The sequence below is a fragment of the Streptomyces sp. GD-15H genome (assembly GCF_045291515.1).
GTDB lineage: Bacteria > Actinomycetota > Actinomycetes > Streptomycetales > Streptomycetaceae > Streptomyces.
In genome coordinates, this window is record NZ_CP149447.1 from 6,930,687 (window position 1) to 6,987,692 (window position 57,006).

General features: G+C 70.7%; 51 protein-coding genes, 7 tRNA genes and 6 pseudogenes (2 of these 64 running past the window's edge). 50 read left to right on the forward strand and 14 right to left on the reverse strand.

Annotated features, from left to right (window positions below):
• Positions 1–602 carry the 3' portion of an aminoglycoside phosphotransferase family protein gene (locus WJ438_RS32765; protein WP_406728422.1) on the forward strand. 331 nt of this gene lie to the left of the window's left edge, so only the last 602 of its 933 coding nucleotides appear in the window; the start codon falls outside the window, past its left edge; the stop codon is at positions 600–602.
• Between the two features lie 79 nt (positions 603–681).
• Positions 682–966 (forward strand): zf-TFIIB domain-containing protein, encoded by a 285-nt coding sequence (locus WJ438_RS32770; protein WP_406728423.1) that lies wholly within the window; start codon positions 682–684, stop codon positions 964–966.
• Positions 967–1,021: 55 nt separating this feature from the next.
• Here the strand turns inward: WJ438_RS32770 and WJ438_RS32775 are convergent.
• The 5 genes from WJ438_RS32775 to WJ438_RS32795 all read right to left on the reverse strand — a co-directional run bounded on the left by WJ438_RS32775 (position 1,022) and on the right by WJ438_RS32795 (position 1,486).
• Positions 1,022–1,096, reverse strand: a tRNA-Val gene (locus tag WJ438_RS32775).
• 43 nt (positions 1,097–1,139) lie between these two features.
• Positions 1,140–1,211: transfer RNA gene (locus tag WJ438_RS32780), tRNA-Val, on the reverse strand.
• A 19-nt stretch (positions 1,212–1,230) separates the two neighbouring features.
• Positions 1,231–1,302, reverse strand: a tRNA-Val gene (locus WJ438_RS32785).
• Between the two features lies 1 nt (position 1,303).
• Positions 1,304–1,377, reverse strand: a tRNA-Cys gene (locus tag WJ438_RS32790).
• A 36-nt stretch (positions 1,378–1,413) separates the two neighbouring features.
• Positions 1,414–1,486 (reverse strand) — tRNA-Gly (locus tag WJ438_RS32795).
• A 155-nt stretch (positions 1,487–1,641) separates the two neighbouring features.
• On the opposite strand from WJ438_RS32795, the pseudogene WJ438_RS32800 reads away from it, so the two are divergent.
• The 3 genes and pseudogenes from WJ438_RS32800 to WJ438_RS32810 all read left to right on the forward strand — a co-directional run bounded on the left by WJ438_RS32800 (position 1,642) and on the right by WJ438_RS32810 (position 4,405).
• Positions 1,642–2,692, forward strand: a pseudogene (locus tag WJ438_RS32800) (chorismate-binding protein).
• Positions 2,689–3,510: an aminotransferase class IV gene (locus WJ438_RS32805; protein WP_406728424.1), complete on the forward strand. Its 822-nt coding sequence runs from the start codon at positions 2,689–2,691 to the stop codon at positions 3,508–3,510. The pseudogene WJ438_RS32800 and the gene WJ438_RS32805 overlap by 4 nt, the downstream one beginning before the upstream one ends.
• A 52-nt stretch (positions 3,511–3,562) precedes the next feature.
• Entirely contained in the window at positions 3,563–4,405 is an 843-nt protein-coding gene (locus tag WJ438_RS32810; protein ID WP_406728425.1) for a GNAT family N-acetyltransferase, read from the forward strand.
• A 69-nt stretch (positions 4,406–4,474) separates the two neighbouring features.
• On the opposite strand, the pseudogene WJ438_RS32815 reads toward WJ438_RS32810, so the two are convergent.
• Positions 4,475–5,000 (reverse strand): annotated as a pseudogene (locus tag WJ438_RS32815) (DsbA family protein).
• 225 nt (positions 5,001–5,225) lie between these two features.
• Between WJ438_RS32815 and WJ438_RS32820 the strand changes: the two are divergent.
• Positions 5,226–5,675 (forward strand): hypothetical protein, encoded by a 450-nt coding sequence (locus WJ438_RS32820; RefSeq protein ID WP_406728426.1) that lies wholly within the window; start codon positions 5,226–5,228, stop codon positions 5,673–5,675.
• A 188-nt stretch (positions 5,676–5,863) separates the two neighbouring features.
• Positions 5,864–6,016, forward strand: coding sequence for a hypothetical protein (locus tag WJ438_RS32825; protein WP_167353808.1), 153 nt, complete (start codon positions 5,864–5,866; stop codon positions 6,014–6,016).
• A gap of 137 nt (positions 6,017–6,153) precedes the next feature.
• On the opposite strand, the gene WJ438_RS32830 is transcribed toward WJ438_RS32825, so the two are convergent.
• Both WJ438_RS32830 and WJ438_RS32835 read right to left on the reverse strand, forming a co-directional pair.
• Positions 6,154–6,714, reverse strand: a complete 561-nt coding sequence (locus WJ438_RS32830) for a CGNR zinc finger domain-containing protein (RefSeq protein ID WP_406728427.1) — start codon at positions 6,712–6,714, stop codon at positions 6,154–6,156.
• Between the two features lie 328 nt (positions 6,715–7,042).
• A complete protein-coding gene (locus WJ438_RS32835; protein ID WP_004002642.1) occupies positions 7,043–7,456 on the reverse strand; it encodes an SsgA family sporulation/cell division regulator in 414 nt (137 codons plus the stop codon).
• A 191-nt stretch (positions 7,457–7,647) separates the two neighbouring features.
• Between WJ438_RS32835 and WJ438_RS32840 the strand changes: the two genes are divergently transcribed.
• The 6 genes and pseudogenes from WJ438_RS32840 to WJ438_RS32865 all read left to right on the forward strand — a co-directional run bounded on the left by WJ438_RS32840 (position 7,648) and on the right by WJ438_RS32865 (position 10,707).
• Positions 7,648–8,109: a TIGR02611 family protein gene (locus tag WJ438_RS32840; protein ID WP_406728428.1), complete on the forward strand. Its 462-nt coding sequence runs from the start codon at positions 7,648–7,650 to the stop codon at positions 8,107–8,109.
• Positions 8,110–8,188: 79 nt separating this feature from the next.
• Positions 8,189–8,260, forward strand: a tRNA-Val gene (locus WJ438_RS32845).
• A 352-nt stretch (positions 8,261–8,612) separates the two neighbouring features.
• A complete protein-coding gene (locus WJ438_RS32850) occupies positions 8,613–8,777 on the forward strand; it encodes a hypothetical protein (RefSeq protein ID WP_406728429.1) in 165 nt (54 codons plus the stop codon).
• Between the two features lie 24 nt (positions 8,778–8,801).
• Positions 8,802–9,295: pseudogene (locus tag WJ438_RS32855) on the forward strand (ABC transporter substrate-binding protein); the annotation flags it as partial.
• 184 nt (positions 9,296–9,479) lie between these two features.
• Positions 9,480–10,457, forward strand: a complete 978-nt coding sequence (locus WJ438_RS32860; protein ID WP_406728430.1) for an MFS transporter — start codon at positions 9,480–9,482, stop codon at positions 10,455–10,457.
• 178 nt (positions 10,458–10,635) lie between these two features.
• Positions 10,636–10,707 (forward strand) — tRNA-Val (locus WJ438_RS32865).
• A gap of 78 nt (positions 10,708–10,785) precedes the next feature.
• On the opposite strand, the gene WJ438_RS32870 is transcribed toward WJ438_RS32865, so the two are convergent.
• Positions 10,786–11,511, reverse strand: a complete 726-nt coding sequence (locus tag WJ438_RS32870; protein WP_406729879.1) for a 3'-5' exonuclease — start codon at positions 11,509–11,511, stop codon at positions 10,786–10,788.
• 387 nt (positions 11,512–11,898) lie between these two features.
• Between WJ438_RS32870 and thrS the strand changes: the two genes are divergently transcribed.
• Entirely contained in the window at positions 11,899–13,875 is a 1,977-nt protein-coding gene (gene thrS, locus WJ438_RS32875; RefSeq protein ID WP_406728431.1) for a threonine--tRNA ligase, read from the forward strand.
• Between the two features lie 88 nt (positions 13,876–13,963).
• The gene (locus tag WJ438_RS32880; protein ID WP_406728432.1) at positions 13,964–14,512 is read left to right on the forward strand and encodes an HIT family protein; all 549 of its coding nucleotides are present in this window, start codon (positions 13,964–13,966) and stop codon (positions 14,510–14,512) included.
• A gap of 77 nt (positions 14,513–14,589) precedes the next feature.
• On the opposite strand, the gene WJ438_RS32885 is transcribed toward WJ438_RS32880, so the two are convergent.
• Both WJ438_RS32885 and WJ438_RS32890 read right to left on the reverse strand, forming a co-directional pair.
• Entirely contained in the window at positions 14,590–16,245 is a 1,656-nt protein-coding gene (locus WJ438_RS32885) for a hypothetical protein (protein ID WP_406728433.1), read from the reverse strand.
• 285 nt (positions 16,246–16,530) lie between these two features.
• On the reverse strand, positions 16,531–18,726 hold the full coding sequence (locus tag WJ438_RS32890) for an elongation factor G-like protein EF-G2 (RefSeq protein WP_406728434.1): 2,196 nt from the start codon (positions 18,724–18,726) through the stop codon (positions 16,531–16,533).
• 310 nt (positions 18,727–19,036) lie between these two features.
• Between WJ438_RS32890 and pgsA the strand changes: the two genes are divergently transcribed.
• The 14 genes and pseudogenes from pgsA to relA all read left to right on the forward strand — a co-directional run bounded on the left by pgsA (position 19,037) and on the right by relA (position 32,749).
• Positions 19,037–19,753 carry a phosphatidylinositol phosphate synthase gene (gene pgsA, locus WJ438_RS32895; protein ID WP_406728435.1) on the forward strand — a complete coding sequence of 239 codons (717 nt, stop codon included), beginning with the start codon at positions 19,037–19,039 and terminating at the stop codon, positions 19,751–19,753.
• The gene (locus WJ438_RS32900; RefSeq protein ID WP_406728436.1) at positions 19,750–20,661 is read left to right on the forward strand and encodes a phosphatidylinositol mannoside acyltransferase; all 912 of its coding nucleotides are present in this window, start codon (positions 19,750–19,752) and stop codon (positions 20,659–20,661) included. Before pgsA ends, WJ438_RS32900 begins: the two co-directional genes overlap by 4 nt.
• Positions 20,658–21,821: a glycosyltransferase family 4 protein gene (locus WJ438_RS32905; RefSeq protein ID WP_406728437.1), complete on the forward strand. Its 1,164-nt coding sequence runs from the start codon at positions 20,658–20,660 to the stop codon at positions 21,819–21,821. The genes WJ438_RS32900 and WJ438_RS32905 overlap by 4 nt, the downstream gene beginning before the upstream one ends.
• Before the next feature lie 83 nt (positions 21,822–21,904).
• A complete protein-coding gene (locus WJ438_RS32910; RefSeq protein WP_406728438.1) occupies positions 21,905–22,447 on the forward strand; it encodes a hypothetical protein in 543 nt (180 codons plus the stop codon).
• 176 nt (positions 22,448–22,623) lie between these two features.
• Complete coding sequence (pdxS, locus tag WJ438_RS32915) at positions 22,624–23,535, forward strand: pyridoxal 5'-phosphate synthase lyase subunit PdxS (RefSeq protein ID WP_109379485.1); 912 nt, start codon at positions 22,624–22,626, stop codon at positions 23,533–23,535.
• A 2-nt stretch (positions 23,536–23,537) separates the two neighbouring features.
• Positions 23,538–24,143: a pyridoxal 5'-phosphate synthase glutaminase subunit PdxT gene (pdxT, locus tag WJ438_RS32920; RefSeq protein WP_406728439.1), complete on the forward strand. Its 606-nt coding sequence runs from the start codon at positions 23,538–23,540 to the stop codon at positions 24,141–24,143.
• Between the two features lie 80 nt (positions 24,144–24,223).
• Positions 24,224–24,976, forward strand: a complete 753-nt coding sequence (locus WJ438_RS32925) for a YebC/PmpR family DNA-binding transcriptional regulator (protein WP_406728440.1) — start codon at positions 24,224–24,226, stop codon at positions 24,974–24,976.
• Positions 24,977–25,112: 136 nt separating this feature from the next.
• Positions 25,113–25,712 carry a crossover junction endodeoxyribonuclease RuvC gene (gene ruvC / locus WJ438_RS32930; protein WP_406728441.1) on the forward strand — a complete coding sequence of 200 codons (600 nt, stop codon included), beginning with the start codon at positions 25,113–25,115 and terminating at the stop codon, positions 25,710–25,712.
• The gene (gene ruvA / locus WJ438_RS32935; protein ID WP_406728442.1) at positions 25,709–26,314 is read left to right on the forward strand and encodes a Holliday junction branch migration protein RuvA; all 606 of its coding nucleotides are present in this window, start codon (positions 25,709–25,711) and stop codon (positions 26,312–26,314) included. The genes ruvC and ruvA overlap by 4 nt, the downstream gene beginning before the upstream one ends.
• 131 nt (positions 26,315–26,445) lie before the next feature.
• A pseudogene (gene ruvB / locus WJ438_RS32940) lies at positions 26,446–27,515 on the forward strand (Holliday junction branch migration DNA helicase RuvB).
• A gap of 164 nt (positions 27,516–27,679) precedes the next feature.
• Entirely contained in the window at positions 27,680–28,174 is a 495-nt protein-coding gene (gene yajC, locus WJ438_RS32945) for a preprotein translocase subunit YajC (protein WP_406728443.1), read from the forward strand.
• Positions 28,175–28,302: 128 nt separating this feature from the next.
• Positions 28,303–29,352: pseudogene (locus tag WJ438_RS32950) on the forward strand (SecDF P1 head subdomain-containing protein); the annotation flags it as partial.
• A 110-nt stretch (positions 29,353–29,462) separates the two neighbouring features.
• Complete coding sequence (locus WJ438_RS32955) at positions 29,463–30,011, forward strand: adenine phosphoribosyltransferase (RefSeq protein WP_406728444.1); 549 nt, start codon at positions 29,463–29,465, stop codon at positions 30,009–30,011.
• Between the two features lie 194 nt (positions 30,012–30,205).
• Positions 30,206–32,749, forward strand: coding sequence for a GTP pyrophosphokinase (relA, locus tag WJ438_RS32960; protein WP_406728445.1), 2,544 nt, complete (start codon positions 30,206–30,208; stop codon positions 32,747–32,749).
• A 110-nt stretch (positions 32,750–32,859) separates the two neighbouring features.
• On the opposite strand, the gene WJ438_RS32965 is transcribed toward relA, so the two are convergent.
• Both WJ438_RS32965 and WJ438_RS32970 read right to left on the reverse strand, forming a co-directional pair.
• Positions 32,860–34,089 carry a DUF349 domain-containing protein gene (locus tag WJ438_RS32965; RefSeq protein ID WP_406728446.1) on the reverse strand — a complete coding sequence of 410 codons (1,230 nt, stop codon included), beginning with the start codon at positions 34,087–34,089 and terminating at the stop codon, positions 32,860–32,862.
• A 137-nt stretch (positions 34,090–34,226) separates the two neighbouring features.
• Positions 34,227–35,048, reverse strand: coding sequence for a peptidylprolyl isomerase (locus tag WJ438_RS32970; protein ID WP_406728447.1), 822 nt, complete (start codon positions 35,046–35,048; stop codon positions 34,227–34,229).
• Between the two features lie 203 nt (positions 35,049–35,251).
• Here WJ438_RS32970 and WJ438_RS32975 point away from each other — a divergent pair, with 203 nt between their 5' ends.
• From WJ438_RS32975 to nusB, 18 genes and pseudogenes are all read left to right on the forward strand, one after another.
• Positions 35,252–35,968 carry an MBL fold metallo-hydrolase gene (locus WJ438_RS32975; RefSeq protein ID WP_406728448.1) on the forward strand — a complete coding sequence of 239 codons (717 nt, stop codon included), beginning with the start codon at positions 35,252–35,254 and terminating at the stop codon, positions 35,966–35,968.
• Positions 35,969–35,979: 11 nt separating this feature from the next.
• A complete protein-coding gene (gene hisS, locus WJ438_RS32980) occupies positions 35,980–37,242 on the forward strand; it encodes a histidine--tRNA ligase (protein WP_406728449.1) in 1,263 nt (420 codons plus the stop codon).
• A gap of 305 nt (positions 37,243–37,547) precedes the next feature.
• Complete coding sequence (locus WJ438_RS32985) at positions 37,548–38,207, forward strand: vitamin K epoxide reductase family protein (RefSeq protein WP_406728450.1); 660 nt, start codon at positions 37,548–37,550, stop codon at positions 38,205–38,207.
• A gap of 43 nt (positions 38,208–38,250) precedes the next feature.
• Entirely contained in the window at positions 38,251–39,606 is a 1,356-nt protein-coding gene (locus WJ438_RS32990; protein ID WP_406728451.1) for a replication-associated recombination protein A, read from the forward strand.
• A gap of 331 nt (positions 39,607–39,937) precedes the next feature.
• Entirely contained in the window at positions 39,938–40,552 is a 615-nt protein-coding gene (rpsD, locus tag WJ438_RS32995; RefSeq protein WP_279337049.1) for a 30S ribosomal protein S4, read from the forward strand.
• A 207-nt stretch (positions 40,553–40,759) separates the two neighbouring features.
• Positions 40,760–41,203 carry a DUF948 domain-containing protein gene (locus WJ438_RS33000; protein WP_406728452.1) on the forward strand — a complete coding sequence of 148 codons (444 nt, stop codon included), beginning with the start codon at positions 40,760–40,762 and terminating at the stop codon, positions 41,201–41,203.
• A 7-nt stretch (positions 41,204–41,210) separates the two neighbouring features.
• Positions 41,211–41,582: a hypothetical protein gene (locus tag WJ438_RS33005; RefSeq protein ID WP_406728453.1), complete on the forward strand. Its 372-nt coding sequence runs from the start codon at positions 41,211–41,213 to the stop codon at positions 41,580–41,582.
• Entirely contained in the window at positions 41,582–44,251 is a 2,670-nt protein-coding gene (alaS, locus tag WJ438_RS33010; RefSeq protein ID WP_406728454.1) for an alanine--tRNA ligase, read from the forward strand. The genes WJ438_RS33005 and alaS overlap by 1 nt, the downstream gene beginning before the upstream one ends.
• Before the next feature lie 44 nt (positions 44,252–44,295).
• Complete coding sequence (gene ruvX, locus WJ438_RS33015) at positions 44,296–44,760, forward strand: Holliday junction resolvase RuvX (protein WP_406729880.1); 465 nt, start codon at positions 44,296–44,298, stop codon at positions 44,758–44,760.
• A 124-nt stretch (positions 44,761–44,884) separates the two neighbouring features.
• A complete protein-coding gene (gene mltG, locus WJ438_RS33020; protein WP_406728455.1) occupies positions 44,885–46,633 on the forward strand; it encodes an endolytic transglycosylase MltG in 1,749 nt (582 codons plus the stop codon).
• On the forward strand, positions 46,623–47,462 hold the full coding sequence (locus tag WJ438_RS33025; protein ID WP_406728456.1) for a shikimate dehydrogenase: 840 nt from the start codon (positions 46,623–46,625) through the stop codon (positions 47,460–47,462). Before mltG ends, WJ438_RS33025 begins: the two co-directional genes overlap by 11 nt.
• A 277-nt stretch (positions 47,463–47,739) precedes the next feature.
• Entirely contained in the window at positions 47,740–48,924 is a 1,185-nt protein-coding gene (gene aroC, locus WJ438_RS33030; RefSeq protein WP_406728457.1) for a chorismate synthase, read from the forward strand.
• Between the two features lie 26 nt (positions 48,925–48,950).
• Entirely contained in the window at positions 48,951–49,433 is a 483-nt protein-coding gene (locus WJ438_RS33035; protein ID WP_406729881.1) for a shikimate kinase, read from the forward strand.
• Entirely contained in the window at positions 49,430–50,524 is a 1,095-nt protein-coding gene (gene aroB, locus WJ438_RS33040; protein ID WP_406728458.1) for a 3-dehydroquinate synthase, read from the forward strand. Before WJ438_RS33035 ends, aroB begins: the two co-directional genes overlap by 4 nt.
• Positions 50,525–50,750: 226 nt before the next feature.
• Complete coding sequence (locus WJ438_RS33045) at positions 50,751–51,623, forward strand: Pro-rich N-terminal domain-containing protein (protein WP_406728459.1); 873 nt, start codon at positions 50,751–50,753, stop codon at positions 51,621–51,623.
• A 170-nt stretch (positions 51,624–51,793) separates the two neighbouring features.
• Positions 51,794–52,899, forward strand: a pseudogene (locus tag WJ438_RS33050) (aminopeptidase P family protein).
• Positions 52,900–52,956: 57 nt separating this feature from the next.
• The gene (gene efp / locus WJ438_RS33055; RefSeq protein WP_406728460.1) at positions 52,957–53,523 is read left to right on the forward strand and encodes an elongation factor P; all 567 of its coding nucleotides are present in this window, start codon (positions 52,957–52,959) and stop codon (positions 53,521–53,523) included.
• 2 nt (positions 53,524–53,525) lie between these two features.
• Positions 53,526–53,960, forward strand: coding sequence for a transcription antitermination factor NusB (nusB, locus tag WJ438_RS33060; protein WP_406728461.1), 435 nt, complete (start codon positions 53,526–53,528; stop codon positions 53,958–53,960).
• Positions 53,961–54,208: 248 nt separating this feature from the next.
• Here the strand turns inward: nusB and bldD are convergent, their stop codons facing one another.
• Entirely contained in the window at positions 54,209–54,712 is a 504-nt protein-coding gene (bldD, locus tag WJ438_RS33065) for a transcriptional regulator BldD (protein ID WP_202276780.1), read from the reverse strand.
• A gap of 274 nt (positions 54,713–54,986) precedes the next feature.
• On the opposite strand from bldD, the gene pyrR reads away from it, so the two are divergent.
• The 3 genes from pyrR to WJ438_RS33080 form a co-directional block, all read left to right on the forward strand.
• On the forward strand, positions 54,987–55,544 hold the full coding sequence (gene pyrR, locus WJ438_RS33070) for a bifunctional pyr operon transcriptional regulator/uracil phosphoribosyltransferase PyrR (protein ID WP_406728462.1): 558 nt from the start codon (positions 54,987–54,989) through the stop codon (positions 55,542–55,544).
• Positions 55,545–55,652: 108 nt separating this feature from the next.
• Positions 55,653–56,624, forward strand: a complete 972-nt coding sequence (locus WJ438_RS33075) for an aspartate carbamoyltransferase catalytic subunit (protein ID WP_406728463.1) — start codon at positions 55,653–55,655, stop codon at positions 56,622–56,624.
• A gap of 4 nt (positions 56,625–56,628) precedes the next feature.
• A protein-coding gene (locus WJ438_RS33080) for a dihydroorotase (RefSeq protein WP_406728464.1) crosses the window boundary here: on the forward strand, positions 56,629–57,006 show its start. It continues 909 nt past the right edge of the window; only the first 378 of its 1,287 coding nucleotides appear in the window; it begins with the start codon at positions 56,629–56,631; its stop codon lies off the right edge, out of view.

Here is a 57,006-nt window from a genome sequence, read left to right on the forward strand (position 1 = left end):
AGGCCGTCGGCACCCTGCTCGCCCTGCTGCACCGCACACCCGTGCCCGAGTCGGCGCCGGACATGCGCGGTCCCCTCAAGGCGGCCCGCGCCGTCGCCGGGCTCCGCTCCGTCGGCGACCACCCGGCCGTGGCTCCCGTGCTGCGGGCCTGGGCGGCCCTGCCCGCCTGGGCCCGCGCCGAGGCACCCATGCCGCAGCCGGCCACCCTGTGCCACGGCGATCTCCACCTGGGCCAGCTGGTACGCCTGCCCGAGGGACCCTGGCGGCTGATAGACATCGACGATCTGGGCGCGGGCACCCCGGCCTGGGACCTCGGACGCCCCGCGGCCTGGTTCGCCTGCGGGCTGCTGCCGGGGGAGGAGTGGATGCGGTTCCTCGACTCCTACCGGGCCGCGGGCGGAACCGCGTTCGGCTCGGAGGAAGACCCCTGGGCGGTCCTGGACGTCCCGGCCCGCGCCCTTACGGTGCAGACCGCCGCGCGAACGGTCACCAAGGCGGTGGCGGACGGGCGGGACCTGGACGAGTTGGACCGTGCCGTGATCGACGCCTGCCGGCGAATGGTCGCGGTCCCGGGCCAGTTGACGCACAAGTCGACGAAGTAGGGTGCAACCGACCGCAGCCGGACGGAGTCTGTCCTGGCGAACCACGAAGCAGGGCCGACCGGCGAGGAGTTGACCGAACATGCAGTGTCCGAAGTGTCGTGCGCCGATGCACACCTACCACCGCAACGGTGTCCAGATCGAGCAGTGCAGCGGCTGCCGAGGCATCTTTCTCGACTACGGCGAACTCGAGTCGCTGACCCGGCTGGAGGCCCAGTGGTCCCAGTCCGCGCCGCCTCCCGCGCCGCCCGCCGCCCCGCAGGCGTACCCGGCGGCACCGCAGCCCGCTTGGGGCGCCCCGCACGGCGGTCACCACTACGGCCACCACCGGAACAAGGGCTTCGGCCGCATGCTGTTCTCGTCCTGACCCCGTCCCGAGGACGACGGAACCCCCGGCCGTTCGGCGGCCGGGGGTTCCGGGGTGGTGGACGATACTGGGATTGAACCAGTGACCTCTTCCGTGTCAGGGAAGCGCTCTCCCGCTGAGCTAATCGTCCTCGGGACCATGATCGCTCCGAGGAGCAGATCGTGGGCGGTGCGTGCGCGATACTGGGATTGAACCAGTGACCTCTTCCGTGTCAGGGAAGCGCTCTCCCGCTGAGCTAATCGCGCGGAGGATCCGAAGATCCAGTGGACGATACTGGGATTGAACCAGTGACCTCTTCCGTGTCAGGGAAGCGCTCTCCCGCTGAGCTAATCGTCCATGGAGGTGGAGACGGGATTTGAACCCGTGTAGACGGCTTTGCAGGCCGTTGCCTCGCCTCTCGGCCACTCCACCAGGAGCGCAGGGGCCCGGGAGGCCCCCGTTCCTTCGAGCGGACGACGAGGTTCGAACTCGCGACCTCAACCTTGGCAAGGTTGCGCTCTACCAACTGAGCTACGTCCGCCTGCCGATCCGGTCCGCTTCCGCGTCCCGGCGACGTGGTGAACTCTAGCGGATTCCGGGGCCAGTACAAAAACCCGTTTGTGCAGCGTGCTGCGCTGCACCCGCTCACGGACACGGCCAGGTCACCTCGGCGTCCCCCACCATAGACTCGGCGACGTGCTCGATCTCCCACCCCTCGCCCGTTTCGGCAGCCGCGTGGCCACCGGACTCCTCGACGTCACCGACGATGCCGCGGCGCTGGGATCCCGCGGCTTCTGGGCCGTCTGCGCGGACTTCGAGGGCCGTCTGACCTGCGCACGCTTCCGGGACGTCCGCGAGCAGCCGGTGCCCGCGCCGGTGCCCGGCGGCTGGCGGGGGCCCGCCGTCGGCGACTGGACGTCCTCCCTCGACCACGAGGCGTACGTGGCCGGTGTCCGGCGCATCCGCGAGCACATAGCCGCCGGCGAGGTGTACCAGGCCAACCTCTGCCGGGTACTCTCCGCCCCGTCCCGGCCGACGCCGACGTGGACGCCCTCACCGCCCTGCTGGCACGCGGCAACCCGGCCCCGTACGCGGGAACGATCCGCCTGCCCGGACACGGTGTGGAGATCGCCACCGCGTCGCCCGAGCTCTTCCTGAGCCGCGCGGGGCGGATCGTCGAGTCCGGACCGATCAAGGGCACCGGGCGCACCGAGGCCGACCTCCTGGACAAGGACCACGCCGAGAACGTGATGATCGTGGACCTCGTCCGCAACGACCTGGGACAGGTCTGCGCCACCGGCAGCGTCACGGTGCCCGACCTGTGCGCCGTCGAGAAGCATCCGGGGCTGGTGCACCTCGTGTCCACGGTGCGGGGCGAACTCCGGCCCGGGCCGGCTGGCCCGACCTGTTCGCCGCCGCGTTCCCGCCCGGCTCCGTCACCGGCGCGCCCAAGTCGAGCGCCCTGCGGATCATCGGCGACCTGGAGCGGATGCCCCGCGGCCCGTACTGCGGCGGTATCGGCTGGGTCGACGCCGACCGGGGCACCGCCGGGCTGGCGGTGGGCATCCGTACCTTCTGGATCGACCGGCAGACGGACGGCGCCGCCGTGCTCCGGTTCGGCACCGGCGCCGGCATCACCTGGGGCTCGGACCCGGAGCGGGAGTGGCGGGAGACCGAACTGAAGGCGTCCCGGCTGCTCGCGGTAGCGTCGGGCAGGCACGAGGTGAGTGAAGGGACCCTGAGGTGAAGATCTGGCTCGACGGCGGGCTGCAGGACATCGAGTCCGCCCGCGTCTCCGTCTTCGACCACGGACTGACCGTGGGCGACGGCATCTTCGAGACGGTGAAGGCCGTGAACGGCAGGCCGTTCGCGCTGACCCGGCATCTCGACCGGCTGGCCCGCTCGGCCCGCGGCCTCGGTCTGCCCGAACCCGACGTCGACGAGGTCCGCCACGCCTGCGCGGCCGTCCTCGAGGCCAACCCGATGCCGCTCGGCCGGCTGCGCGTCACCTACACCGGCGGCCACGGCCCTCTCGGCTCCGACCGCGGCGATCACGGCCCGACCCTCGTCGTCGCCCTCGGCGCGACCACTCGCCGCCCCGACTCCACCGCCGTGATCACCGTCCCCTGGACCCGCAACGAACGCGGCGCGCTCACCGGCCTGAAGACCACCTCCTACGCCGAGAACGTGGTCGCCCTCGCCCGCGCCCGTGAGCAGGGCGCCTCCGAGGCGCTGTTCGGCAACACGGTCGGCCGGCTCTGCGAGGGCACGGGCTCGAACGTCTTCGTCGTCCTGGACGGTGAGATCCACACCCCGCCGGTCGCCTCCGGCTGCCTCGCGGGCATCACCCGGGCGCTGGCCGTCGAGTGGACCGGCGCCGCCGAGACCGACCTGCCGATGGACGTTCTCCAGCGGGCCGACGAGATCTTCCTCACCTCCACACTGCGGGACGTGCAGGCGGCGCACCGCGTCGACGGCCGTGAACTGCCGGGCGCGCCGGGCCCGGTGACCGCCAAGGCCATGCAGATCTTCGACGAGCACGCCGCGGCCGACCTCGATCCGTGAGCGCGCGGAAATCCGGCTGATCCGACGGGCCGCAGTGGGTAGAACACCAGTGATGACCACGACCCTGCGGCCGGCCGAGCCGCTCCAGCAGAACCCCGACGGCACGCGTTCCCGCCGCTACCAGGTGTGCGTGAACAGCCGTCCCGTCGGACGCGTACGACTCGGCACGGATCCCGTCTTCGGTGACGCCGTGGCCCGGATCATGAGCCTGCGGATCGAGGAGCCGGACCGCAGACGCGGCCGGGGCACGGTGGCCGCGCTCGCCGCCGAGGAGGTCGCGCGGGGCTGGGGCTGCCGCCGCATCGAGGTGAGCGTCCCCGCCGACGCCGACGCCGACGTTGGTGCTGGTGCTGCCTTCCGCCTCGCCACGGCGCTCGGCTACGTCGTACGCAACTACGCCATGGAGAAGGCGCTGGGCGACGCCCCGCCCGCCCTGCCGGAGGGAAGCCGCGCACGGCCGATGACCGAAGCCGAGTACGGCCCGTGGTCCGCCAAGAGCGAGGCGGATTACGCGCGGAGCTGGAGCGAACGCGGCATGCCGGAGGCCGAGGCGCGGGCCAAGGCGGCCAGGGACCATGTCACCCTGCTGCCCGACGGACGCAGTACCGAGGGCATGCTCCTCAGCGTTCTCGAACACCGGGGCGTTCCCGTGGGCACACTGTGGCTCGCGGTGCGCGGGGAGCATGCGTTCGTGTTCGACGTGGAGGTCGGCGCCGCGCACCGCGGCCAAGGGCACGGGCGCTCCCTCATGCGGCTCGCCGAGGCCCAGGCGGTCGCCGCCGGGAAACGGGCCATCGGACTCAACGTCTTCACGGGCAACACCCCGGCGGAGCGGCTCTACACGTCACTCGGCTACCGGACGACGCGGTACGCGATGTACAAGCACCTGCTGTGACGGGTGGGCCCCATGTGTGGGGTGCGGCAGGCTCATGGAGGCTGGGCGACGGGGCTGGGCGGCCCCGGCTCATCCCTCCTGCTCGGCCAGCAGCCGGTCCGTGATCTCCTCGATGCGCTCGCGCAGGCCCTCCTGGCTCTTGCCGCCGTCGAGGCGCTCGCCACCGATGACGTAGGTCGGGGTGCCGGTCACCCCGATCGCCTTGCCCTCGGCCTGGTCCGCGTCCACGATCAGGATGTGCCAGGCCGTCGATCAGCGCGGTGTCGAACTCCTCGGCGTCCAGTCCGAGTTCCCGGGCGACCTCGATCAGGAAGGGCTCTCCCTTACGGGCCAGCTCCTCGACCCGCCCCAGCACGGCCTCGGCATACGCCCAGCCCTGCCCCTGCTCGACCGCCTCCTCGACGGCCTGCGCGGCGGCGAAGGCGTGCTTGTGCTTCTCCAGCGGGAAATGCCGCAGCCGCAGTTCCAGACGGTCGCCGTAACGGGCACGCAGGGCGCGGAGATCGTCGAGGGCGCCGCGGCAGTCCGGGCACTGCAACTCGCACCACACGTCGAGAATGGGGGCGGCGGCAGGGTCGGGGGAGGAGTCACTCATGGCCGACAGTCTTCCAGCCCTGCCCCACAGCACCCAATCGGACCTCGGCCGATCCGTCCGTACCGCGTCCGACGGGGGAGTACGGCGCACCGGCACCTGGGGAGGAGCCGACCCGGAGATGTCCCTGATCTGCGATCGGAGCATGGCCCGACGGGGCCCGGAAGGTGCAGGATGGAAGGGACGAAGTGCCCGTTGCCACCGAACCGACCCTGCCTGGAGGACCGGATGATTGCCGAGACCGTCTGTGCCGCCGTCTCCGCGGCAGGCCTGGGCATCGCGCTGGTCACGGCGTGGCGCAAGCGTTTCCTCACCGCGACCCGCATCGCCGCCTACTCTCTCGTTCCCATCGGCCTGGTGATGACCGGCGTCGTCGAATGGCTGGCCGGCACTGCCTTCAGCCCCACGGCCTGGGCCGGCTTCGGGGTGCTGGGCCTGGCCTGGGTGCTGTTCATGACCACGCGAGCGGTGGAGCGCCGTCGCGGCGGCACACGCAAGGAGCGGAAGGAACGCCAGGAGCGCCGCTCGGCCGGGGCGGCCGCTCAGCCCGGGGCAGTGGCCCCGAAGGCCTCGGCGCCCTCACTGGGCCAGGGCTCCCGCCCGGCGGCGCGGCCCGCGGCCGGGGGCGACGACGACTTCAGCGACATCGAGGCGATCCTCAAGAAGCACGGCATATGAAGGTGCCGCGCCGCAGGTGACGGGGCGACGCGGGGCTGGGCGGGGAATGGCCGAAACGTCACAGTCAGTCCCGGAGCGCCCGTAAACGATCGCGATCCGGGCTGTAGATCACGGAATCGGTGAACTCGCGTTCACTCCGTGAGTGGTGATCGCCTCGGGTGCTTCCGATGCGTCATGATCGCCGCGAGATGCTGGACACGACACAGAGCGAGGCCGCGCCGCCGCAGGACGAGCCGCGCGGATGCCTCTTCGCCCTTTCCCAGCCACCGCTGATGATCTTCCTTGCGGTGATCGGGTGTCTGCTGCTCACGGCTGCCCTGCACGACCTGCTGTGGCTGTGAGCCGTACCCGCGGTACCCGGCGTCACCCGTCGGGACCGCGTCGGCACGGCATCGAATTCCTCCTCGGCCCACGCCAGGCATGCCAGGCCCGCCGTATGCCAGGACCTGCCGTACATCCGGCTGGGGAAGCCCGGCGGTCAGCCAGCCGCCTCCTTGCGTCGCGCGCGGTATGCGGCGACGTGCAGGCGGTTGCCGCAGGTGCGGCTGTCGCAGTAGCGGCGCGAGCGGTTGCGGGAAAGGTCGACGAAGGCGTGCCGGCAGTCCGGGGCCTCGCAGCGCCGCAGCCGCTCCTGCTCACCGGCGACCACGAAGAAGGCCAGCGCCATCCCGCAGTCCGCGGCCAGGTGGTCGGTGATCGAGGCGCCGGGGGCGAAGTAGTGCACATGCCAGTCGTAGCCGTCGTGGTTCGTGAGCCGGGGCGTGGTGCCCGCGGCCGCGACCAGTTCGTTGATCAGTTTGGCGGCGGTGTGGGCGTCGGGCGAGGCGAAGACCGACGCGAACCTGCCGCGGATCCTGCGCACTGCCGACAGGTCGAACTCCGTGAGTACCCCGACCTCACTGACCTGGTGCGAGCGCACGAAGCTCTCGAGCGCCGCGACGTCCGGCAGTCCGTCCGGTGCCGAGTCGTCCTCCGGTGCGGTGTTCACCAGATCCACCACGGTCTCCAGCGCGCACCGGGTGTCGTGGGTGATCAGCACGATTCGCTCCCTGGCCTGAGGGTCGGGCGGGCGCCCGCCGATGCTGGCTGATGGTAGTGGCTCCCGCGACCTCCCGACCGCTGTTCGGCCCGCACACGGCTTCGAATGCAACGGGGGAGGGCCGGCCGGGTTCCTGATCACCCGCCCAGCCCCAGCCTCCGGCCCTCACTCCTGCCCTCCGCTCCCCGTCGGCCGGACGTGGGCGCAACACAACGGCGCCGCCCGCGGTACTCCGCGGCGTCGGCGCCGTTGTGTGCCGTTGCACGGCGGTCAGGGCCCGCGCCGTCTCCCCGAGTCGACGGCGCCGGGCGGTTCGGTGAACCCTCCCCTAGCTTTCCGCGAGGATGTGTGAGAGTTCCTGATCGAGATCGAAGTGCCGGTGTTCCGTGCCGGGAGGCACGGCGGCGTCCGTGCGCTTCAAGAAGGACTCCAGAGCCCGTGCCGGGGCCTCGAGCAGGGCCTCCCCCTCCGGGGAGCTCAGGGCGATGCAGACGACGCCCTGACCATGGCTGCGTGACGGCCAGACGCGGACGTCGCCGGTGCCCGTGGGGCGGTGAAGTCCCTCGGCGAGGAGGTCGCGGGCGAACACCCACTCGACGGTTTCCTCGGCTCCGGTGTGGAAAGTGGCGTGCACGGCGTAGGGATCGGCCGTGTCGTACCGCAGGCCTGCGGGGACAGGCAGTGAGGACTCGCTCGACACAACGAGGCGCAGGTGCAGCTCGCAGCTGACCGTGGTGTTCATAAGCGCCAGGGCCTTTCGCTCAGTGTGCGCTCGGGGATTCGCACGTCGGCGAAATCGACATGCCACCTACGGTGCCGTTGTAAACCCCTCTGGGGGTTTTGCATGGGTATACGTAACTCAAGCGGCCGAGAGGTCGTTCGCCCGGTGCGCCCGTTCCGGTGATCGGATCGGCTCCGGTAGTGTTTGGCGGTATGAACACGGGGAGTGACTCACCCGGCGAGGCGGCCATGACGGCGGATCGGGCGGGGACGAACAGGGCGGACAAGGTGTCGGAGGAGCGCGCGCTGGGCTCGCGGGCGCCGGCGTTCGTCCAGGCGCGGCGCGCCCTGCACGTGAGTTGGCAGGTCGGCGTCTTCATCGTGGGGCTCGCGGTGGTGGTGACCGGCGCCGCCATGCTGGTGCTGCCCGGGCCGGGCTGGGTGGTGATCTTCGCGGGCATGGCGATCTGGGCGACGGAGTTCGTCTGGGCCCAGCTGGTGCTCCGGTGGACCAAGCGCAAGGTCACCGAGGCGGCGCAGCGCGCCCTCGATCCGCGGGTGCGGCGCCGGAACATCATCCTGACCTCGATCGGCCTGGTGATCGCGGCCGCGTTGACCGGGGCCTATCTGTGGAAGTTCGGCCTCGTGATGCCCTGGGAGATCAAGGAACAGTGAACCGGGGCTGGGGCGCGGCAAACCGGCTCTCGCACGGCACGGGCACTGGCTGACATGGGGTAATGTTCTCCCTGCGTCCGGGCGATTAGCTCAGTGGGAGAGCGCTTCGTTCACACCGAAGAGGTCACTGGTTCGAACCCAGTATCGCCCACCGGATCGCGGTACGGCCCGGCTCACCGTCGGTGAGCCGGGCCGTACCGCGTCTGCGCGCGGGGACGGCGCGACCGTCCCGTCCGCGCCGTCCTTCACTCAACCGTGACCTCCCGGGGCCCGCTTTCCGGCGGGCCCTTCGGCGTTCGGTCCGTCGGTCACACCCGCGCAGAGCTGGGTTCTTCCGCCCCTGCCCACGTGGGGGCGGGGGCGTCGCCGGCCGCGCTCGACCGCCGCGCCCGGCACTTCCTGTCCGAATCATTGACGCGCCCGTGGGCTCTCCGCACCTTGTGCCAGCAAGCGCTTACTTGAAACGATTCATGAGACGGACGCGACGTCGCGGGGAGGCTCGTATGCAGCAGGGCGAGAACTCGGAGAGGCGGACTGCTGGAGGGCGGGCGGTCCTCAAGGCGGCGGGCGCCTCGCTGGCCGTCGCGGGGCTGGGCGCCACCGCCACCGCCTGCGGTGGCGGTGGCGGCTCGGGAGACGGGACGGTGACGCTCCGTTACTCGTGGTGAGGTGCCGAGGACCGGGCCGAGCGCATCAACAAGACCATCGCGCTTTTCGAGAAGAAGTACCCGAAGATCAAGATCAAGACCGACTTCCAGTCGTACACCGACTTCTGGAAGAAGTTCAACACGCAGGCCTCCGGGGGGAATCCACCGGACGTGTTCCAGAATGCCGTCGGATTCCTGCGTAAATACGACGCGAAGAACGTGCTGCTCGACCTCAGCGGGCAGGTCGAGGCCGGCAACCTCTCCATGGACGGATTCCGGGCGGGCCTGGAGAAGTTCGGTGAGATCGACGGCAAGCTCCTCGGCGTGCCCGTGGGTTCGAACTCGATGGCCCTGGTCATCGACAAGCCCGTCTTCACCCGGGCCGGTGCCAAGCCCGAACAGGGCTGGAGCTGGGACGACTTCGACGAGGCGATGGCGAAGGTCCGTGACAGAACCGGACGGACCGGGACGGCGGCATGTACGGGGTCATGTACCTCTACGACCTGTATCTGCGGCAGAACGGCAAGGCGTTCTTCACCGTGATCTGGCCAGGAAGCCCGGGGTTTCAGCCCCGGGAGGAACGGCTTCCCCGGAGCGGAGCCGCGCAGCGGCGGAGTTCCCTTCGTTGTGCCGTGACGGCGAGCTGATCTCCCCTCAGGGTTCGTACAGGCGTGTCCTGTGTGAAGATCGTTGCGCAGGTGGAGTTGTTGCCTGTGTCCGCTCATGACGCCGATGCGCTGGCGGCGACTCTGCGCGCCTGCAACCGGGCGGCGAACATCGCGTCCGAGGTGGCGTTCCGTACCGGCAAGCTCCGGTGTTCCAGGGGCCCGTGCGGCGAGCCTGCCGGACCTGCTGTCCGGCTCGGGGTACGCGCTCGGCCGCTCCCTGCTGCGGCTCGTCTCGCAGAGCACCCAGATCATCGGCTTCGCGGTCGGCGGGCTGCTGCTCCTCGTGATGACCTCCTCGCAGGCCCTGCTCGCGGCGGCGGCGGGATTCGGTCTGGCGGTCTTGCTCCTCCGGTTCGGGACCCGCCGTCGGGCGGCCCGCGAGCCGGAAGGCGGTACGCAGGGTTCGGTGGCCCGTGCGTCCCTGTCGGACGTACGGCAGGTGCTGGCTGTCCCCGGGCTCCGTCCGCTGCTGTTGCTGATCCGGCTGCCGCCGGTCTTCGCCGTCGCCCCCGAGGCTCTGGCCTCTCCGTACGCGGACGAGCTCGGTGGCGGCCCGGCTGCCGTGGGGCTGCTGTTGTGCGCCGCACCGGCGGGCTCGGTGGTCGGCGAGTTGCTGGCCGGTACCCTGCTCACCGCACGTGCCCGGGTCCGGATGGTGCTGCCGACCGCCGTGCTGATGTTCCTCCCGCTGCTCGGGTTCGCGTTCCGCCCCGGCCTGTGGACATCGGTGGCCCTGCTGACGGTGTGCGGTCTCGGTTTCACCTACGCCATGGGGCTGGACCAGCGGGTCCTCGACGCGACCCCCGAGGCACTGCGCGGGCGGGCGCTGACCATCACGCTGGCGGGTCTGATGATCACCCAGGGGCTGGGGTTCGCCGCTGCCGGTGCGGTCGCGGAGTTCTTGCCGCTCCACATCGTGATCGTGATCGTGGGCTCCCTCGGCCTGCTGACCCTGGCGTGGTGCGGGGCGTCGATGCGCCCCCGCACGGGCAGGCAGGCAACCCGGCTGCCTGTGGCGGACCAGGCAGCGTAGGCAGAACTGGGGCTCGGCGGGGAGGGCGTGTCCGGCCGAGCCCCCTGCCCGACCGGGACGGCCCGTCTTCCGCGTGAACCACGCCCTCATGATGCGGGCCGGGCGGGGCGGTCTGGTCGCCCACCTGCAAGCGGTTTGAACCAAGCGCGCCCGGACCTGTATGGTTCAGTCCGTTCCCGGGCGATTAGCTCAGTGGGAGAGCGCTTCGTTCACACCGAAGAGGTCACTGGTTCGAACCCAGTATCGCCCACCGGGAAAGCCGGTCCGCCACAGGCGGACCGGCTTTTTGTGCGCCCTGACCCGTGTTCACACATTCCTGGCCCGGTGCTCACGCAGCCGTCGGCAGGTCCGGGCGCAGCGGCCAGGCCGGGTCCACCGCCTCCTCCGTGCCGTTGTGGGCGAACCAGGACGCCAGGCCCCGGGCCTGGCCTGCGTGCCACACGGCCTGCAACGTGTGGAGCTCGCCGGGGGACAGGCGTTCCAGGCGGGACGCGAAGCGGCGGCCCACCGCACGAGTGACCTCCAGCGCCGCCACCGCGCTCGCCACCGCACCGTGCGTGCCCGCTGACGGGACGCCGTGGAGCGCGCACAGGTCGGTGAGCGTGCGGCCGCCCTTGCGGTAGCGGTCCAGATGCTTGTCGAGGACCTGCGGATCCAGCACCAGCAGCGGCGTCCGCTCGAACCAGCGGCCCAGCGACGCGGCCCGATGACGGCGCAACTCCCGGTCCAGCACGGTGAGAGCGAACGGAGCGTTCATCACCACCAGTGGTCGACCCACCCCTGCCTGCTCGGCCAGCGCCTCCGCCACCTCGTACATCACCGGTGCCGGCCAGCGGCCGTTGCGCTGCAGATACTCGTCCGTCAGCCCGTGCGCCTCCGTCGCCGCTGCCGGCACCGGCACCCCCGGGTTGACCAGCCAGCGGCTGACCCGGGGCCGGGTGCCCGGGGAGTCCTGGACGACGACGGCGGCCGACACGATCCGGCCGGTTTCTACGTCCACCCCCGTCGTCCCCGCGTCGAAGGCGGCCAGCGGCCCCTCGTACCAGCACGTCATACCCACCAACCCCTCGCTCACCGTCGGCAGTTGACGTCCCGTCCGCTGCCCCCTCCGGTGATACCCGGCCGGTGCGTGCCGTACGCGGGACGACCGCGCCCTCACGGACCGGCACCGTACGGACGCGGGTGCTCGCGGGAGCCGGGCCCGGGTACGCGCCGATCACACTCGGTGAGGACGCGTACCGCATCCGGTGCAGGCCGACGAGGCCGAGCGGGGCCGACCGATCAAGGCGCCGCAGAGGGCCGCGCAGGAGAGCGCGGGGACGTCCGCGGGAGGCGGCCGCGGGGAATGATTTCGCCCTGGACCGGTTCAGGTCGGTACGATCGCACCCATGCGTGCGCTCAGGTATGGCGCCGCGGCCCAGCCTTCAGTCAGGAGAGACCGGTGTCAGACGTCCGTGTGATCATCCAACGCGATTCCGAGCGGGACGAGCGCGTGGTGACGACGGGCACCACGGCCGCCGAGCTCTTCGCAGGCGAGCGCTCGATCATCGCGGCGCGGGTGGCCGGTGAGCTCAAGGACCTCGCCTACGAGGTCAAGGACGGCGAGACCGTCGAAGGCGTCGAGATCTCCTCCGAGGACGGCCTGAACATCCTGCGCCACTCCACCGCGCACGTCATGGCGCAGGCCGTGCAGGAACTGTTCCCCGAGGCCAAGCTGGGCATCGGCCCGCCGGTCCGGGACGGCTTCTACTACGACTTCGACGTCGACAAGCCCTTCCACCCCGATGACCTCAAGGCCATCGAGAAGCGCATGCAGGAGATCCAGAAGCGCGGGCAGCGCTTCTCCCGCCGCGTGGTCACCGACGACGAGGCCCGCGAGGAGCTGGCCGACGAGCCGTACAAGCTGGAGCTGATCGGCCTCAAGGGCTCCGCGTCGCACGACGACGGCGCGGACGTCGAGGTCGGCTCCGGCGAGTTGACGATCTACGACAACCTCGACGCCAAGTCCGGCGAGCTGTGCTGGAAGGACCTCTGCCGCGGTCCCCACCTGCCGACCACCCGGAACATCCCGGCGTTCAAGCTCATGCGCAACGCCTCGGCGTACTGGCGCGGCAGCGAGAAGAACAAGCAGCTCCAGCGCATCTACGGCACCGCCTGGCCGACCAAGGACGAGCTGAAGGCGCACCTGGAGTTCCTCGCCGAGGCCGAGAAGCGCGACCACCGCAAGCTCGGCAGCGAGCTGGACCTGTTCTCCATCTCGGAGCAGATCGGCTCCGGCCTCGCCATCTTCCACCCCAAGGGCGGGATCGTCCGCCGGGTCATGGAGGACTACTCGCGGCGCCGCCACGAGGAAGAGGGCTACGAGTTCGTCTACACCCCGCACGCGACCAAGGGGAAGCTCTTCGAGACCTCGGGCCACCTGGACTGGTACGCCGACGGCATGTACCCGCCCATGCAGCTCGACGAGGGCGTGGACTACTACCTCAAGCCCATGAACTGCCCTATGCACAACCTGATCTTCGACGCACGCGGCCGGTCGTACCGTGAACTGCCCCTGAGGCTCTTCGAGTTCGGCACTGTCTACCGTTACGAGAAGTCGGGCGTCGTGCACGGCCTGACCCGGTCCCGCGGCTTCACCCAGGACGACGCGCACATCTACTGCACCCGCGAGCAGATGTCGGAGGAGCTCGACAAGACGCTCACCTTCGTGCTCGGCCTGCTGCGAGACTACGGCCTGACCGACTTCTACCTGGAGCTGTCCACCAAGGACCCGGAGAAGTTCGTCGGCACCGACGAGGCGTGGGAAGAGGCCACCGAGACGCTGCGCGAGGTCGCCGAGAAGCAGGGCCTGGAGCTTGTCGCGGACCCGGGGGGCGCGGCCTTCTACGGTCCGAAGATCTCCGTCCAGACCCGCGACGCGATCGGCCGCACCTGGCAGATGTCGACCATCCAGCTCGACTTCAACCTGCCGGAGCGCTTCGACCTGGAGTACACGGCCGCGGACGGATCCAAGACCCGCCCGGTCATGATCCACCGCGCGCTGTTCGGCTCCATCGAGCGGTTCTTCGCGGTGCTCCTCGAGCACTACGCGGGCGCCTTCCCGGCGTGGCTGGCGCCGGTGCAGGCGGTGGGCATTCCCGTGGGCGACGCCCACGTGGAGTACCTGGAGAAGTTCGCCGCCGACGCGAAGAAGCAGGGCTTGCGGGTCGAGGTGGACTCCTCCTCGGACCGCATGCAGAAGAAGATCCGCACGCAGCAGAAGCTCAAGGTTCCGTTCATGATCATCGTCGGCGACGACGACATGAACGCGGGCACGGTGTCGTTCCGCTACCGCGACGGTTCGCAGGAGAACGGCATTCCGCGTGAGGAGGCCATCGCCAAGCTCGTCGACGTGGTGGAGCGCCGCGTTCAGGTGTGACGTGCTCCCCGCCGACGCGGGGGTCGGCCCCCGGGTGTTCCCCGGGGGCCTTTGCCGTACCCCCACAGCGACGCCATATGCTGCACGCATGACGAGTGAGCCGGAACAGCAGTTGGGAGTGGGCACGCAGGACGCGTTCCAGCGTCTGTGGACGCCCCACCGGATGGCCTACATCCAGGGCGAGAACAAGCCGAGCGGCCCGGGCGCCGACGACGGCTGTCCCTTCTGCTCCCTCCCGGCCAAGTCCGACGAGGACGGGCTGATCATCAAGCGCGGCGAGCTGGTCTACGCCGTGCTCAACCTGTACCCCTACACGGGCGGCCACCTGATGACGGTGCCGTACCGCCACGTCGCCGACTACACGGACCTCACGACGGGGGAGACGGCGGAGCTCGCAGAGTTCACCAAGCAGGCGATGAGCGCCCTGCGCACCGCCTCTGGCGCGCACGGCTTCAACATCGGCATGAACCAGGGCACCGTCGCGGGCGCCGGCATTGCCGCGCACCTGCACCAGCACGTCGTACCCCGCTGGGGTGGCGACACGAACTTCATGCCGGTGGTCGGCCACACGAAGGTGCTGCCGCAACTGCTGGGCGACACCCGCAAGATGCTGGCGGAAGCCTGGCCGACGCGGTGATCTCCCGGTAGGGGAGTGAGGGCGGTGGCGGTCCCGGCGACGGGCACCCCACCGCTCACGGCGCCACCGCCGGCGACCTACGCGTCGTACACGTCGGCCTTCTTGGGCACCGCTTCCTGGATGGCTCCGCTCAGGCCCGCCGAGCGGGCACCGAACTTCTCCGTGTCCACGCCGTTCTCCTTCAGCACCTTGATCGCCGCCGAGTGCACCGCCCGCAGGACCGGTGTGGCGGCGCGCAGCGCGTCGTCGGCCATGAAACGGTGCCGCCACGGCTTGTCCGCCCAGGCGTGCCGCAGGCCGAAGGGCTCGGGCAGCGAGAGCTTGCCGCCCAGCCAGTACAGCAGCGGCGGATACCAGGTCAGCGGCGCACGGGCGGCCAGGCGCACCACCTCGTCCGCGTCGACCAGCGGGAGCTTCACCGTCCGCGTCTCCCAGAACCTGACCGACTTCTGGACCGTCTTCTCCTTGGCCGCCGGCTTGCTCGTGAACAGGGAGTGCACCGGCCCCAGCGCATGCCCGGTGACCTCGATGCGCAGCGTCTCGTGCAGCACCGTCACCGTGATCAGCATCGTGATGACCAGCTGGCCGTCCCACAGCGTCCACTGCACGCCCAGGTAGTGCCGGTCGCCCGCGCCGAACTGCTGGTTGTTGCAGATCTCCTGTATGGCGTGCTGCTTGATCTGGTACGCCTCGACGTCGGTGCCCTCCGGCCGGGACACCTTGTCCGCGTTCTCCCCGATCGGGGTGACGATCCAGTGCCGTACCGACGGCTTGGGGAAGCCGCCGGTGTGCAGCGGACCGCGCTCCAGCATGCGCAACCGGTCGTGGATGGCCTTGACGACGTCCCAGCTGCGGAACGGGTTGATCTCCCGGTCCGGGTCGACCGGTACGAGCTCCTCGGCGAGCTGCCAGCTGCCCCAGCGTGTGCCCATGCCCAGTATCCCCTTGGGCCCGGCGTAGAACACGGAGTTGGACTGCTGCTCGGCGCTGAGCCGGGCCAGCGACTGACGCAACTGCTCGGCGGCCGTCTCACCGGGACTGCTGGGCACCGCTTCGGGCACCTTGGCACCCACGCTGCCGCCGGAGAGCAGGCTGCTCCAGCGCTCCCTGAGGTCCCGCGCCGTGCGCTCACAGATCCGCTTGGCCCAGAACCAGCCCACCACCGGGGCGACCACCGACGCGCGCGCGTACCAGCCCCAGAACCCGTCGAAGGGCATCCGGAGCAGGAAGATCACCGCGAGGGCGCCCACCCCGACCAGGAGCGTGGTGGCGAGCGCGCCGGTCCGCTTGTCCTCGCGCCTGGCGATGGTGGTGCGGATCTGGAAGACCAGCAGCCACACCAGCAGTCCGGGCAGGAACAGCAGGCCGCACAGCACCATCACGGCACTCAGCCAGTTGTCCCGCTCCCGCCGGATGCGGTACGCCGCGAGGCTGTGCTCCACCACCACCTGGGGGTGGGCGCCGAAGGACTGGATGAGCGGTGCCCGCCCGGCACCCAGCATCCGGTCGATGATCGCCCGGGAGAACGCCTCGCCCAGGTTCGGCCGGAACAGCGCGATCCTGGGCTTGTCGACGGTCGACTTGTGCCACTCGCTGTTGGCCGTGAGTATCTCCTCGGCCTCGTTGTCCCGGTAGGCCGCCGAGGCCAGCGCGAACGTCGGGGTCTGCCCCTCGTCGCCGGTGCGTGGCACCTGCGGACCGAAGAACTCCGCGTAACCGCCCTCAACGGTCATTCCCGCCCCCGATCGCCGTGACTGTCGTCTTGCGGCCTTCCCGACTTCCTTGCCACGCACACCTGTTGATCTGGACTTCAGAGTATCCGCAGCCACCGGTGTCCGTCGGTGGACGGCCGAAAGCCGCCTGCCGGGGCGGAGACCGACCCTCCGAGGACGTGCTCGGAGGGCTCCCGGGCGCGTGCGGGCGAAGACGTACGCGGGCGCCCGCGGGACCTGCCCGCGGGCGCCCGGCGCCGGCCGCGAGGACCACGCCCCGCCGGCTGTGCGGCCCGACCGGCGTCGTCAGGCGCTGCGTGCCTCCCCCCGTACCCGTTCCGCGACCTGTGGCGGCATCGGCTCGTGCCGCACGTACCGGCGGCTGAAGCGCGCGGTGCCGTGCGAGAGCGACCGCAGATCGACGCTGTACCGACCGATCTCGATCTCCGGCACCTCGGCCCTGATCAGGGTGCGGCCACCTGCCGACTGCTCGGTGCCGAGCACTCGGCCGCGCCGGCCGGACAGATCGCTCATCACCGTTCCCACGTAGTCGTCGCCGACCAGGACGCTCACCTCGGCCACCGGCTCCAGGAGATGGATCCGCGCGTCCGCGGCCGCCTCCCGCAGCGCCAGCGCGCCGGCCGTCTGGAACGCCGCGTCGGAGGAGTCCACCGAGTGCGCCTTGCCGTCCAGCAGCGTCACCCGTACATCGATCAGCGGGTGGCCGGCCGCGACGCCCTTGGCGGCCTGGGCCCGTACGCCCTTCTCGACGGACGGGATGAACTGCCGCGGCACCGAGCCGCCGACCACCTTGTCCACGAACTCGATGCCCGAGCCGCCCGGCAGCGGCTCCACCTCGATCTCGCAGATGGCGAACTGCCCGTGCCCACCGGACTGCTTGACGTGCCGTCCGCGTCCTACCGCCCGGTCGCCGAACGTCTCCCGCAGCGGCACCCGGTGGGCCACGACGTCCACCTGGACGCCGTACCGACTGCGCAGCCGCTCCAGGGCCACGTCCGCGTGTGCTTCGCCCAGACACCACAGGACCACCTGGTGGGTGTCCTGGTTCTGCTCCAGGCGCATCGTCGGGTCCTCCGCCACGAGGCGGGACAGTCCCTGCGAGAGTTTGTCCTCGTCGGGTTTGCTGTGCGCCTCGATGGCCAGCGGCAGCAGCGGGTCGGGCATCTCCCAGGGTTCCATGAGCAGCGGGTCGTCCTTGGCGGACAGGGTGTCCCCGGTCTCGGCGCGGCCCAGTTTCGCCACGCACGCCAGATCGCCCGCGATGACGTGCGACACCGGCCGCTGCTGCTTGCCGAACGGCGTGGACAGGGCGCCGATCCGCTCGTCGACATCGTGGTCCTCGTGGCCCCGGTCGGCCAGTCCGTGCCCGGAGACGTGCACCGTCTGGTCGGCGCGCAGGGTGCCGGAGAAGAGGCGGATCAGCGAGAGCCGGCCGACGTACGGGTCGGACGACGTCTTGACGACCTCCGCGACCAGCGGGGCGTCGGGATCGCACGGCTTCAGCTCGCGCGGTGTGCCGTCGACCGTGGTCACCCGCGGTGTGGTGTGTTCCGGCGGGGTCGGGAAGCCGCCGGTGATCAGCCCCAGCAGTTCGACGGTGCCGAGGCCCTGGCGGGCGTCCTCGGCCGCGGGAGCGGCGGCCAGGACGGGGAAGAACGCACCCCGCGCGACGGCGCGTTCCAGGTCCTTGATCAGCGTCTCGACGTCGCACTGCTCGCCGCCGAGGTAGCGGTCCATGAGGGTCTCGTCCTCGCTCTCCGCGATGATCCCCTCGATCAGGCGGTTGCGGGCCTCCTCGATCAGCGGCAGCCGGTCCGGGCCGGGCTCGGACTCCTCGCGTTCGCCGGAGGAGTAGTCGAACAGCTTCTGCGTCAGCAGGCCGATCAGTCCCGTCACGGGCGCGTGCCCGTCGGGCCCCTCAGGGCCTTGCAGGGGAAGGTACAGCGGCAGTACGGCGTCGGGGTCGTCCCTGCCGAACGCCTCCGCGCAGACGCGCGTCATCTCCTGGAAGTCCGCGCGCGCCGCTTCCAGGTGCGTGACGACGATGGCCCGGGGCATGTCGACGGCCGCGCACTCGTCCCACACCATCCGGGTCGAGCCGTCCACGCCGTCGGAGGCCGAGACGACGAAAAGGGCCGCGTCCGCCGCTCGCAGACCGGCCCTGAGTTCGCCGACGAAATCGGCGTATCCGGGGGTGTCCAACAGGTTGATCTTGATGCCGTCCCATTCGAGGGGCACCAAGGAGAGCTGGACCGAGCGTTGCTGCCGGTGCTCGATGTCGTCGTAGTCGGAGACAGTGCTGCCGTCCTCCACACGGCCCGCCCGGTTCACCGCTCCCGCGGTCAGTGCGAGAGCCTCCACCAAGGTCGTCTTGCCCGATCCGGAGGGGCCGACCAGGACCACATTCCGTACGGACGTGGGATGGTCGGCCGCCTGTGCCCTTCCGGCGGCTCCGGGGTGTGTGTGCGCCTTGTCGCCCATGGTCCTGCCTCCCGTGCACGGTGAGGTCACTGTGGGCGCGGACACGCGGAATCCTCCCCCGGGCGCTTGCCGGGGGCACCCCGAGCGGTGACGGCTCCGGCGACGCCCGCGGTCCTTCGAGCTTTGCACTCCCGTCACGGTGCGTCCATACGAGGGGCGTGATCCCGTCTCCCGGCACGGCGTCACATGCGCCGAAGGCCCCCGCACCGGGCGCCCGGGTGCCCAGCCGTCGGCAGCACGCGCGCGTGACTACGATGGGCCAGCCGGTGGCCAGCAGGGCCACGCGGCCACACCGACCGTCGGGAAGGCCATGCTGAACAAGTACGCGCGTGCATTCTTCACGCGTGTCCTCACACCGTTCGCCGCGTTTCTCATCCGGCGGGGGGTCAGCCCGGACACGGTCACGCTCATCGGCACCGCGGGTGTGGTCGCGGGCGCGCTGGTCTTCTACCCCATGGGCGAGTTCTTCTGGGGCACGGTCGTCATCACGCTGTTCGTGTTCTCCGACCTCGTCGACGGCAACATGGCCCGTCAGCTGGGCCGCTCCAGCCGCTGGGGAGCCTTCCTCGACTCCACCCTCGACCGGGTCGCCGACGGGGCCGTCTTCGGCGGCTTCGCCCTGTGGTACGCGGGCGGGGGCGACGACCTCGTGTTGTGTGCCGTCTCGATCTTCTGCCTGGCCAGCGGCCAGGTGGTGTCGTACACCAAGGCGCGCGGCGAGTCGATCGGACTGCCGGTCGCCGTGAACGGGTTGATCGAGCGGGCCGAGCGGCTGGTGATCTCGCTGGTCGCGGCGGGCCTGGCGGGCCTGCACGCCTTCGGCGTGCCCGGCATCCAGTACCTGCTGCCGATCGCCCTGTGGATCGTCGCCGTCGGCAGCCTGATCACACTGATCCAGCGAGTCGTCACCGTGCGCCGGGAGGCCGCCGAGGCCGAGGCCGCGGAGCAGGAGTCCGAGGGGCGGGGGTCCGCAGAGCGGGAGAACACCGAGGACCAGCAGACCCGGGGGAGCGAGACCGCGAAGTGAGCGTCCAGGAGCGGCTGACCGACGCCCTGTACGGCGCCGGCTGGGCCACCGTCAAGAAGATTCCCGAACCCGTCGCCGTACGGCTCGGCCGGAGCATCGCCGACCTGGCCTGGAGGCGGCGCGGCAAGGGCGTGCTGCGGCTGGAGAGCAACTACGCGCGCGTGGTGCCCGACGCGAGCCCCGAGCGGCTCGCCGAACTGTCCCGCGCGGGCATGCGCTCGTACCTGCGGTACTGGATGGAGTCCTTCCGGCTGCCGGCCTGGAGCCGGGAGCGCATAGCGGGCGGCGTAGACGTCGAGGACATCCACCGTCTGACCGACGGCATGGCGGCCGGCAAGGGCGTCGTCCTGGCACTGCCGCACCTCGCCAACTGGGACCTCGCCGGCGCCTGGGTCACCACCGGGCTGGGCGTACCGTTCACCACCGTCGCCGAGCGGCTGAAGCCGGAGACGCTGTACGACCGGTTCGTGGCCTACCGTGAGGGCCTCGGCATGGAGGTCCTCCCGCACAGCGGCGGCAGCGCGTTCGGCACGCTGGCCCGGCGGCTGCGCGACGGGGGACTGGTCTGCCTGGTCGCCGACCGCGATCTGTCGGCCTCCGGCGTGGAGGTCGACTTCTTCGGCGAGACCGCGCGGATGCCGGCGGGCCCCGCCCTGCTCGCCCAGCAGACCGGCGCGCTGCTGCTGCCGGCGACGCTCTGGTACGACGACTCGCCCGTGATGCGGGGCCGGGTCCATCCGCCGGTCGGGGTTCCCGAGTCAGGCACACGCGCCGAGAAGACGTCCGTGATGACACAGGCGCTGGCCGACGCCTTCGCCACGGGGATCGCCGAGCATCCGGAGGACTGGCACATGCTGCAGCGCTTGTGGCTCAAGGACCTCGACCCCGCGCGGGAGGCGACTCCGTGAGAATCGGCATCGTCTGCCCGTACTCCTGGGACGTACCGGGTGGCGTTCAGTTCCACATCCGTGACCTGGCCGAGTACTTCGTCCGGCTCGGCCACGAGGTGTCCGTCCTCGCCCCGGCCGACGACGACACCCCGCTGCCGCCGTACGTCGTCTCGGCCGGCCGCGCGGTGCCGGTGCCGTACAACGGCTCGGTGGCCCGGCTCAACTTCGGTTTCCTGTCGGCGGCCCGGGTGCGGCGCTGGCTGCACGAGGGCGCCTTCGACGTGATCCACATCCATGAGCCGACCTCGCCCTCGCTCGGCCTGCTGACCTGCTGGGCCGCCGAGGGACCCATCGTCGCCACCTTCCACACGTCCAACCCGCGCTCCAGGGCCATGATCGCCGCCTACTCCATCCTGCAGGCGGCCCTGGAGAAGATCAGCGCGCGGATCGCGGTGAGCGAGTACGCCCGCCGCACGCTCGTCGAACACCTCGGCGGGGACGCCGTGGTGATCCCGAACGGTGTGGACGTCGACTTCTTCGCCCGCGCCGAGGCCGATCCGCGGTGGCAGGGGGACACGATCGGCTTCATCGGCCGCATCGACGAGCCCCGCAAGGGCCTCCCGGTGCTGATGCGGGCCCTGCCGAAGATCCTCGCCGCCCGCCCGCGGGCGCGGCTGCTGGTCGCGGGACGCGGCGACGAGGAGGAGGCGGTCGAGAGTCTGCCCGCCGAACTCCGTTCCCGGGTCGAGTTCCTCGGCATGGTCAGCGACGAGGACAAGGCCCGCCTTCTGCGCAGCGTCGACCTGTACGTGGCGCCCAACACCGGCGGCGAGAGCTTCGGCATCATCCTGGTCGAGGCGATGTCCGCGGGGGCGCCGGTGCTCGCCTCCGACCTGGACGCCTTCGCCCAGGTCCTCGACCAGGGGGCGGCGGGCGAACTGTTCCCCAACGAGGACGCCGACGCGCTCGCCGACGCCGCGGTACGCCTCCTGGGGGACCCGGAGCGCCGCGCGAAGCTGCGTGAACGGGGCAGCGCCCACGTCCGCCGCTTCGACTGGTCGACCGTCGGCGCGGACATCATGTCCGTCTACGAGACGGTGACCGCCGGCGCGGCCGCGGTGGCGGCGGACGACCGGACGACGAAGCGGTGGACACGATTCGGCCTGGCGCGGGACTGAGGGCGGGAAGGGCCTGACCGACCCCGCCGGTCGGGCTCCGGCCCGTTCGGGCCCGGAGGCGGCTCCCGGTAGCCTTGCCGCCCGTGACCGCAACCCTCATCTGGATCCTTGTCGTCCTCGCCGCGATCGGCCTCTATCTGAGCTGGACGGCGGGGCGGCTGGACCGGCTGCACGCCCGGATCGACGCCGCCCGTGCCGCGCTGGACGCGCAGTTGCTGCGACGGGCCTCGGTGGCGCAGGAACTGGCCACCTCGGGGGTGCTCGACCCGGCCGCCTCGATCGTGCTCTACGAGGCCGCGCACGCCGCGCGGCAGGCGGTGGAGGAGCAACGGGAGGTCGCCGAGAGCGAACTGAGCCAGGCGCTGCGTGCCGTCTTCGCCGAGGCACAGCAGGTGGACGCGGTCCGGGACGCGCCCGGGGGAGAGGAGGCGGCCCTGGAACTCGCCGAGGCGGTCCGCAGGGTACCCATGGCACGCCGCTTCCACAACGACGCCGTACGGGCCGCACGCGCCCTGCGCCGGCACCACAAGGTGCGCTGGTTCCGGCTGGCGGGACACGCGCCGTTCCCGATGGCCTTCGAAATGGACGACGAACCACCGGCCTCCCTGAAGGAACGGGCCGCGTAGGGCAGGCCCCGGCGGGACGAGCAAGAGCCCGACCCGGAGTCGGTCGCGCCGAGGGCCGTACCCGGAGATCCACCCAGAACGATCCACCGCCCCGTCATTGGCTCTTGCCGTGGACCGGTCCGTTCACGTTTCCTCAGTACTGCAGAAACCCCCTTTTCGCAACAGTGAGGTCACTCGTGTCCAGCACGCTCTCCGAAAACCAGGCTCCCGAGACCGGCACCGCCCGCGTGAAGCGCGGGATGGCCGAGCAGCTCAAGGGCGGCGTGATCATGGACGTCGTCACGCCGGAGCAGGCGAAGATCGCCGAGGACGCGGGCGCCGTCGCCGTCATGGCCCTGGAACGGGTTCCCGCCGACATCCGCAAGGACGGCGGCGTGGCCCGCATGTCCGACCCGGACATGATCGACGGCATCATCGGAGCCGTCTCCATCCCGGTCATGGCCAAGTCCCGCATCGGCCACTTCGTCGAGGCCCAGGTCCTGCAGTCCCTCGGTGTCGACTACATCGACGAGTCCGAGGTCCTCACTCCGGCCGACGAGGTCAACCACTCCGACAAGTGGTCGTTCACCACCCCCTTCGTCTGCGGCGCCACCAATCTCGGCGAGGCCCTGCGCCGCATCGCCGAGGGCGCCGCGATGATCCGCTCCAAGGGCGAGGCCGGCACCGGCAACGTCGTCGAGGCGGTCCGTCACCTGCGCCAGATCAAGAACGAGATCGCCCGGCTGCGCGGCTTCGACAACCACGAGCTGTACGCCGCCGCCAAGGAGCTGCGCGCCCCGTACGAGCTGGTCAAGGAGGTCGCCGAGCTGGGCAAGCTGCCGGTCGTACTGTTCTCCGCCGGCGGTGTCGCCACTCCCGCCGACGCCGCGCTGATGCGCCAGCTCGGTGCCGAGGGCGTCTTCGTCGGCTCCGGCATCTTCAAGTCCGGCGACCCGGCCAAGCGTGCCGCCGCCATCGTCAAGGCGACCACCTTCTACGACGACCCGAAGGTGATCGCGGAGGCGTCCCGCAACCTCGGCGAGGCCATGGTCGGCATCAACTGCGACACCCTTCCCGAGGCAGAGCGCTACGCCAACCGCGGCTGGTAGGCATGAGCGACGTCGTGATAGGCGTCCTGGCCCTCCAGGGCGACGTACGGGAGCACCTCGTCGCCCTGGCCGCGGCCGGTGCCGTGGCCAGGCCGGTGCGCCTCCCCGACGAACTCGCCGAGGTCGACGGTCTCGTCCTGCCCGGCGGAGAGTCCACCACCATCTCCAAGCTGGCCGTCCTGTTCGGCCTGATGGAGCCGCTGCGCGCACGCGTGCGTGCCGGTATGCCCGTCTACGGCACCTGCGCCGGGATGATCCTGCTCGCCGACAAGATCCTCGATCCGCGCTCGGGCCAGGAGACCGTGGGCGGCGTCGACATGGTCGTGCGCCGGAACGCCTTCGGACGGCAGAACGAGTCCTTCGAGGCCGCGGTCGACGTCAAGGGAGTGGGGGGCGGCCCCGTGCACGGTGTCTTCATCCGCGCACCCTGGGCCGAGTCCGTCGGAGCCGGAGCCGAGGTGATCGCCGAGCACGACGGCCGCATCGTCGCGGTCCGCCAGGGCAACGCCCTGGCCACGTCGTTCCACCCGGAACTGACCGGCGATCACCGCGTGCACGGCCTGTTCGTCGACATGGCATCCGAGTACCGGACGGCCGACGCCTTGTAGGATTCCCGGGGTACCTCCCAGGCTCTTTGAGCACGGGGGGAGTTCGTTGCAGAGACGGGTTACGCGAAGGAGACAGGCAGATGGCCGGCCACTCTAAATGGGCCACGACGAAGCACAAGAAGGCCGTCCTCGATGCCAAGCGCGGCAAACTCTTCGCGAAGCTGATCAAGAACATCGAGGTCGCCGCGCGTATGGGCGGTGTCGATCTGGACGGCAACCCCACGCTCTACGACGCCGTTCAGAAGGCCAAGAAGCAGTCGGTGCCGAACAAGAACATCGACTCCGCCATCAAGCGCGGTGGCGGTCTCGAGGCCGGTGGCGCCGACTACGAGACGATCATGTACGAGGGCTACGGCCCGAACGGTGTCGCGGTGCTCATCGAGTGCCTCACCGACAACCGCAACCGCGCCGCCTCGGACGTGCGGGTCGCGATGACCCGCAACGGCGGTTCGATGGCCGACCCGGGCTCGGTGTCGTACCTGTTCAACCGCAAGGGTGTCGTGATCGTCCCCAAGGGCGAGCTGACCGAGGACGACGTCCTCACCGCCGTCCTGGACGCGGGTGCCGAGGAGGTCAACGACCTCGGTGAGTCCTTCGAGGTGCTCAGCGAGGCCACCGACCTCGTGGAGGTCCGTACCGCTCTGCAGGGCGCCGGGATCGACTACGACTCCGCCGAGGCCAACTTCGTCCCGACCATGCAGGTCGAACTGGACGAGGAGGGCGCGAAGAAGATCTTCAAGCTGATCGACGCGCTGGAGGACAGCGATGACGTGCAGAACGTCTTCGCCAACTTCGACGTGAGCGACGAGATCATGGAGAAGGTCGACGTGTAACACGGCCGAGGGACGACCGGCCGCGGGACCCGACGGGCCGACGGGCGATCCCGTCGGCCCGTCGCATTGCCCGCGGTGTCAGCGCCGACGGATACCCTGACGTACGTAAAAGATCACCGTCCACGGGAGGCTTGGCGTGCGTGTGCTGGGAGTCGACCCGGGGTTGACGCGGTGCGGGGTCGGGGTGGTCGAGGGGGTCGCCGGGCAGCCGCTCACCATGCTCGGCGTCGGTGTCGTACGCACGCCCGCCGACGCCGATCTCGGGCACCGCCTCGTCGCCATCGAGCAGGGCCTGGAACAGTGGCTGGACGAACACCGGCCGGAGTTCGTCGCCGTCGAACGTGTTTTCAGCCAGCACAACGTCCGGACGGTGATGGGCACCGCCCAGGCGAGCGCGGTCGCCCTGCTGTGCGCCTCGCGCCGCGGCATCCCTGTCGCCCTGCACACGCCCAGCGAGGTCAAGGCCGCCGTGACCGGCTCCGGCCGCGCGGAAAAGGCCCAGGTCGGCGCGATGGTCACCCGCCTGCTGCGGCTCGACGCGCCCCCGAAGCCCGCCGACGCGGCCGACGCCCTCGCTCTCGCCATCTGCCACATCTGGCGGGCCCCGGCCCAGAACCGGCTGCGGCAGGCGGCCGCCCTGCACGTCGCGCGAGCCGCCCCACGAGCGTCCGTCCCGCGTGCTTCCGCCTCGCGCACACCCACAGCACCGAACTCACCGAAGGGGCGCTCCACATGATCGCCTTCGTCAGCGGCACGGTCGCCGCACTCGCCCCCGACGCCGCGGTCGTCGAGGTCGGCGGTGTCGGCATGGCCGTCCAGTGCACGCCGAACACGCTGTCCGCGCTGCGCGTCGGCGCGCACGCCAGGCTCGCGACGTCCCTCGTCGTGCGCGAGGACTCGCTCACCCTCTACGGCTTCGCGGACGACGACGAACGGCAGACCTTCGAGCTGTTGCAGACCGCAAGCGGCGTGGGCCCGCGCCTGGCCCAGGCCATGCTCGCCGTGCACACCCCGGACGCGCTGCGCCGGGCCGTCGCGACCACCGACGAGAAGGCGCTCACCGCCGTCCCCGGCATCGGCAAGAAGGGCGCCCAGAAGCTGTTCCTGGAGCTGAAGGACCGCCTCGGCGCACCGGTGGGCGCGGCGGCCGCGGCCGGTCCCGGCACCGCGGGCTGGCGCGACCAGCTGCACGCCGCGCTGATCGGCCTCGGTTACGCCCCGCGCGAGGCCGACGAGGCTGTCGCCGCCGTCACCCCGCAGGCCGAGGCGGCCGGGGGCACCCCCCAGGTGGGCCCACTGCTGAAGGCGGCCCTGCAGACTCTGAACCGCGCCCGGTAGTCCGGTCCACGGTCCACGGACCACCGCCGCCAGGTGCGGCACCCGGGCCACCCGGCACGCCCGCCCCGACCGGAGCACCCGCCCCGTCCGGAACACCCGCACGCCCGCCCCACCCCGGCTAGGAGACTTCAGTGAACTGGGACGACACGACCGACCCCGCCGCCGCGGAGCGGCTGGTGGGAGCTGTCGCCGACGGGGAGGAACAGGCCGTCGAGGCCGCCCTGCGCCCCAAGGACCTGGAGGAGTTCATCGGCCAGGAGAAGGTCCGCGAACAGCTCGACCTGGTGCTGCGCGCGGCCCGCGCCCGGGGGGCCACCGCCGACCACGTCCTGCTGTCCGGCGCCCCCGGCCTCGGCAAGACCACCCTGTCCATGATCATCGCGGCGGAGATGGAGGCCCCCCTGCGCATCACCTCGGGACCGGCCATCCAGCACGCCGGCGACCTCGCCGCGATCCTCTCCTCCCTCCAGGAGGGCGAGGTCCTCTTCCTCGACGAGATCCACCGCATGTCCCGGCCCGCCGAGGAGATGCTCTACATGGCGATGGAGGACTTCCGCGTCGACGTCATCGTCGGCAAGGGCCCCGGCGCCACCGCCATCCCCCTCGAGCTGCCCCCTTCACCCTGGTCGGCGCCACCACCCGGGCGGGGTTGCTGCCGCCCCCGCTGCGCGACCGCTTCGGCTTCACCGCGCACATGGAGTTCTACGAGCCCACCGAGCTGGAGCGGGTCGTCCACCGCTCGGCGAACCTCCTGGAGGTCGGGATAGAGACCGAGGGCGCCGCCGAGATCGCCGGCCGCTCCCGGGGCACGCCCCGCATCGCCAACCGGCTGCTGCGCCGCGTCCGCGACTACGCCCAGGTCAAGGCCGACGGGAGGATCACCAGGGAGATCGCCACGGCGGCCCTGGCGGTCTACGAGGTCGACGCCCGCGGCCTGGACCGGCTCGACCGCGCGGTGCTCGGCGCGCTGCTCAAGCTGTTCGGCGGCGGACCGGTCGGCCTGTCCACCCTCGCCGTCGCGGTGGGCGAGGAACGGGAGACGGTGGAGGAGGTCGCCGAGCCGTTCCTGGTCCGGGAGGGACTGCTCGCCCGCACCCCGCGCGGCCGGGTCGCGACCCCGGCGGCATGGGCGCATCTCGGCCTCACCCCGCCCAGCTCCCGCGGGACCGGAAACGGACAAGGGGACCTGTTCGGGGCATGAGGGGGCCGGCACCGGCCGGGACAGGAACCCCGGTGCCACGCTGAGCGTTGTTCCCTGCGCGCGGACTCGCCTAGACTCCGCCGATGCCACCCTTGTAGGCGGCATCACATACCCCCAACCAACAGGCCGTTCACCATCGCGGTCATGTGAAGGAAGTCCGACCCGTGAGTCTCCTGACCCTCCTCCCGTTCATTGTGCTCATCGGGGCCATGTTCCTGATGACCCGGTCGGCCAAGAAGAAGCAGCAGCAGGCCATCGATATGCGGAACCAGATGCAGCCGGGTTCCGGTGTCCGCACGATCGGGGGCATGTACGCCACGGTCAAGGAGGTCAGTGAGGACACGGTCCTCCTCGACGCCGGCCCCGGCGTGGACCTGCTGTTCGCGAAGAACTCCATCGGTGCCGTCCTGAGTGACGACGAGTACAACCAGATCGTCCACGGCATCGAGCACGACCTGAAGTCCGACGCCGACATCGTCCCCGACGACGCCTCCTCCCTCACCGACTCCTCCGACACCGCCGCCCCCGACGACGCGCCGGTCGATTTCGGCAAGAAGGAAGCGGCCGCGGCCGACGAGCCGGCCGACACCGCCGACGCCGACAAGGCGAAGACGGACGAGCAGCCGAAGAAGTCCGAGGGCGGTTCCGAGACGAAGTAGTCGTGTTCCCGGGTGCGCGGGCCCGCCCGCGCACCCCGGGACCCGCCCCGCTCGCACGGAATCCCCGGACCAGCCATGGCCGTCCGCCCGTGGACCGGGTCCGAGGAGGCCCGAGAGGGAGTACGAAGGTGGCTGCGCTCAAAAGGGGAGACAAAGCGAGCGCCACAAGCAAGCCGTGGCGCTCGCTCACCCTGATCCTGATCGCCGTCGTGGCGCTCACCGGAGGCATGTTCGCCTCCGGGCACAAAACTCCGCGCCTGGGTATCGACCTGGCCGACGGCACCAGCATCACGCTGGCGGCCGTCCCCGAGGCCGGTCAGGAATACGCGATCAACCCGACCAACATGGCGACCGCGGTCTCCCTCATGGAACGTCGCGTCAACGGTCTCGGCGTCTCCGAGGCAGAGGTCCAGACGCGGGGCGACCGTAACATCATCGTCAACATTCCCAAGGGCACCAACTCCGAGCAGGCCCGGCAACAGGTCGGCACCACCGCCAAACCGTACTTCCGTCCGGTCGTCGCGACCGAGCTCGCCGGCGGCGGGGCCGCTTCCACGCCCAGCGCCACCGGTGACGCCTCGAGCCAGGGCACCGGCCCGGACAAGGCCACCGACAAGGCGAGCGAGAAGGCCACGGACAAGACCACCGACGAGGGGTCCCCGTCCGCCTCCACCAGCCCGTCGGCGAGCTCCACCACCCAGGGCCGCGCGGTCACCGACGCCCTGAAGGCCGACGCCACGCCGTCGGCGCCCCCCAGCGACCCGGCCGAGGACGGAGCCGCCCCCTCCCCGTCCGCGACGGCCGGCACCTCGGGCGAGGCGGACAGCGGGCTCCAAGCCCGGTACGCCGCGCGCGACTGCACCAGGGCGAGCGTCCGCGCCACCGCCGGTGACGGCGCCAAGCCCACCGACTCGACCGTGGCCTGCGGCCAGAACTCCCAGGGCCAGTGGCAGAAGTACATCCTCGGCCCCGCCGCCGTCGACGGCACGGACATCGGCAAGGCCAAGGCCGTCCTCGACACGCAGTCCGGTGCCGGCTGGGCCGTCACCACGGACCTCACCGACAAGGGCAGCGGGAAGTTCGCCGACATCACCGGCAAGCTGGCCCAGAACCCGTCCCCGCAGAACCAGTTCGCCATCGTCCTGGACGGCGAGGTCGTCTCCGACCCCTACGTCAGCCACGACGACGGGCCGACGGACGCCGTTCCCGCCGCACCCACCGTCGTGGGGCCACGCAACCAGCCCGCGTCCCGCAACCGCGGCCGCGGCCGACCCCCAGGAAAGCGCAGATGACCAAAACAACCGACGCCTCCGCACTGCTGTTGAGCCGCATCCGGGACGTCGCGGACCACCCGGAGCCGGGCGTGATGTTCAAGGACATCACCCCGCTCCTGGCCGACCCCAAGGCGTTCGCCGTGCTCAGCGACGCCCTCGCCGAAATCGCCGGAGACACCGGCGCCACCAAGATCGTCGGCCTGGAGGCCCGGGGCTTCATCCTCGGCGCCCCGGTCGCCGTCCAGGCCGGCCTCGGGTTCATCCCCGTGCGCAAGGCGGGCAAGCTCCCCGGAGCCACCCTCAGCCAGGCGTACGACCTGGAGTACGGCTCCGCCGAGATCGAGGTGCACGCCGAGGACCTGACCGCCGCCGACCGCGTCCTGGTGATCGACGACGTGCTCGCCACCGGCGGCACCGCCGAGGCGTCGGTACAGCTCATCCGCAGGGCCGGCGCCGAGGTCGTGGGCCTCGCCGTACTGATGGAACTCACCTTCCTCGGCGGCCGGGCCCGCGTGGAACCGGCCCTGGCCGGCGCCCCGCTGGAGGCACTGCTCACGATCTGAGCGGCGACACGGGACGCGCGCGGAGCGCGGCGGACACCGTACGAGGCGGGCACCGGAGGAATCCGGTGCCCGCCTCGTACGTTTCACGGGTAGACGGTCCTCACACGGTCCGCAGGAGATCCACCGGCCGGGGATGGCTACCATGGGGGCTCCGGAGCCTGCCGGGGGACCCGGAAAGCGCACGAGGAGTCCTCTTGCCAGACGAGGCCCAGCACCTGACCGCAGACAAGCCCGAGTCCGACTCGGCTGCCGCGGCCAAGCCCGCGCCCAGCACGCCCCACGCGAAGAACGACACGCGCGGGCCGGTCCAGCACGCCCAGGCCGCCGCCGCGGACAAGCCCGAGCAGCCGCGTCCCAAGCCTTCCCCGCCCGAGCGCTCCGGCCCCATGGTCCGCCCGAACACCGGGCAGCCCGCCCGCTCCGGCTCCTCCAACCGCGTCCGCGCCCGGCTGGCCCGGCTCGGTGTGCAGCGCGCCAACCCGTACAACCCGGTGCTGGAACCGTTGCTGCGGATAGTCCGCAGCAACGACCCCAAGATCGAGAACGCCACGCTCCGCCAGATCGAGAGCGCCTACCAGGTCGCCGAGCGCTGGCACCGCGGCCAGAAGCGCAAGAGCGGTGACCCGTACATCACGCATCCGCTCGCCGTCACCACGATCCTCGCCGAGCTGGGCATGGATCCGGCCACCCTGATGGCCGGCCTGCTGCACGACACGGTGGAGGACACCGAGTACGGCCTGGAGCAGCTCCGCCGCGACTTCGGCGACACCGTCGCCCTGCTGGTCGACGGCGTCACCAAGCTGGACAAGGTCAAGTTCGGCGAGGCCGCGCAGGCCGAGACCGTGCGCAAGATGGTCGTCGCCATGGCCAAGGACCCCCGCGTCCTGGTCATCAAGCTCGCCGACCGCCTGCACAACATGCGCACCATGCGCTACCTCAAGCGCGAGAAGCAGGAGAAGAAGGCGCGCGAGACCCTGGAGATCTACGCGCCGCTCGCCCACCGGCTGGGCATGAACACCATCAAGTGGGAGCTGGAGGACCTCGCCTTCGCGATCCTCTACCCCAAGATGTACGACGAGATCGTCCGCCTGGTCGCCGAGCGCGCCCCCAAGCGCGACGAGTACCTCGCCGTCGTCACCGACGAGGTGCAGCAGGATCTGCGGGCCGCACGCATCAAGGCCACCGTCACCGGCCGCCCCAAGCACTACTACAGCGTCTACCAGAAGATGATCGTCCGCGGCCGGGACTTCGCGGAGATCTACGACCTGGTGGGCATCCGCGTCCTCGTGGACACCGTCCGCGACTGCTACGCGGCCCTCGGCACGGTGCACGCGCGATGGAACCCGGTCCCCGGCCGGTTCAAGGACTACATCGCGATGCCCAAGTTCAACATGTACCAGTCGCTGCACACGACGGTCATCGGCCCCGGCGGCAAGCCCGTCGAACTGCAGATCCGCACCTTCGACATGCACCGCCGTGCCGAGTACGGCATCGCCGCGCACTGGAAGTACAAACAGGAAGCCGTCGCCGGCGCCTCCAAGGTCCGCACGGACGCGCCCAAGCCGGCCGGCAAGTCCGGCAAGGCCGACAAGGAATCCGCCGCCATCAACGACATGGCGTGGCTGCGGCAGCTCCTGGACTGGCAGAAGGAGACCGAGGACCCCGGCGAGTTCCTGGAGTCCCTGCGTTTCGACCTGTCACGCAACGAGGTCTTCGTCTTCACTCCCAAGGGCGACGTCATAGCGCTCCCCGCGGGCGCCACCCCGGTGGACTTCGCGTACGCGGTCCACACCGAGGTCGGCCACCGCACCATCGGAGCACGGGTCAACGGCCGGCTCGTACCGCTCGAGTCGACCCTGGACAACGGCGACCTGGTGGAGGTCTTCACCTCCAAGGCGGCCGGCGCGGGCCCCTCCCGGGACTGGCTCGGTTTCGTCAAGTCGCCGCGCGCCCGCAACAAGATCCGCGCCTGGTTCTCCAAGGAGCGCCGCGACGAGGCGATCGAGCAGGGCAAGGACGCCATCGTCCGCGCGATGCGCAAGCAGAACCTGCCGATCCAGCGCATCCTCACCGGCGACTCGCTGGTCACCCTCGCGCACGAGATGCGCTACTCGGACATCTCCGCGCTGTACGCGGCGATCGGCGAGGGCCATGTCGCCGCACAGAACATCGTCCAGAAGCTGGTGCAGGCCCTCGGCGGCGAGGAGGCGGCCACCGAGGAGATCGACGAGTCGGTGCCGCCGGCCCGCGGCCGCGGTCGCAAGCGCCGCAGCAGCGCCGATCCCGGCGTGGTCGTCAAGGGCGTCAAGGATGTCTGGGTCAAGTTGGCCCGCTGTTGTACGCCGGTCCCCGGCGACCCGATCATCGGCTTCGTGACCCGCGGCAGCGGTGTCTCGGTCCATCGCAGTGACTGCGTGAACGTCGACTCGCTGTCCCGGGAGCCCGAGCGCATCCTCGAGGTGGAGTGGGCGCCCACCCAGTCCTCGGTCTTCCTGGTCGCCATCCAGGTCGAGGCGCTGGACCGCTCCCGGCTGCTGTCGGACGTCACGCGCGTGCTGTCCGACCAGCACGTCAACATCCTCTCCGCGGCCGTCCAGACCTCCCGCGACCGTGTCGCCACCTCCCGCTTCACCTTCGAGATGGGCGACCCGAAGCACCTCGGGCACGTTCTGAAGGCGGTACGGGGCGTGGAGGGCGTCTACGACGTGTACCGGGTGACCTCGGCCCGCAACCGGTAGACCCGCCGCCGCGCACGAAGGACGCGCACGACACGCAAGCCACGAAGAACACGGAAGAGGGGCCCCGTACACCCGGCACGGGAGCCCCTCTCAGCGCGCGGCGACCGTTGTCAGCCGCCGAACTCCTGCAGGCCCTTCAGCGCCTGGTCCAGCAGCGCCTGGCGGCCCTCCAGCTCCCGCTCGAGCTTCTGGGCCCTGGCGTCGTTGCCCTGCGCCCGCGCCTGCTCGATCTGGCCCCTCAGCTTGTCCACGGCGGCCTGGAGCTGACCGGTCAGGCCCTCGGCACGCGCGCGTGCCTCCGGGTTGGTCCGGCGCCACTCGGACTCCTCGGCCTCCTGCAGGGCCCGCTCCACGGTCTGCATCCGGCCCTCGACCTTCGGCCGGGCGTCCCGCGGCACATGGCCGATGGCCTCCCAGCGCTCGTTGAGCGCGCGGAACGCGGCACGGGCGGCCTTCAGGTCCGTGATCGGCAGGAGCTTCTCGGCCTCCCCGGCCAGCTCCTCCTTGAGCTTGAGGTTCTCCGCCTGCTCCGCGTCCCGCTCGGCGAAGACCGAGCTGCGGGCGGCGAAGAAGACGTCCTGGGCGCCGCGGAAGCGGTTCCACAGGTCTTCCTCGTGCTCGCGCTGGGCACGGCCCGCGGCCTTCCACTCCGCCATCAGGTCCCGGTAGCGTGCAGCCGTGGCACCCCAGTCCGTCGAGTTCGACAGCGCCTCCGCCTCGGCGACCAGACGCTCCTTGGTCTTGCGGGCCTCCTCGCGCTGCGCGTCCAGGTGTGCGAAGTGCTGCTTGCGCCGCTTGGAGAACGCCGACCGGGCGTGCGAGAAGCGGTGCCACAGCTCGTCGTCGGACTTGCGGTCCAGCCGGGGCAGCCCCTTCCAGGTGTCCACCAGCGCCCGCAGCCGCTCACCGGCCGCCCGCCACTGGTCCGAGCCCGCCAGCGCCTCCGCCTCGGCGACCAGCGCCTCCTTGGCCTGACGGGCCTCGTCGGACTGTTTCGCCCGCTGCGCCCTGCGCTCCTCGCGACGCTTGTCCACCAGCTCCACGAGCTTGTCCAGGCGCACGCGGAGGGCGGCCAGATCACCGACCGCGTGATGGGCGTCGACCTGCTCCCGCAGGTGCTCGACCGCCGCCATGGCGTCCTTAGAGGACAGGTCGGTGGTCTTCACTCGCTTCTCGAGGAGGCCGATCTCGACCACCAGGCCCTCGTACTTGCGTTCGAAGTAGGCCAGCGCCTCCTCGGGGGAGCCCGCCTGCCAGGAACCGACGACCTGCTCTCCGTCGGCCGTACGCACGTACACGGTCCCCGTCTCGTCGACGCGGCCCCACGGGTCGCTGCTCACAGCGCCTCCTCCACATGATGCCTACGGAGGGCTTTGCTGCCCCCGGGCATCGTCCACAGTTTTCGTCACGGCCAACATAGGCGACCGACGGGACACCTGTCCGCATCCCGCGCGACCGAAATTCCGCAGTTGGGCGGTCAGGATTCCGTGACGGTCGCCTTGTCGATCACGACCGTCGCGTTGGGCGCGCCGTCACCCGCTCCGGTGCTGTCACCGGCGGCGGCGATCTTCTTCAGGACCTTCATGCCGGCCTCCGAGACCGTGCCGAACGGCGTGTAGCTCGGCGGGAGCGGGCTGTCCTCGTACACCAGGAAGAACTGGCTGCCGCCGCTGTCCTTCTGCCCGGTGTTCGCCATCGCGACGGTGCCCGCCGGGTACGTGTTGTCCTTCAGGCTTTTGTCCTTCAGGTTCTCGTCGGGGATCGTGTAGCCGGGGCCGCCGGTGCCGGTGCCGGTCGGGTCACCGCACTGCAGCACGTAGATGCCGTTGGTGGTGAGCCGGTGGCACTTGCTGTGGTCGAAGTAGCCCTTGTCGGCGAGGAAGGCGAACGAGTTGACGGTGTGCGGGGCCGCCGACGCCTTGAGCGCCATGTCGATCGTGCCGCAGGTCGTCTCGAGCGTCATCGTGTACTTCGCCGACTCGTCGATGGAGAGCGCCGGCTCCTTCTTCCAGGTCTTCGACGCGACCTCGCCCTCGGCCGGCTTCCCGCACGGGTCGGGCGCCTTGCTGGGCGCCTCGGCGCTGGGCGTGACCTCCGCGCTCGCGTTGGTCTTGTCCCCGCCCGATTCGAACGCCCCGGTCGTGTACAGCGCGAGGCTGCCGATCAGGACCACACCGAGCGCGGAAGCGATCACCGAGTTGCGGATCCGCGACTTGCGTCGCGCCTGGGTGCGTCGCTGCTGCTGCCGCAAGAACTTCTCCCGCGCGAGCTGACGCCGCCGCTGTTCCTGGCTGACCACCGGGTTCACTCCTCATGCGTCTCGTGTGCCGACCGGTACGCGTGCCTGCGGCGACCGACCGTCTGCGTGTGCCCCGTACCGTATATGGGTTCGCTGTGGAATCGGCAGCGCCGGTAGGCTCTGACGGCGGGCGCGAGCCCCGTCGCAAGCCTCCCGTATCGACACAACCGTCGACACGACCCTCGACACAACGAAGGACGATCGTGCTCATTGCCGGGTTCCCCGCCGGGGCCTGGGGGACGAACTGTTATCTCGTCGCCCCCGCCGCCGGTGAGGAGTGCGTGATCATCGACCCCGGCCATCAGGCCGCCCCGGGAGTGGAGGAGGCGGTCCGCAAGCATCGGCTGAAGCCCGTCGCCGTCGTTCTCACCCACGGTCACATCGACCACGTGGCCTCCGTCGTCCCCGTGTGCGGGGCGCACGACGTACCGGCCTGGATCCACCCCGACGACCGGTACATGATGAGCGACCCTGAGAAGGCGCTGGGCCGCTCCATCGGGATGCCGCTGATGGGCGAGCTGACCGTGGGGGAACCGGACGACGTCAAGGAGCTGGCCGACGGCGCGAAACTCGAACTGGCCGGACTGGAGCTGACGGTCGCGCACGCGCCGGGGCATACCAAGGGGTCGGTGACCTTCGGCCTGCCCGAGGCGGCGGACATCCCGCCGGTCTTCTTCTCGGGCGACCTGTTGTTCGCCGGCTCCATCGGACGCACCGACCTGCCCGGCGGTGACATGGCCGACCTGCTCGACTCGCTGGCGCGCGTGTGCCTGCCGCTCGACGACTCGACCGTGGTGCTGTCCGGACACGGTCCCCAGACGACCATCGGCCAGGAGCGTGCCACCAACCCGTACCTGCGGCAGGTGGCGGCGGACCGCCAAGGGCGCGGCGCCGCTGACGCTCCCCGACGAGGAATGTGACAAGACCTTCCGTGAGCACCTTCAAGGCCCCCAAGGGCACCTACGACCTGATCCCGCCGGACAGTGCCAAGTACCTCGCCGTCCGCGAGGCCATCGCCGCCCCGCTGCGCGACTCCGGCTACGGCTACATCGAGACGCCCGGCTTCGAGAACGTCGAGCTGTTCGCGCGCGGTGTCGGTGAGTCCACCGACATCGTCACCAAGGAGATGTACGCCTTCGAGACCAAGGGCGGCGATCGCCTCGCCCTGCGCCCCGAAGGCACGGCCTCCGTGCTGCGCGCGGCCCTGGAGGCCAACCTGCACAAGGCCGGCAACCTCCCGGTCAAGCTCTGGTACTCCGGCTCGTACTACCGCTACGAGCGCCCCCAGAAGGGCCGGTACCGCCACTTCTCCCAGGTGGGCGCGGAGGCGATCGGCGCCGAGGACCCGGCGCTGGACGCCGAACTGATCATCCTGGCGGACCAGGCGTACCGCTCCCTGGGGCTCAGTGACTTCCGCATCCTGCTGAACTCCCTGGGCGATCAGGGGTGCCGCCCCGTCTACCGGTCCGCACTGCAGGACTTCCTGCGCGGCCTGGACCTGGACGAGGACACCCTGCGCCGCGCGGAGATCAACCCGCTGCGCGTCCTGGACGACAAGCGCGAGTCGGTCCAGAAGCAGCTGACCGGCGCCCCCCTGCTGCGCGACTACCTGTGCGACGCCTGCAAGACGTACCACGAGGAGGTCCGTGAGCTGATCACGGCCGCGGGCATCGCGTTCGAGGACGACCCGAGGCTGGTGCGCGGCCTGGACTACTACACGCGCACCACCTTCGAGTTCGTCCACGACGGTCTGGGATCCCAGTCCGCGGTGGGCGGCGGCGGCCGCTACGACGGCCTCTCCGAGATGATCGGCGGCCCCGCGCTGCCGTCCGTCGGCTGGGCCCTCGGCGTCGACCGCACGGTGCTGGCCCTTGAGGCGGAGGGCGTCGCACTCGAACTCCCGCCCACCACCAGCGTGTTCGCCGTCCCGCTCGGCGACGAGGCTCGCCGGGTGCTGTTCGCCAAGGTCACCGAACTGCGTAAGAACGGCGTCGCCGCCGACTTCTCCTACGGTGGCAAGGGCCTGAAGGCGGCGATGAAGGCGGCCAACCGCTCGGGCGCGCGCTACGCCCTGGTACTCGGCGAGCGCGACCTCGCCGAGGGCGTCGTCCAGCTCAAGGACATGGAGTCCGGCGAGCAGGCCGCAGTGGGCGTGAACGAGATCGTGGCCGAGCTGGAGGCACGGCTCGGCTGATTCCCGTACGCGGCCACGCGCGGACCACGCGCACGAAGGCGCCGGTGTGCCCCTGCGGCGCCCGGCGCCTTCGTCGTCCATGCCGGCGCCCCCGGGACCCGGGACCCCGGGGGCGCTGATTCGCCCGAACGGGGAACCCGGATGGGGCATGTGTGCGGTCATGGCACAGACAGCGGCCGAAACTGAACACCCACAGGGGTAACCCGTAGGTTCTTACGACCTGTGGGGGGTGGGCCCACAGGTGCGTGCGGCACAATGGCCCTGCCCGAAGCAGGTCCACACTCCTCAGTGACGGAATCGGCGTGATGAGCAAGACGACTGTGAAGGACGTTTCCACCGTGCCCGAGCCTTCGCCGGGACCCGCCGCCGGGCCGCCCCGCGAAGGTGCCGGCCGTGCGTTCGCCCTGCTCCTGGTCATCACCGGCGCGGCCGGCGTACTCGCCGCGTGGGTCATCACGCTGGACAAGTTCAAGCTGCTCGAGGCCAAGGTCAAAGGCGAGACGTTCGTCCCCGGCTGCAGTCTCAACCCGGTGGTCTCCTGCGGCAGCATCATGGAGAGCGACCAGGCAGGCGTCTTCGGCTTCCCCAACCCGATGCTCGGCCTCGTCACCTACGGAGTCGTCGTCTGCGTCGGCATGAGCCTGCTGGTCGGGGCCCGCTTCCCCCGCTGGTACTGGCTCACCCTCAACGCGGGCACCCTGTTCGGCACCGGCTTCTGCGCCTGGCTGATGTTCCAGTCCCTGTACCGGATCAACGCCCTGTGCCTGTGGTGCTGCCTGGCCTGGGTCGCCACGATCATCATGTTCTGGTACGTGACGTCGTTCAACGTCCGCAAGGGCTTCCTGCCCGCCCCCGGCTGGCTGAAGAGCTTCTTCGGCGAGTTCACCTGGGTCATGCCGGTTCTGCACATCGGCATCATCGGCATGCTGATCCTGACCCGCTGGTGGGATTTCTGGACCAGCTGACGGGCCCACCGCGTTGTCGGTGCGGTCATTTAGGGTTGCCGACGTGGAGCCCGACCTGTTCACCGCCGCAGCAGAAGAACGCCAGCAGAAGGACCCGACCGGCAGCCCCCTCGCCGTGCGGATGCGCCCGCGCACGCTCGACGAGGTGGTGGGCCAGCAGCATCTGCTGAAGCCGGGCTCACCCCTGCGCCGGCTGGTCGGAGAGGGCGCCTCGGGCCCCGCGGGCCCGTCCTCGGTGTTCCTGTGGGGGCCTCCCGGTACGGGTAAGACGACCCTGGCCTACGTCGTCTCCAAGGCCACCAACAAGCGTTTCGTCGAGCTGTCGGCGATCACCGCGGGCGTCAAGGAGGTCCGCGCGGTCATCGACGGCGCCCGCCGCGCCTCCGGTGGGTACGGCACGGAGACCGTCCTCTTCCTCGACGAGATCCACCGTTTCAGCAAGGCCCAGCAGGACTCCCTCCTCCCCGCGGTCGAGAACCGCTGGGTCACGCTGATCGCCGCGACCACCGAGAACCCCTACTTCTCGGTCATCTCCCCCTTGCTCTCCCGCTCTCTCCTGCTCACCCTCGAACCCCTCACCGACGACGACATCCGCGACCTGCTCCACCGCGCGCTCGGCGACGAACGGGGCCTGAAGGGCTCCGTCACCCTCCCCGAGGACACCGGGGAGCATCTGGTGCGCATCGCCGGCGGGGACGCCCGCCGCGCCCTGACCGCCCTGGAGGCCGCCGCGGGGGCCGCGCTGGACAAGGGTGAGACGGCGATCTCCCTGACCACCCTGGAGGAGACCGTCGACCGGGCCGCCGTGAAGTACGACCGCTCCGGCGACCAGCACTACGACGTCGCCAGCGCCCTGATCAAGTCCATCCGCGGCTCCGACGTCGACGCCGCCCTGCACTACCTGGCCCGGATGATCGAGGCCGGTGAGGACCCCCGCTTCATCGCCCGCCGCCTGATGATCTCCGCCAGCGAGGACATCGGCCTCGCCGACCCGAACGCGCTGCCGATCGCGGTCGCCGCCGCCCAGGCCGTCGCCATGATCGGCTTCCCCGAGGCCGCCCTCACCCTGAGCCACGCCACCATCGCCCTCGCCCTGGCCCCCAAGTCCAACGCGGCCACCACCGCGATCGGTGCGGCCCTGGGCGACGTGCGCAAGGGACTGGCCGGGCCCGTGCCGCCGCATCTGCGCGACGGGCACTACAAGGGCGCGGCCGAACTGGGCCACGCGCAGGGATACGTGTACCCGCACGACCTGCCCGAGGGCATCGCGCGCCAGCAGTACGCCCCGGACGCATTGAAGGGCCGCGCGTACTACGAGCCCACCCGGCACGGAGCCGAGGCGCGGTATGCCGACGCGGTGGAATGGACCAGGAAGCACCTCGGTAGGAAGCAGCCGTGAGTACCCTGTAGAATTTCCCGAAGCTGCGTCCCGTGTCCGGCCCCGCAAGGGAAACCGGCATCACCAGAGCGGGACATCCAGCCGGAGGCCCACCCCCCGGGGCAGGGATCTCCAGGAGCGTCGCGCACCGTCGAACGGTGTCGCGGGCAGCCCACCACCACCCGGAGTCCCGGGAGCGGTCGGTGGGCCACTCGCGTGCTGCACGTATGTGCCCAGACCAGGGGAGCGGCTGCCCGGCAGGTCCGACACGGACCCGCGGGGTTTCCCCGGCTGCGGATGCGACCTCCCTTAACCCTGGTGAGCCGGAAACTTTGGAAAAGAGACAGAGACAGTGGCGAATCAGCCCCGCCCCAAGGTCAAGAAGTCGCGTGCCCTCGGTATCGCGCTGACCCCGAAGGCCGTCAAGTACTTCGAGGCCCGCCCCTACCCGCCGGGTGAGCACGGCCGAGGCCGCAAGCAGAACTCGGACTACAAGGTCCGTCTGCTGGAGAAGCAGCGTCTGCGCGCCCAGTACGACATCAGCGAGCGCCAGCTCGTCCGCGCGTACGAGCGTGCCGCCAAGACGACGATCAAGACCGGTGACGCCCTCGTCATCGAGCTCGAGCGCCGTCTCGACGCCCTGGTCCTGCGTTCGGGCATCGCCCGCACGATCTACCAGGCCCGCCAGATGGTCACCCACGGCCACATCCAGGTCAACGGCAAGAAGGTCGACAAGCCCTCCTTCCTCCTCCGCCCGGACGACGTCGTGCAGGTCCGTGAGCGCAGCAAGGACAAGACGCTCTTCACGATCGCCCGCGAGGGTGGCTTCGCCCCCGACGGCGAGACCCCGCGCTACCTCCAGGTGAACCTCAAGGCCCTGGCGTTCCGCCTGGACCGTGAGCCGAACCGCAAGGAGATCCCGGTGATCTGCGACGAGCAGCTCGTCGTCGAGTTCTACGCCCGCTGACCCCAGCAGGCAAGCGGTACCTCAGCCCGCCGTCTCCCCACCCTTCCGGGTGGGCGGGGCGGCGGGCTGCTGCATGGGCGCCCCGGCCGCGACCTGCCGACCCCGCCGGGCGGTAATCCGGTACGGAGTTCAGTCGGCGGCGCGATAGGCTCGGTGCACGAATTTCTCGATGTTTCAGGCACGTTTCTCAGGGAGCAGGTGCGCACAGTGTCCGGTGGAGAGGTGGCCGGCATCCTGGTGGCCGTGTTCTGGGCGATCCTGGTCTCCTTCCTCGCGGTGGCTCTCGCGAGGCTGGCCCAGACGCTCCGGGCGACCACCAAGCTCGTGGCGGACGTGACCGACCAGGCCGTCCCGCTGCTGGCCGACGCCTCCTCGGCGGTGCGCTCCGCGCAGACCCAGATCGAACGGGTCGACGCGATCGCCTCCGACGTCCAGGAGGTCACCTCCAACGCCTCCGCGCTGTCGACCACCGTCGCCTCCACCTTCGGCGGCCCGCTGGTCAAGGTCGCCGCCTTCGGCTACGGCGTGCGCCGGGCCGTCAGCGGCCGCAAGGAGGACGCGCCCGCCAGGACACCGGGACGCACCGTGATCGTGGGCCGCGCCGTCCCGGGTACGCGGCGGGCCGGGCGCACCCGGGGAAAGAAGGACTGACGCAGCGATGTTCCGCCGTACCTTCTGGTTCAGCACCGGCGTCGCCGCCGGGGTGTGGGCCACCACCAAGGTCAACCGCAAGCTGAAGCAGTTGACCCCCGAGAACCTCGCCGTGACCGCGGCGAACAAGACGATCGAAGCCGGCGGCCGGCTCAAGGACCGGGCCGTGGACTTCGCGCTCGACGTCCGCGACCACATGGCCCGGCGCGAGGCCGAACTGGGCGACGCCCTCGGCATCGACGCCCCCGCCGACCGGGAACTCCCGGCGGCCCGCCGGTACGCCGCCATCGAGAACCGGAACAGCCCGAAGAGCAACCCGCGGTACGTCGAGGGCTCGGCGTACCTGACGCACCCGTACAACCGGAATGAGGACCACTGATGGAGTCGGCCGAGATCCGCCGCCGCTGGCTGAGCTTCTTCGAGGAGCGCGGGCACACCGTCGTCCCTTCGGCGTCGCTCATCGCGGACGACCCGACTCTGCTGCTCGTCCCGGCCGGCATGGTGCCCTTCAAGCCCTACTTCCTGGGCGAGGTCAAGCCGCCCTTCGACCGCGCCACCAGCGTCCAGAAGTGCGTCCGCACGCCGGACATCGAAGAGGTCGGCAAGACCACCCGGCACGGCACCTTCTTCCAGATGTGCGGCAACTTCTCCTTCGGCGACTACTTCAAGGAAGGCGCCATCAAGCTCGCCTGGGAGCTGCTCACCAGCTCCCAGGAACAGGGCGGCTACGGCCTCGACCCCGAGCGTCTGTGGATCACCGTCTACAAGGACGACGACGAGGCCGAGCGGATCTGGCGCGATGTCGTCGGCGTGCCCGAGGAGCGTATCCAGCGCCTGGGCAAGGAGGACAACTACTGGGACATGGGCGTCCCCGGCCCCTGCGGTCCCTGCTCCGAGATCAACTACGACCGCGGCCCCGAGTTCGGTGTCGAGGGCGGCCCCGCCGTCAACGACGAGCGGTACGTGGAGATCTGGAACCTCGTCTTCATGCAGTACGAGCGGGGCGAGGGGCCGGGCAAGGACTACCCGATCCTTGGCGACCTGCCGAGCCAGAACATCGACACGGGCCTCGGCCTGGAGCGGCTCGCCATGATTCTGCAGGACGTGCAGAACATGTACGAGATCGACACGTCCATGGCCGTCATCAAGAAGGCCACCGAGCTGACGGGCGTGGCCTACGGCGAGGCCCAGGCCTCCGATGTCTCGCTGCGCGTGGTCACCGACCACATGCGCACCTCCGTGATGCTCATCGGCGACGGTGTCACCCCCGGCAACGAGGGCCGCGGCTACGTGCTGCGCCGCATCATGCGCCGCGCCATCCGCAACATGCGCCTCCTGGGCGCCACCGGCCCGGTCGTCAAGGACCTCATCGACGTCGTGATCGATATGATGGGGCAGCAGTACCCCGAACTGATCACCGACCGCGAGCGGATCGAGAAGGTCGCCGTCGCTGAGGAGAACGCCTTCCTCAAGACGCTGAAGGCCGGCACCAACATCCTCGACACCGCCGTCACCGAGACCAAGCAGTCCGGTGGCACGGTCCTGGCCGGCGACAAGGCCTTCCTGCTCCACGACACCTGGGGCTTCCCGATCGACCTCACCCTGGAGATGGCCGCCGAGCAGGGGCTGTCCGTGGACGAGGACGGCTTCCGACGGCTGATGAAGGAGCAGCGGGAGCGGGCCAAGGCCGACGCCCGGGCCAAGAAGACCGGCCATGCCGACCTCGGCGCCTACCGCGAGATCGCCGACCGGGCCGGTGCCACCGACTTCACCGGCTACACCAACACCGAGGGCGAGTCCACCGTCGTGGGCATCCTCGTCGACGGCGTCTCCTCACCGGCCGCCACCGAGGGCGACGAGGTGGAGATCGTCCTGGACCGCACCCCCTTCTACGCCGAGGGGGGCGGCCAGATCGGCGACACCGGCCGGATCCGGGCCGACTCCGGTGCCGTCATCGAGGTCCGCGACTGCCAGAAGCCGGTTCCGGGCGTGTACGTCCACAAGGGCGTCGTCCAGGTCGGCGAGGTGACCGTGGGCGCCAAGGCACACGCCTCCATCGACGACCGCCGCCGCAAGGCCATCGCCCGCGCCCACTCCGCCACCCACCTCACCCACCAGGCCCTGCGCGACGCCCTCGGCCCGACGGCCGCCCAGGCCGGTTCCGAGAACCAGCCCGGCCGCTTCCGCTTCGACTTCGGCTCACCGTCCGCCGTTCCGACGGCCGTGATGACCGATGTCGAGCAGAAGATCAACGAGGTGCTCGCCCGCGACCTCGACGTGCGTGCCGACGTCATGGGCATCGACGAGGCCAAGAAGCAGGGCGCCATCGCCGAGTTCGGCGAGAAGTACGGCGAGCGCGTGCGCGTGGTGACCATCGGCGACTTCTCCAAGGAGCTGTGCGGCGGCACCCACGTGCACAACACCGCCCAGCTCGGCCTGGTCAAGCTGCTCGGCGAGTCCTCCATCGGCTCCGGCGTGCGCCGCATCGAGGCCCTGGTCGGCGTGGACGCCTACCACTTCCTCGCCCGCGAGCACACGGTCGTCGCCCAGCTCCAGGAGCTGATCAAGGGCCGTCCGGAGGAGCTCCCGGAGAAGGTCTCCGCCATGCTCGGCAAGCTCAAGGACGCCGAGAAGGAGATCGAGAAGTTCCGCGCCGAGAAGGTGCTCCAGGCCGCCGGCGGCCTCGCCGAGTCCGCCAAGGACGTCCACGGTGTCGCCCTGGTGACCGGCCAGGTCCCGGACGGTACCGGCGCCGACGACCTGCGCAAGCTGGTTCTGGACGTACGCGGCCGCATCCAGGGCGGCCGGGCCGCCGTCGTCGCCCTGTTCACGGTCAACAACGGCAAGCCCCTCACCGTGATCGCCACCAACGAGGCCGCCCGCGAGCGCGGTCTCAAGGCCGGTGAACTGGTCCGCACGGCCGCCAAGACCCTCGGCGGCGGCGGTGGAGGCAAGCCGGACGTCGCCCAGGGCGGCGGCCAGAACCCGGTCGCCATCGGTGACGCCGTCGACGCCGTCGAGCGGCTCGTGGCGGACACGGCCAAGTGAGCGGGCCCGTGGCAGGCCCCACGACGGGCGGGGACGGCCCCGCGATGCGCCGGGGGCGCCGGCTCGCGATCGACGTCGGGGACGCCCGTATCGGGGTCGCCTCGTGCGACCCCGACGGGATCCTCGCCACCCCGGTCGAGACGGTCCCCGGCCGGGACGTCCCGGCGGCTCACCGGCGCCTTCGGCAGCTCGTCGAGGAGTACGAGCCGATCGAGGTCGTGGTCGGCCTCCCCCGCTCCCTCAAGGGGGGCGAGGGCCCGGCCGCCGCCAAGGTCCGCGGCTTCGCCCAGGAGCTGGCCCGCGCGATCGTGCCCGTGCCGGTACGACTCGTCGACGAGCGCATGACCACGGTGACGGCGAGCCAGGGGCTGCGCGCCTCTGGCGTGAAGTCCAAGAAGGGACGTTCCGTCATCGACCAGGTCGCCGCAGTGATCATCCTGCAGCAGGCACTCGAATCCGAACGGGTGTCAGGCAACCCACCCGGTGAGGGCGTCGAAGTGGTCATCTGATCGCGGTACGGTAACGTTCCGCGCGATGCGGCGGCGTTCGAACAGCCGCCGCACAAAGAGAGGCGGAACGGGTGCCGGCGCCCCCACAACCGCGCGACCGCCGCCTCGCGGCTCTAGGGGATCGATGACTGAGTATGGCCGGGGCCAAGGCTCCGAACCGTGGCACCCGGACGATCCGTTGTACGGCGACGGCGGGTGGACCGGGCAGCAGGCCCAGCAGGGTCAGCAGTCCCCCTACGACGGCCAGGCGCAGCAGTACCCGCAGCAGCAGTACGGCGACTGGGGCGGTGCCGAGCAGGGCGGATACGGCCAGCAGCAGTACCCGCAGCACGACCAGCATCAGTACGACCAGCAGCAATACGGTCAGCAGCAGTACGACCAGCAGTACGCCTCCCAGCAGATGCAGCAGCCCGACCAGCAGCCGTACGACAACGGCGGCTGGCACAACGGCGCCCACCCGCAGGACCCGTACGCGGTCGGTCCGACGGACCCGTACGGGCAGCAGGGCGGGGCGTACGGCGCCCAGCAGTCCGACTCCTACGGCACACCGGAGGCCTATCCGCCGCCGGAGCCCCCGGCCCACCGGAGCGCCGAGCCTGAGCGGCGGCCGGAGCGGGAAGCGGACCGGGAGCCGGACACCGACTGGGACCCTGGGCCCGACCAGGGTGAACACGCCTTCTTCTCGGGCGCCGACGATGACGACGGCGGCGATGACGACGATCCGGGCGCTCGCCGCGGCCGCAGCGAGCGCCGGGGCAAGAGCGGCAAGGCCAACAAGGGGGCCAAGGGCGGCAAGGACAAGAAGCGGCGCAACGGATCCGCCTGCCTGGTGGTGGTGCTGGTCCTCGGCGGCGGGCTGGTCGGTGTGAGCTATTTCGGCTGGCAGTTCTTCCAGGATCGTTTCGGCAGTGCCCCAGACTTTACGGGGGACGGGAACGGCGAGCAGGTGACCGTCACCATCCCCAGAGGCTCGACCGGGTACGCCATCGGCCAGGTGCTCAAGAAGGAAGGCGTGGTCAAGAGCGTCGACGCCTTCGTCGCGGCCCAGGCCGGCAACCCGCAGGGCACAACGATCCAGGAAGGCGTCTACACGCTGGAGAAGGAGATGTCGGCCGACGCCGCCGTCGAGCTCATGCTCAGCCCGAAGAGCCGCGACAACCTGATCATCGCCGAGGGCCTGCGCAACGCCGACGTCTACGAACGCATCGACAAACGTCTCAAGGTCAAGGACGGCACCACCGCGAAGATCGCCAAGGAGGACTGGGAGAAGCTCGGCCTGCCCGACTGGGCGGTGAACAACGAGGACGTCAAGGACCCGCTGGAGGGCTTCCTCCACCCGTCCAGCTATGCGGTGGGCAAGGGCGAGAAACCCGAGTCCGTGCTCAAGGAGATGGTGAGCCGGGCCACCGAAAAGTACGAGAAACTGCAGTTCGAGGAAAAAGCCGAGAGCCTCGGGCTCGAAGGGCCGTGGGAGCTGGTCACGGTCGCCAGCCTGGTGCAGGCCGAGGGCAAGACCCACGACGACTTCCGCAAGATGTCCGAGGTCATCTACAACCGCCTCAAGCCCACCAACACCGAGACCTACCAGTTGCTCCAATTCGACTCGACCTTCAACTACTTGAAGGGCGCGAGCAACATCCGCATCAGCGAGTCCGAGATCAACAGCAACAAGGACCCGTACAACACCTACACCAACAAGGGGCTGCCGCCCGGCCCCATCGGCAACCCCGGGGACGAAGCGCTGACCGCGGCCCTGAAGCCGACCAAGGACGGCTGGATCTACTTCGTGGCCACCGACGGAGTGAGCAAGACCGAGTTCGCCAAGACACACGACGAGTTCCTGAAGTTGAAGGACAAGTTCAATGCCAGTTAGAGCGGCCAGGGCACGACGGGCAGCCGTTCTCGGCTCCCCGATCGCCCATTCCCTTTCCCCGGTGCTGCACCGCGCCGCGTATCGGGCGCTCGGGCTCGAGGGGTGGACGTACGACCGGTTCGAGGTCGACGAGCAGGCACTGCCGGGCTTCTTCGGGACGCTCGGACGCGAGTGGGCTGGCCTGTCGCTGACCATGCCGCTGAAGCGGGCCGTGATCCCACTGCTGGACGGAATCAGCCAGACTGCGGCCTCGGTCAACGCGGTCAACACCGTCGTGTTCGCCGAGGACGGCCGCCGGGTAGGCGACAATACCGATATCCCCGGCATGGTCGCCGCGCTGGGTGAGCATGGCATTGAGAAGGTGGAGACCGCCGCGATCCTCGGCGCGGGCGCCACCGCCTCCTCCGCGCTCGCCGCGCTGGCCAGGATCTGCGCCGGCGAGGTCTCCGTCTACGTCCGCAGCGCGGCCCGCGCCGCCGAGATGCGGCAGTGGGCCGAGCGGCTGGGCGTCGCGGTGCGCATCGCCGACTGGGACGACGCCGCGCAGGCCCTGCACGCTCCGTTGGTGATCACCACCACCCCGGCGGGCGTCACCGACACCCTCGCCCGAGCCGTACCGGAACGCCCCGCGGCCCTCTTCGACGTGCTCTACGACCCCTGGCCGACCGCCCTCGCGGCCCGCTGGTCGGCGTACGGCGGTGCCGTAGTCAGCGGGCTCGACCTGCTGGTGCACCAGGCGGTGCTTCAGGTGGAGCAGATGACGGGCCGCGCCCCGGCCCCGTTGGACGCCATGCGAAAAGCAGGCGAGAGGGCTCTCGCGGCCCGATAGGATCCCGTCCCGGTCCCGCAGGGGAAGGAACGGGGAGAGGCACACCTCTCCTGACCGCGGGCGGCCGGACACGGGCAGGGAGGCGGGGCCGACTTCCTCGGGGGGCCTACGCTCCGGCGCAGCCCGTCCGCCTGATGGACCGGCGACCGGGCGCGCCGCCCGGACGTGGGAGGATCGGAAACGGCGGGCCGGGGCCGCGCACCTCGTCACGCCGCAGCCGTACGCGAGGACGCGCGTGCGCAGAGCAGTACCAGGGCGCGAGCACCGAGGAGCACCGTTGAGCAGGTTGCGCTGGCTGACCGCGGGGGAGTCCCACGGCCCCGCACTCGTCGCGACGCTGGAGGGTCTTCCCGCCGGCGTACCGATCACCACGGACATGGTGGCGGACCATCTCGCGAGGCGGCGGCTGGGCTACGGTCGCGGTGCCCGGATGAAGTTCGAGCGGGACGAGGTCACCTTCCTCGGCGGCGTCCGGCACGGCCTCACCCTCGGTTCCCCGGTCGCGGTCATGGTGGGCAACACCGAGTGGCCGAAGTGGGAGCAGGTCATGGCGGCCGACCCGGTCGACCCCGAGGTGCTGGCCGGCCTCGCCCGCAACGCCCCGCTGACCCGCCCGCGCCCCGGCCACGCCGACCTCGCCGGCATGCAGAAGTACGGCTTCGACGAGGCCCGTCCGATCCTGGAGCGGGCCTCCGCGCGCGAGACCGCGGCCCGCGTGGCACTGGGCGCGGTGGCCCGGTCGTACCTGAAGGAGACGGCCGGCATCGAGATCGTCTCCCACGTGGTGGAGCTGGCCGTCGCCAAGGCGCCCTACGGGGTGTACCCGACCCCGGCCGACGTGGAGAAGCTGGACGCGGACCCGGTGCGCTGCCTGGACGCGGACGCGTCGGAGGCGATGGTCGCCGAGATCGACCAGGCCCACAAGGACGGCGACACCCTCGGCGGTGTGGTCGAGGTGCTGGCGTACGGCGTGCCGGTGGGTCTCGGCTCGCACGTGCACTGGGACCGGCGCCTCGACGCCCGGCTGGCCGCCGCTCTCATGGGCATCCAGGCCATCAAGGGCGTCGAGATCGGCGACGGCTTCGACCTGGCCCGGGTGCCCGGCTCCAAGGCGCACGACGAGATCGTCGCCACCGGCGAGGGCATCCGGCGCGCCTCGGGCCGCTCCGGCGGCACCGAGGGCGGACTGACCACCGGCGAGCTGCTGCGGGTGCGGGCGGCGATGAAGCCCATCGCGACCGTGCCGCGGGCGCTGAAGACCGTGGACGTCGTCACCGGCGAGGAGACCGCCGCCCACCACCAGCGCTCCGACGTGTGCGCCGTGCCAGCGGCAGGCATCGTCGCCGAGGCCATGGTCGCGCTGGTCCTCGCGGACGCGGTCGCGGAGAAGTTCGGCGGCGACAGCGTCACCGAGACCCGCCGCAACGTGACGTCCTACCTCGAGAACCTGGCCATCCGGTGACCCCGCTGATCGTGCTGGTCGGCCCGATGGGCGTGGGCAAGTCCACCGTCGGGCAGCTGCTGGCCGAGCGACTGGGCGTCGGCTACCGGGACACCGACGACGACATCGTCGCCGCGCAGGGCCGCAGCATCGCCGAGATCTTCGTGGACGAGGGCGAGTCCGCCTTCCGCGCGCTCGAGAAACAGGCGGTGCGCACCGCGCTCGCCGAGCACGACGGCGTGCTGGCCCTGGGCGGCGGCGCCGTCCTCGACGCCGACACGCGTGCGCTGCTCGCCGGGGAGCGGGTCGTCTACCTGTCGATGGACGTCGAGGAGGCGGTCAGGCGCACCGGCCTCAACGCCGCCCGCCCCCTGCTCGCGGTCAACCCGCGCAAGCAGTGGCGCGAGCTGATGGCGGCCCGGCGGCACCTGTACGAGGAGGTCGCCACGGCCGTGGTCGCCACCGACGGCCGCACTCCCGAAGACGTCACCCGCTCCGCCCTGGACGCACTGGAGATGAAGCAAGCATGAGCAGCGAGGCAGTGACGCGGATCCCCATCGGCGGCACCGCGGGCACCGACCCGTACGAGGTCCTGGTGGGCCGTCAGCTCCTGGGTGAGCTCGGCGGGTTGATCGGGGACAAGGCCAAGCGGGTCGCGATCGTGCACCCCGAGGCGCTCGCCGAGACCGGCGACGTGCTCCGCGCCGACCTCGCCGAGCAGGGCTACGAGGCCATCGCCATCCAGGTGCCCAACGCGGAGGAGGCCAAGACGGCCGAGGTCGCCGCGTACTGCTGGAAGGCGCTCGGCCAGTCCGGATTCACCCGCACCGACGTCATCGTCGGCGTGGGCGGCGGCGCCAGCACCGACCTGGCCGGTTTCGTGGCCGCGACCTGGCTGCGCGGGGTGCGCTGGATCGCGGTCCCGACCACGGTGCTGGCCATGGTGGACGCGGCCGTCGGGGGCAAGACCGGCATCAACACCGCCGAGGGCAAGAACCTGGTGGGCGCCTTCCACCCGCCCGCCGGTGTGCTGTGCGACCTCGCCGCCCTGGACTCCCTCCAGGTCAACGACTACGTCTCGGGGCTGGCGGAGGTCATCAAGGCCGGTTTCATCGCCGACCCGGTGATCCTGGACCTCATCGAGGCCGACCCTCAGGCCGCCCGCACCCCGGCGGGCCCGCACACCGCCGAGCTCATCGAGCGCTCGATCCGGGTCAAGGCCGAGGTCGTCTCCTCCGATCTGAAGGAGGCGGGCCGACGGGAGATCCTCAACTACGGGCACACCCTCGGTCACGCCATCGAGAAGAACGAGCGCTACAAGTGGCGCCACGGCGCGGCGGTGTCGGTGGGCATGCACTTCGCCGCCGAGCTCGGCCGGCTCGCCGGCCGTCTGGACGACGCCACCGCCGACCGGCACCGCGCCGTCCTCGAGTCGGTCGGGCTGCCCCTGCACTACCGCTACGACCAGTGGCCCAAGCTGCTGGAGACCATGAAGGTCGACAAGAAGTCCCGCGGCGACCTGCTGCGCTTCATCGTTCTCGACGGTCTCGCCCGGCCCACCGTGCTGGAGGGCCCGGACCCGGCGGTGCTGCTCGCCGCTTACGGAGAAGTCGGGGAGTAGACCCCGGAGCAGACCCCGGACCCGATCGCCGGGCCATTCGGTCCGGCGATCGGGCACTCGCAGACACCTCCGGCCGTTCATCCGGCAACGGCAGTGGGCCGTACCGTTCGAACAGCCACCCTGACGCTCTAGGGTGTGGGGGAGAGCGGGGACCCACCCTGCCTTCAGTGCTTGTCGCCTGCGGCGAGTGAACCGAGCCCAGCAGACCGAGACGGAGTGGCACCGGATGCAGCACGCAGTGGGTTCTCCGCTGCCGCCGCCCCACCGATCGGGGCACGGACCGGCCGACGGCTGGTCACCGGCCGCACACCACCCGGGAGCGCACCAGGGTCCCGCCCCGGTGCCCCCGCCACCTCCGGCCCCGGGCTACCCCGCGCCCCCGCCCGGAGCGGTGCCGCACCCCGCGGGCGGCCCGCAGACCGCGCATCCCTCGCAGTCCCCGTTTCCGCCGCGGGACGCCACCGGTCATGTGCCGCTGCCGCCCGGCGGCCCCGTGGCCGTGCCCAGTGCCCCGCAGGCCCCCGCGGCCCCCGACCCGGCCGGTACGACCCTCGCGGTGCTGCTCATAGGCCCGGCGGGAGCGGGGAAGACCAGTGTCGCCAAGTACTGGGCGGACCACCGCCGGGTGCCGACCGCGCACATCAGCCTGGACGACGTACGGGAATGGGTGCGGTCGGGCTTCGCCGACCCGCAGACCGGGTGGAACGACCACTCGGAGGCGCAGTACCGGCTGGCCCGCCGCACCTGTGGCTTCGCCGCGCGCAACTTCCTCGCCAACGGCATCTCCTGCATCCTCGACGACGCCGTCTTCCCCGACCGTCCCGTCGTCGGCCTCGGTGGCTGGAAACGGCATGTGGGGCCGGGCCTGCTGCCCGTCGTCCTGCTGCCGGGTCTGGACATCGTCCTGGAACGCAACGCGGAGCGGTCCGGCAACCGCCGCCTCGGCGACGAGGAGGTCGCCCGGATCCACGGCCGCATGGCCGGCTGGTACGGCTCGGGCCTCCCGATCATCGACAACTCCCAGCTCGGCATACCGGAAACGGCCGCGATCCTGGACGACGTCCTGGCCCGGTCCATCGCCAGCCCTCCGGCCTGGTGAATCCCGCCCCGCGCGCCGCCGGCCCCGGGCCGACCCGCCTGCCGGGACGTAGACCCGCCCCGGGGCTGCCCTCCCGGCAGGCACCGGCGGCACCGCGGACACCGCGGCCCCCGCCGCCCACTCGGTCCTCTCGACCGGCGGTATCCGGCCATCGCTCATAGGCTCGGGTCATGTCTGAGGTGTACGCGGTCCGCCGGACGCGGCTGAGGGAGTGCTGCAACGCGGGCGGCAGCGCGGCGGCGCTGGTGTCCCGGCCCGCCAATGTGCGCTATCTCGCGGGCGCCGTCCCCGAGGGCACCGTGTTGCTGCTGGGCCCGGCCGAGGATCTGCTGGTGTGCGCCGCGCCCCCCGACGACCGCTTCCCGCAGACCCGGCCTGACGAGGCGCTGCGCGTGCACGTCGTGCCGGGGCCGGCGGCGATCCGGCCGCCCTGGCCGCCGATCTCGCCGCCGCCCAGGGCGCCGACTCCCTGGCCGTCGAGGAGCACCACCTCACCGTGACCCGGCACCGCGCCCTCCGCTCGGTCGCTCCCCGACTGCGCCTGGCCAACGTCGGAGCAGCGGTCGAACAGCTCCGGGTGATCAAGGACGAGGAGGAGATCTCCTGCCTGCGCATCGGCGCGGAGATCGCCGACCAGGCCCTGGGCGAGCTGCTGGAGTCGATCCTCGTCGGCCGCACCGAGCGGCATCTCGCGCTGGAGCTGGAGCGCCGCCTGGTCGACCACGGCGCCGACGGCCCCGCCTTCGCCACCTCCGTCGCCACCGGCCCGAACTCCGGGCGGCCCGGTCACCGGCCCACGGACCGGCGGGTGGAGGAGGGCGACTTCCTCTCCGTCTGTCTCGGTGCCGCCTACCGCGGGTACCGCTGCGAGATCGGCCGTACATTCGTCATCGGTACCGCTCCCGCGGACTGGCAGATCGAGCTGTACGACCTCGTCTTCACCGCTCAGAGGGCCGGCCGGGAGTCCCTCGTACCCGGCGCCGCCTGCCGCGACGTGGACCGCGCGATCCGCCAGGTACTGGACGGCGCCGGGTACGCCGAGGCCCTTCCGGCCGTCACCGGACACGGAGTCGGACTCGAAATCGACGAGGACCCGCAAATGACCCCGGCGGCCATGGGTAAACTGGACGCTTGTGTGCCGGTCACCGTCGAACCGGGGGTTCACCTCCCTGGCCGGGGCGGTGTCCGGATCGATGACACGCTCGTCGTACGTCCCGAGGCGGACGGCGGGCCCGAGCTACTCACCATCACGACCAAGGAGCTGCTGGCGCTCTAGTTTCGCGCCGAGTGCCGGCCCCGGGTCGTCTCACGTCAGTCCAGGAGATTCCGCAACGTGGCTTCCACGAACGACCTCAAGAACGGCATGGTGCTCAAGCTCGAAGGCGGCCAGCTCTGGTCCGTAGTCGAGTTCCAGCACGTCAAGCCAGGCAAGGGCCCGGCCTTCGTGCGCACCAAGCTCAAGAACGTGCTCTCCGGCAAGACCGTCGACAAGACCTTCAACGCCGGTGTGAAGGTCGACACGGCCACCGTCGACAAGCGGGACATGCAGTTCTCCTACATGGACGGCGACTACTTCGTCTTCATGGACATGGAGACCTACGACCAGCTGCACATCGACCGCAAGATCGTCGGTGACGCCGCCCACTTCCTCGTCGAGGGCTTCGAGGCCACCGTCGCCCAGCACGAGGGCGAGGTGCTCTTCGTCGAGCTGCCGGCCGCCGTCGAGCTGACCGTCGCCGAAACCGAGCCGGGCGTCCAGGGTGACCGCTCCACCGGCGGCAACAAGCCGGCCACGCTGGAGACCGGTCACCAGATCCAGGTCCCCCTCTTCATCACCACCGGTGAGAAGATCAAGGTCGACACGCGCACCAGCGACTACCTCGGCCGGGTGACCAGTTAACCGTGGCTGCCCGCAACACGGCCCGCAAGCGCGCCTTCCAGATCCTCTTCGAGGGTGACCAGCGCGACGCCGACGTTCTGACAGTCCTCGCGGACTGGGTCCGGCACTCCCGGTCCGACACCCGGCAGCCGCCGGTGAGCGAGTACACGATGCAGTTGGTCGAGGGCTACGCGGAGCACGCGAGGCGCATCGACGAGCTGATCGCCCAGTACTCGGTCGGCTGGACCCTGGACCGGATGCCGGTCGTCGACCGCAACCTCCTGCGTCTCGGCGCGTACGAACTGATCTGGGTCGACGAGACCCCGGACGCCGTCGTCCTCGACGAGATGGTGCAACTGGCGAAGGAGTTCTCCACGGACGAGTCGCCCTCGTTCGTCAACGGCCTCCTCGGCCGGCTCAAGGAACTCAAGCCCTCGCTGCGCCGCGACGAGGTCTGAACGGGCACCGCCACCGGGACAGGAACCGGTGCAGGCGTCCGGCAGATACACGCGCCGGCACAGACACGCCGGAGGGCCCGCAGTACGACCGCTGCGGGCCCTCCGGCGTACTCGGTGCGCCTGGCCCGCCCCGGGGACGGGCCGGATGACGGGACGGGCCGGACGAAGACCGCCGGGGTGGCCCGAACCTCACAGGTTCGGGCCACCCCGGCGGTACGTTTCTGCTCGCCCCGCGGAGCGCTGCGTGATCAGCTCTCGTCGTGCGAGGCGACCGCACGGCGCGCGTCCGCGTCGAGGACGCCCCAGCTGATCAGCTGCTCGGTGAGAACCGAGGGGGACTGGTCGTAGATCACGGAGAGGGTGCGCAGGTCGTCCTGGCGGATCGAGAGCACCTTGCCGTTGTAGTCGCCGCGCTGGGACTGGATCGTCGCCGCGTACCGCTGCAGCGGGCCCGCCTTCTCCGGCGGCACCGTGGCCAGCCGCTCCAGGTCGAGGACCAGCTTGGGCGGCGGCTCGGCGGCTCCGCCCGGAGTGGTGCCGGGAAGGAGCTCCTGAACCGGAACGCCGTAGAAGTCCGCCAGCTCGGCAAGACGCTGCACGGTCACGGCGCGGTCGCCGCGCTCGTACGAACCGACCACGACTGCCTTCCAGCGGCCCTGGGACTTCTCCTCGACACCGTGGAGGGAAAGGCCCTGCTGGGTGCGGATAGCCCGGAGCTTGGCCCCGAGCTGTTTGGCGTATTCGCTGGACATATAGCTCCCCGGCACTGTGTCGACGCGGCTGGCATGTTTCCAGGCCGCGCGGCTGGTAACTCACTGTGAGGTTACGCAGAGTTACTCTCGCCCGTCAAGCCGAATGGTCCACACCGACTCTTCCGTGCTACGCCGGAGCGGTTGCGCCAGGGGGGTGAGCGGCGGCGGTCGAAGGGGTGAAACAGGGGTGTCGCTCCCGACCTGATAACGTGGGCGACGCAATCCGACGTCCTTTAAGGTCCGTCCCGTGAGGCGGAGAAGGAGGTCCGTTCACATGGACACGCACACCGATGCGCGGCCCGTTCTCGAAGGCCCCGACATCGCGCGGGTACTGACCCGTATCGCCCACGAAATCGTAGAGCGCGCCAAGGGCGCCGACGACGTGGTCCTCCTCGGCATCCCGACCCGGGGCGTCTTCCTCGCCCAGCGGCTCGCCGCCAAGCTCGAGCAGGTCACCGAACGCAAGGTTCCGGTCGGCTCGCTCGACATCACCATGTACCGCGACGACCTGCGCATGCACCCGCCGCGTGCGCTGGCCCGCACCGAGATCCCCGGTGACGGCATCGACGGCCGGCTGGTCGTCCTCGTCGACGACGTGCTCTTCTCCGGGCGCACCATCCGCGCCGCCCTCGACGCGCTGAACGACATCGGGCGTCCCCGTGCCGTGCAGCTCGCCGTCCTCGTCGACCGCGGCCACCGCGAACTGCCCATCCGCGCCGACTACGTCGGCAAGAACCTCCCCACGTCGTTGCGGGAGACGGTCAAGGTCCTGCTCGCCGAGGAGGACGGTCGCGACACCGTGCTGCTCGGCGCCAAGCGGCCCTCCCCGTAGCGATCCGGGCGCACGTCATCGGCGTACGCCGACCCGGTGCGCCCCTGCGTGTCCGGCTGCCCGGATTCTCCCGTTCTTCCGATTGAACCGTCTTACGGAGCCTGACAGATGCACCGTCATCTCATCTCGGCCGCCGACCTCACCCGCGACGACGCCGTCCTGATCCTCGACACCGCCGAGGAGATGGCCCGGGTCGCCGACCGGCCGATCAAGAAACTACCGACCCTGCGCGGCCGGACCGTCGTCAACCTCTTCTTCGAGGACTCCACCCGGACCCGGATCTCCTTCGAGGCCGCCGAGAAGCGGCTGTCCGCGGACGTCATCAACTTCACGGCCAAGGGGTCCAGCGTCTCCAAGGGCGAGTCCCTCAAGGACACCGCGCAGACCCTGGAGGCCATGGGGGTCGACGCCGTCGTCATCCGGCACAGCGCCTCGGGGGCCCCGTACCGGCTGGCCACCTCCGGCTGGATCGACGCGCACGTCATCAACGCCGGCGACGGCACCCACCAGCATCCCACCCAGGCCCTGCTCGACGCCTTCACCATGCGGCGCCGGCTCATCGGCCCGGACGCCGGGATCGGCCAGGACCTCGCCAGGCGCATCACGATCGTCGGCGACATCCTGCACAGCCGGGTCGCCCGCTCCAACGTCGACCTGCTGCACACCCTCGGGGCCGAGGTCACCCTCGTCGCCCCGCCGACCCTGCTGCCGGTCGGCATCGGGTCCTGGCCCTGCGAGGTCTCCTACGACCTCGACCGCACCCTGCCCAAGTCCGACGCCGTGATGATGCTGCGCGTACAGCGCGAGCGCATGAAGGCCGCGTTCTTCCCGACCGAACGCGAGTACTCACGACGCTACGGCCTCGACGGCGACCGCATGGCACGGATGCCCGAGCACGCCGTCGTGATGCACCCCGGCCCCATGGTCCGCGGTATGGAGATCACCGCCGAGGTGGCCGACTCCGACCGCTGCACCGTCGTCGAACAGGTCACCAACGGGGTCTCCATCCGGATGGCCGTCCTGTACCTGCTGCTCGGGGGCAACGAACCCGCGCTCACCCGCCCCACGGAGGAGAAGTAACACCATGAGCAAGACCCTGATCCGCGGTGCGAAGGTGCTCGGCGGCGACCCGCGGGACGTGCTGATCGACGGCGGGACCGTCGCGGCCGTCGGCACCGGACTGAGCGCCGAGGGCGCCGAGGTCGTCGAGGCCGCCGGAAAGGTGCTGCTGCCCGGCCTGGTCGACCTGCACACCCATCTGCGTGAACCGGGCCGCGAGGACTCCGAGACCGTGCTGACCGGCACCCGTGCGGCGGCGAGCGGCGGCTACACCGCCGTGTTCGCCATGGCCAACACCTTCCCGGTCGCCGACACCGCCGGCGTCGTCGAGCAGGTCTGGCGGCTCGGCAAGGAACACGGCTACTGCGACGTACGGCCCATCGGCGCCGTCACCGTCGGCCTG

Coding starts and splice junctions, on each gene's coding strand:
- WJ438_RS32770 (WP_406728423.1), top strand. CDS start 682: ATGCAGTGTCCGAAGTGTCGTGCGCCGATGCACACCTACCACCGCAAC.
- WJ438_RS32810 (WP_406728425.1), top strand. CDS start 3,563: ATGACCACGACCCTGCGGCCGGCCGAGCCGCTCCAGCAGAACCCCGAC.
- WJ438_RS32820 (WP_406728426.1), top strand. CDS start 5,226: ATGATTGCCGAGACCGTCTGTGCCGCCGTCTCCGCGGCAGGCCTGGGC.
- WJ438_RS32825 (WP_167353808.1), top strand. CDS start 5,864: ATGCTGGACACGACACAGAGCGAGGCCGCGCCGCCGCAGGACGAGCCG.
- WJ438_RS32835 (WP_004002642.1), bottom strand. CDS start 7,456: ATGAACACCACGGTCAGCTGCGAGCTGCACCTGCGCCTCGTTGTGTCG.
- WJ438_RS32840 (WP_406728428.1), top strand. CDS start 7,648: ATGAACACGGGGAGTGACTCACCCGGCGAGGCGGCCATGACGGCGGAT.
- WJ438_RS32850 (WP_406728429.1), top strand. CDS start 8,613: ATGCAGCAGGGCGAGAACTCGGAGAGGCGGACTGCTGGAGGGCGGGCG.
- WJ438_RS32860 (WP_406728430.1), top strand. CDS start 9,480: ATGACGCCGATGCGCTGGCGGCGACTCTGCGCGCCTGCAACCGGGCGG.
- WJ438_RS32870 (WP_406729879.1), bottom strand. CDS start 11,511: ATGACGTGCTGGTACGAGGGGCCGCTGGCCGCCTTCGACGCGGGGACG.
- WJ438_RS32880 (WP_406728432.1), top strand. CDS start 13,964: ATGACGAGTGAGCCGGAACAGCAGTTGGGAGTGGGCACGCAGGACGCG.
- WJ438_RS32885 (WP_406728433.1), bottom strand. CDS start 16,245: ATGACCGTTGAGGGCGGTTACGCGGAGTTCTTCGGTCCGCAGGTGCCA.
- WJ438_RS32890 (WP_406728434.1), bottom strand. CDS start 18,726: ATGGGCGACAAGGCGCACACACACCCCGGAGCCGCCGGAAGGGCACAG.
- pgsA (WP_406728435.1), top strand. CDS start 19,037: ATGCTGAACAAGTACGCGCGTGCATTCTTCACGCGTGTCCTCACACCG.
- pdxT (WP_406728439.1), top strand. CDS start 23,538: ATGAGCGACGTCGTGATAGGCGTCCTGGCCCTCCAGGGCGACGTACGG.
- WJ438_RS32925 (WP_406728440.1), top strand. CDS start 24,224: ATGGCCGGCCACTCTAAATGGGCCACGACGAAGCACAAGAAGGCCGTC.
- ruvA (WP_406728442.1), top strand. CDS start 25,709: ATGATCGCCTTCGTCAGCGGCACGGTCGCCGCACTCGCCCCCGACGCC.
- WJ438_RS32955 (WP_406728444.1), top strand. CDS start 29,463: ATGACCAAAACAACCGACGCCTCCGCACTGCTGTTGAGCCGCATCCGG.
- WJ438_RS32985 (WP_406728450.1), top strand. CDS start 37,548: ATGAGCAAGACGACTGTGAAGGACGTTTCCACCGTGCCCGAGCCTTCG.
- WJ438_RS33005 (WP_406728453.1), top strand. CDS start 41,211: ATGTTCCGCCGTACCTTCTGGTTCAGCACCGGCGTCGCCGCCGGGGTG.
- alaS (WP_406728454.1), top strand. CDS start 41,582: ATGGAGTCGGCCGAGATCCGCCGCCGCTGGCTGAGCTTCTTCGAGGAG.
- ruvX (WP_406729880.1), top strand. CDS start 44,296: ATGCGCCGGGGGCGCCGGCTCGCGATCGACGTCGGGGACGCCCGTATC.
- mltG (WP_406728455.1), top strand. CDS start 44,885: ATGACTGAGTATGGCCGGGGCCAAGGCTCCGAACCGTGGCACCCGGAC.
- WJ438_RS33025 (WP_406728456.1), top strand. CDS start 46,623: ATGCCAGTTAGAGCGGCCAGGGCACGACGGGCAGCCGTTCTCGGCTCC.
- WJ438_RS33035 (WP_406729881.1), top strand. CDS start 48,951: ATGGGCGTGGGCAAGTCCACCGTCGGGCAGCTGCTGGCCGAGCGACTG.
- aroB (WP_406728458.1), top strand. CDS start 49,430: ATGAGCAGCGAGGCAGTGACGCGGATCCCCATCGGCGGCACCGCGGGC.
- WJ438_RS33045 (WP_406728459.1), top strand. CDS start 50,751: ATGCAGCACGCAGTGGGTTCTCCGCTGCCGCCGCCCCACCGATCGGGG.
- bldD (WP_202276780.1), bottom strand. CDS start 54,712: ATGTCCAGCGAATACGCCAAACAGCTCGGGGCCAAGCTCCGGGCTATC.
- pyrR (WP_406728462.1), top strand. CDS start 54,987: ATGGACACGCACACCGATGCGCGGCCCGTTCTCGAAGGCCCCGACATC.
- WJ438_RS33075 (WP_406728463.1), top strand. CDS start 55,653: ATGCACCGTCATCTCATCTCGGCCGCCGACCTCACCCGCGACGACGCC.